The sequence below is a fragment of the Streptomyces sp. NPDC059224 genome (genome assembly GCF_042754285.1).
GTDB lineage: Bacteria > Actinomycetota > Actinomycetes > Streptomycetales > Streptomycetaceae > Streptomyces.
This window is the reverse complement of the sequence record NZ_JBHZAN010000030.1, coordinates 57672-114038: the sequence shown is the minus strand read 5'-3', so window position 1 is coordinate 114038 and position 56367 is coordinate 57672. Positions and strand designations below refer to the sequence as shown.

Sequence of the window (56367 nt, the reverse complement as noted above, 5' to 3'; positions counted from 1 at the left end):
ATCTCGCGCTGGATCGTGCGACGCAGCGGCCGCGCGCCCAGCACCGGGTCGTAGCCCTTCTTGGACAGCAGCTCCTTCGCGGACTGGGAGAGCTCGATGCCCATGTCCCGGTCCTTGAGGCGCTCGTCCACCTTGCCGATCATCAGGTCGACGATCCGCAGGATGTCCTCCTGCGTCAGCTGCGGGAAGACGACCACGTCGTCGACGCGGTTGAGGAACTCGGGCCGGAAGTGCTGCTTGAGCTCGTCCTGGACCTTGTTCTTCATGCGCTCGTAGTTGGTCTTCGAGTCGCCCGAGGCCGCGAAGCCCAGGTTGAAGCCCTTGGAGATGTCCCGGGTGCCGAGGTTGGTCGTCATGATGATGACCGTGTTCTTGAAGTCCACGACCCGGCCCTGGGAGTCGGTCAGTCGACCGTCCTCCAGGATCTGCAGCAGGCTGTTGAAGATGTCCGGGTGGGCCTTCTCGACCTCGTCGAAGAGGACGACGGAGAACGGCTTGCGGCGGACCTTCTCGGTCAGCTGGCCGCCCTCCTCGTAGCCCACGTAACCGGGGGGCGAACCGAAGAGACGCGAGACCGTGTGCTTCTCGCTGAACTCCGACATGTCGAGGGAGATCAGCGCGTCCTCGTCACCGAAGAGGAACTCGGCGAGGGCCTTGGACAGCTCGGTCTTACCGACGCCGGACGGGCCGGCGAAGATGAACGAGCCACCGGGGCGCTTCGGGTCCTTCAGACCGGCACGCGTACGGCGGATCGCCTTCGACAGCGCCTTGACGGCGTCGACCTGGCCGATGACCCGCTTGTGGAGCTCGTCCTCCATGCGCAGCAGACGCGAGGACTCCTCCTCGGTGAGCTTGAAGACCGGGATGCCCGTGGCCGTGGCCAGCACCTCGGCGATCAGCTCGCCGTCGACCTCGGCGACGACGTCCATGTCGCCGGCCTTCCACTCCTTCTCCCGCTTGGCCTTGGCGGCCAGGAGCTGCTTCTCCTTGTCGCGGAGGGAGGCGGCCTTCTCGAAGTCCTGCGAGTCGATCGCGGACTCCTTGTCCCGGCGGACGCCGGCGATCTTCTCGTCGAACTCGCGCAGGTCCGGCGGAGCGGTCATCCGGCGGATGCGCATCCGGGAGCCGGCCTCGTCGATCAGGTCGATCGCCTTGTCGGGCAGGAAGCGGTCCGAGATGTAGCGGTCGGCCAGGGTGGCCGCCTGCACCAGCGCCTCGTCCGTGATGGAGACCCGGTGGTGGGCCTCGTACCGGTCACGCAGACCCTTGAGGATCTCGATCGTGTGCGGCAGGGACGGCTCGGCGACCTGGATCGGCTGGAAGCGGCGCTCCAGGGCCGCGTCCTTCTCCAGGTGCTTGCGGTACTCGTCCAGGGTGGTGGCACCGATGGTCTGCAGCTCACCGCGGGCCAGCATCGGCTTCAGGATCGAAGCCGCGTCGATGGCGCCCTCGGCGGCACCCGCACCGACCAGCGTGTGCAGCTCGTCGATGAACAGGATGATGTCACCGCGGGTGCGGATCTCCTTGAGCACCTTCTTCAGGCGCTCCTCGAAGTCACCGCGGTAGCGGGAGCCGGCGACCAGGGCGCCGAGGTCCAGGGTGTAGAGGTGCTTGTCCTTGAGGGTCTCGGGCACCTCACCCTTGACGATGGCCTGGGCGAGGCCCTCGACGACGGCGGTCTTGCCGACGCCGGGCTCACCGATCAGGACCGGGTTGTTCTTGGTGCGGCGGGACAGCACCTGCATGACCCGCTCGATCTCCTTCTCGCGCCCGATGACCGGGTCGAGCTTGGACTCACGAGCGGCCTGGGTGAGGTTCCGGCCGAACTGGTCGAGGACCAGGGACGTCGAGGGGGTGCCCTCGGCAGGGCCGCCGGCGGTGGCGGTCTCCTTGCCCTGGTAGCCGGAGAGCAGCTGGATGACCTGCTGCCGCACCCGGTTGAGATCTGCGCCCAGCTTGACCAGGACCTGGGCGGCGACGCCCTCGCCCTCACGGATCAGGCCGAGCAGGATGTGCTCCGTGCCGATGTAGTTGTGCCCCAGTTGCAGCGCCTCGCGGAGCGACAGCTCCAGGACCTTCTTGGCACGGGGGGTGAAGGGAATGTGCCCGGACGGGGCCTGCTGGCCCTGGCCGATGATCTCCTCCACCTGCTGGCGGACCGCCTCGAGCGAAATCCCGAGGCTCTCAAGGGCCTTGGCGGCGACACCCTCACCCTCGTGGATCAGGCCCAGGAGGATGTGCTCGGTGCCGATGTAGTTGTGGTTGAGCATCCGGGCTTCTTCCTGAGCCAGGACGACAACCCGCCGCGCGCGGTCGGTGAACCTCTCGAACATCGTTAATCGCTCCTCAGAGCGGTCAGGCAGTGGGGGGAACTTCCCCTCTCTGTCCTTCCGCAGCTTAGTCCCGCAAGCGGGGACCGCTCATTCCAACTGCCGACACCGTCGATGGCCTCCTGACCCCGAACGCCGACATATGCTCCAACCCGATGGTGCGAGACGATGTTCCCGCAGGCCAGGCAGTTACCCCTTCCGCCAGTACGCCGATGGCGAACGTGAGACGCCCTCGCCTGCGTGTCGCCCCCTCCCACTAGGGATGTCTTACCCGCACGGACTGACAGTCCATGCCGTATGCCCCCGGTCCCTCCGCTACGGGCGAACAACCTTGCGTCCCTCCGTGCCCCCGCGAAGGCCTCCGTTCGGAACGCTGCGCACTCGCGCGCGCACCCAGCGTAACTCGGGCGGGTTCGCGGCGGTTGCAGTTGGCATGGCTGGCTCGGTCCCTCTGGCCGCTTCAACGGTCCCTCACCCCCGTCGTCCGCTCGGATCCGGCGTCGATCACGCCGTCGCGCCCGGTTCCGGTTGCACCTTGGCACCGGGTTCCGGCCGCTTCGCCGGACCGGACGCGCAGGTGGCCCGGCTCCGGCACTGGTACGAGAACGAACTGGGCTGGGCGACAGTGCCCGAGGCACCCGGAGAACCGCTGCGGCTGGTCACGGGCGTGCGTTTCGACGTGCTGGACGTGCCTGCCCCTGCGGGCGCGAAGGCGCTCAGGCATCTGGGGCCGGGCTCTCCGGTGGCGCTCCAGGGCGACCGGATGCTGCTGCTGGTGGCCGCGGGCAGCGCGGAGGAGGTGCCGGGACTGCTGGACTGGCTGGAGTGGAGCGCGCTGGCCCTGGACCTGCGGGCACTGGGCGCGCACGGCCTGATGGACGCTCCGGCACGGCCCGAGCCGGTCTCCACCGGGGCCCGACCGCTTCCCGAAGCCGACGAGGGCCCCGCCGCCCCGCCGGAGCCCGCGGACCGTCCGGAACCCGTGCAGGGGGCCGCCGTCTGGTTGCGGCCCCCCGGGCCGGGGCGCGAGGTGGAAGCCTCGCTGCCGAGAATGCCGAGCGTGCCGACGCTGCCGGCCGTGGGGGGCGTGGGATGCGCCCCCGATCTCGTACGGCTGGTGGACACGATGGCCACCGAGTGCCACCGGGTCCGGTTGTGGCGCGCGAGCCACGGACCTGAGGGCGATCAGGCGTTGGCGTCCTCGTAAGCCTGGCGAATCGTCGCCGGAACACGGCCGCGGTCGTTGACCTCGTAGCCGTTCTCCTTCGCCCACGCGCGGATCTGCGCGGTGTCCTGGCTGCCGCCTGCAGCCGCACGGGCCTTTCCACGTCCGCCCGACGCACGGCCACCGGTACGACGACCGCCCTTGACATAGGGGTCGAGAAGGCCGCGCAGCTTGTCCGCATTGGACGTCGTGAGATCGATCTCGTACGTCTTGCCGTCCAGCGCGAACGTCACGGTCTCGTCCGCCTCGCCGCCGTCGAGGTCGTCGACAAGAAGGACCTGAACCTTCTGTGCCACCGGATTTCCTTTCATCGATAACTTCAGGGCCGGGGTGTGCGGCGCCCGCCGTTTCGCCGCCCCCTGTTATATGCAGTACTGCAGTACGTTGGAAAGCAAACCGCTTTTGCGGGAAAAACACAAACCCCTGGGAGAGACCGAGGGGTCTGCTCCCGCCCGGAAACATGCGCGTTTCGGACATAGGCCACCTGGGCAAGGCGAGGCGCCCGGAATTGGGCCCGATCTCCCGCCCAACTCCGTCCGATGTCTCTTGTCCGCCACGATCCCTCGGGGCGATCACAGATGCAGAAGCATCCGGCTGTTGCCCAAGGTGTTCGGTTTCACTCGTTCGAGGCCGAGGAACTCGGCCACGCCCTCGTCATAGGAGCGCAACAGCTCCGCGTAGACATCGGTGTCCACGGGCGTCTCGCCGATCTCCACGAAGCCGTGCTTCCCGAAGAAGTCGACTTCGAAGGTCAAGCAGAAAACTCGGCGAACACCGAGCCATCGTGCCGTCTCCACCAACTTCTCCAGCAACTGATGGCCCACGCCGGCGCCCTTGAGGCCGGGCTTGACCGCGAGAGTGCGCACTTCGGCGAGGTCTTCCCACATCACGTGGAGTGCGCCGCAGCCGACCACCTCGGCGTTGTCGTCGCGTTCCGCGACCCAGAACTCCTGGATGTCCTCGTAAAGCGTCACCGTGGCTTTGTCGAGGAGGATGCGGTCGCGGACGTACGCGTCAAGGAGTCGGCGCACCGCCGGGACATCGCCGGTCCGGGCCCGCCGGACGGTGACGGCTTTTGCGGTGACTTCGGGGCGCATCGCTGACATGAGCGGACGCTATCGCCCGCGGTGGTCCGCCATGGAGCCGGGGTTCTCCTCTTGCGGGGCTTCCGGGTCTTCGCGTCCTTCCCTCTGTTCCGTCCTATCGGGGCCCTGCACGATCCGTACGGCGTCCCACAGGGCCTGGCGCTGTTCGTCGCTCATCATCCCGAAGAAGGCGACGAGAGCGGCGGCCGGGTTGTCGCTCTGGGACCACGCTTCGTTCATCAGGGCGGCGGCGTAGGCGGCCCGTGTCGAGACGGCCTCATATCGATAGGCACGCCCTTCGGCCTCCCGGCGCACCCAGCCCTTCTGATGGAGATTGTCCAAAACGGTCATCACCGTGGTGTACGCGATGGACCGTTCCTGCTGGAGGTCTTCCAGGACTTCTCGAACGGTCACCGGGCGGTTCCACTTCCACACCCGCGTCATGACCGCGTCTTCGAGTTCTCCCAATGGGCGAGGCACAGCTCAGAACAATAGTGGGAGATCCCGCCAATGGCGTGCCGGACGTGCACTTTCGCTGACAAAGGCGAACAAAAAGGGCGTACGACCCGGAAGGCGCGGCTGTGGCCGCGCGGGGGTCGTACGCCCGGTGGGGGGCGGTCCGCGATCAGGCCTCGCGGCCCGGGACGGAGACCTTCAGGTCGCTCTCCCCGCGCGCGGCGCGCGCGAGGGCGGCGTCCACGGCGGCGTCCTCCTTGGCCTTGGCGGCGCCGCCCTGGGTCTTCACGATCACCCGGACCAGACCGACGAAGAAGACGGCCATGACGACCGGGGGCACGAGCGCGGAGACGTAGTCCATGCGTCCAGAGTAGCCACGGGGGACCGGGCGAAAGGTGCGGGGTGGGCAAAGCGTCGTACAAGGCGTGCGAGCTGCCGTTTTCCCCCGTCCGCGGCTACCGGCGGCCGCCGGGGATCCGGTTCAGCCGGCGGCGAGCTGCTGCGGCGGCGGGGTGGGCCGGCGTCGCGGGAAGACCTCGCCCGGGGTCGGAATGGGCCGCTTCGGCGCCACCGGCTCGGGGACCGCGGGCTGCGGGGCGGGCCGTCCGGCGGGCCGCTCCTTCGGCTTCTTCTCCGGCTCCTTGGCCACTCCGCCCGGCAGGGCCGTCAGGCGGATCCTGGACGCCGGCACGGCCGGTGCGGGCACCTTGCGGGCCCCCTGGGCGAGCCGGGCCCGCACATCACGCTCCGCGAGGTCCTGGCAGCGGTCGAGCAGCGCGGCGGCACCGGGGTTCCCGCGCAGCGCCCGCAGTGCGGCGAGGTCGTCCGGGGTGGGCCGGTGGCCGGCGGCCAGCGCCTCCTCCAGGAGGGTGAGATAGCCGGCGACGGTCCCGGGCAGGGCCGCGCGGTAGCGGACCAGATCGGCCACCAGGAAGGCCCGCAACCGGGCCCCCTCACGCATCGCCTCGTCGAGAGACTCGGCGAGCCGATGACAGTCCTTGACGTCCTCGGCGGAGGCGGGACCGGGGTGAAGGGCGAGGGCGAGAGCACGGCGGAGCACACGCAGCTCCTCCGCACCGAACGCCATGCCGCCGCGGGATCCGTATGGCGTGGGCATGGACCGAAGATACGCGTAAATCAGACAAACTCGACATAGGGGGCATGGTGTGGCGCAGCAGGGCCACCCACCTGGCCGCCGCGTGCCGCGCGCACCCCCCGCCGCCTCACGTCCGCGACACGTTCCGCTCGTACACCAGCCGGAGTCCCACCAGCGTCAGCCACGGCTCGTGCTCGTCGATCACCGAGGACTCCCCCAGCACCATCGGCGCCAGCCCGCCCGTCGCGATCACCGTCACGTCGTCGGGATCCTCCGCCAGTTCCCGCGCCATCCGCCCGACCACCCCGTCGACCTGCCCGGCGAAGCCGTACACGATGCCCGCCTGCATGGCCTCCACCGTGTTCTTGCCGATCACGCTGCGCGGCCGGGCCACCTCGATCTTCCGCAGCTGGGCGCCCTTGACGCCCAGCGCCTCCACGGAGATCTCGATACCGGGGGCGATCACGCCGCCGACGTACTCCCCGCGCGCGGACACCGCGTCGAAGGTCGTCGCGGTACCGAAGTCGACGACGATCGCCGGACCGCCGAACAGCTCGACGGCGGCCACGGCGTTGATGATCCGGTCGGCGCCGACCTCCTTGGGGTTGTCGGTGAGGATCGGCACCCCGGTCTTCACCCCCGGCTCCACCAGCACCGCCGGCACATCGCCGTAGTACCGCCGGGTGACCTCGCGCAGTTCGTGCAGCACGGACGGCACGGTCGCGCAGATCGCGATGCCGTCGATGCCGTCGCCGAGTTCGTCGCCGAGCAGCGGGTGCATGCCCATCAGGCCCTGGAGGAGCACCGCCAGCTCGTCGGCGGTACGCCGCGCGTCCGTGGAGATGCGCCAGTGCTCGACGATGTCCTCGCCGTCGAAGAGCCCGAGGACGGTGTGCGTGTTGCCGACGTCGATCGTGAGGAGCATGAGGTCACTCCGCCTCGCGCAGATCCAGGCCGATGTCCAGGACCGGCGAGGAGTGGGTGAGGGCACCGACGGCCAGGAAGTCCACGCCGGTGTCGGCGTACGCCCGCGCGTTCTCCAGGGTGAGGCGCCCGGAGGCCTCCAGCAGAGCGCGACCGCCGACGATCGCCACGGCCTCCTCGCACTCCCCCGGCGTGAAGTTGTCCAGCAGGATCAGGTCGGCGCCCGCGTCGACCGCCTCGCGCAGCTGGTGCAGGGTGTCGACCTCGACCTCGATCGCCAGGTCGGGGAAGGCCTCTCGGACGGCCTTGAAGGCCTGCTCGACGCCGCCGGCGGCCACCACGTGGTTGTCCTTGACCAGAGCCGCGTCGGAGAGCGACATCCGGTGGTTGACGCCGCCGCCGCAGCGCACCGCGAACTTCTCCAGGGAGCGCAGGCCCGGGGTGGTCTTGCGGGTGTCCCGCACGCGCGTGGTGGTGCCCTCCAGCACGTCCGCCCACGCGCGCGTGGCGGTGGCGATGCCGGAGAGACGGTTCAGGATGTTGAGCGCGCTGCGCTCGGCCGTGAGCAGGTCGCGGGTGCGGGTGGTGATCGACAGCAGCGGCTGTCCGGCCTCGACCCGGTCGCCGTCCTCGACGTGCCGCTCGACCTCGAACTCGTCCGTGCAGACCACGGAGACCACGGCCTCGGCGATCCGCAGCCCCGCGACGACGCCCGCCTCACGCGCGACGAAGTCGGCGGTCGCCACGGCCTCCTCGGGGATCGTCGCGACGGTCGTCACGTCCACGCCGTTGTCCAGGTCCTCCTGGATGGCCACGTTGGCGATGTCCTCGACCTCGACGGGGTCGAGGCCGGCGGCGGCGAGAAGTCCGGCGAGCGCGGGGTCCAGCCCGCACTCCAGGTACTCCTCGTCGCCCCCGGCGCCACAGGCACAGCCGTCGCCGCAGCCGCCGCCGTCGGCGAGGGGAAGGTCGTTGGTGCTCACGTCTGTCACTGCTCCTGGGATGACTGGTACGACCGGGTCGGGGGGAAGTCTGCGGTGTCGGTGGTGCCGACGGCCAGCGAGCGGTCCGGATTCAGCCGTACGACGATGTGGCGGCGCCACCCGGTGTCGTCGCGGTCGGCGTGGTCCAGGCGCCAGTGGCAGCCGCGGGTCTCCTGGCGGCGCAGGGCCGCCTCGACGAGCACCCGCGCGACGCACAGGAGGTTGGTGGCCTCCCAGGTGTCGACGCCGGGCTCGGCTGTCTTGCCATTCTCGTCCAGGGCGTCGCGGGCCGCGGTGTGCAGGCGCTGGAGCTGCTCCGCCGCCCTGGTCAGGGACCGGTCGGAGCGCAGCACGCCGGCGCCCTCGGTCATGATCCGCTGGATCGCGAAGCGGGCCTCGGGGGCCTGCAGCGGGTGCGCGGGCCTGTCGGGATGCGGGACCGGGACGGGCACACGCGCGTGCAGTCGGTCCTCCGCGTGCCGCGCGGTGATGTCGGCGGCGATGCGCTCGGCGTAGACCAGGCCCTCCAGAAGGGAGTTGGACGCGAGCCGGTTCGCGCCGTGCACGCCGGTGCACGCGACCTCGCCGCACGCGTAGAGCCCGTGCACCGTGGTGCGCCCGCGCGCGTCGGTGCGCACGCCCCCGGAGGCGTAGTGCGCGGCCGGCGCGATCGGGATGGGCTCGGTGACCGGGTCGATGCCGTGCGCCCGGCAGGCGGCCAGGATGGTCGGGAAGCGGTGTTCCCACATGTCGGCGCCGAAGTGCCGGGCGTCCAGGAACATGTGCTCGGCGTCCTGTTCCTGCATGCGCCGCATGATGGCCTTGGCGACGATGTCCCGCGGCGCCAGCTCGGCCAGCTCGTGCTGGCCCACCATGAAGCGCACGCCCTCCGCGTCCACCAGGTGCGCGCCCTCGCCGCGCACCGCCTCGGAGACCAGTGGCTGCTGGCCCTCCGCGTCGGCGCCGAGGAACAGCACGGTCGGGTGGAACTGGACGAATTCGAGGTCGGAGACCTCCGCGCCGGCGCGCAGCGCGAGCGCCACGCCGTCCCCGGTGGACACCGACGGGTTGGTGGTCGCCGAGAAGACCTGGCCCATGCCGCCGGTGGCGAGGACGACCGCGGGGGCGTGGACGGCGCCCACGCCGTCGTGCTGGCCCTCGCCCATCACGTGCAGGGTCACGCCCGCCGTGCGTCCTTCGGCGTCGGTCAGCAGGTCCAGCACCAGCGCGTTCTCGATCATCCGCACGCCCCGCGCGCAAGCCGCTTCGACCAGCGCGCGAGAGATCTCCGCGCCGGTCGCGTCCCCGCCCGCGTGCGCGATACGGCGCCGGTGGTGGCCGCCCTCGCGCGTGAGCTCGATGTCGCCGTCCGCGTCGGTGTCGAAGTGCGCCCCGGTCGAGATCAGCCGCCGTACCGCGTCGGGGCCTTCGGTGACGAGGATCCGTACAGCCCCCTCGTCGCACATGCCGGCGCCCGCGACCAGGGTGTCGTCCAGGTGCTGTTCGGGGGTGTCGCCGTCGCCCAGGGCGGCCGCGATGCCGCCCTGCGCCCAGCGGGTGGAGCCGTCGTCGAGGTGCGCCTTGGTGACGACGACCGTGGTCAGTCCGGCGGCCTCGCAGCGCAGGGCGGCGGTCAGGCCGGCTACGCCGGACCCGACGACCACCACGTCCGCGTCGATGGACCATCCGGGGGCGGGCGCGTGCAGTCGTATGCCTGTGCTGGTCACGAGGCGGCTCCGGGGGCGGCGAAGGTGAGCGGGATGTTGTCGATCAGCCGGGTCGTCCCGACCCGGGCGGCGACGGCGAGGACGGCCTCTCCGGTGAAGTCGTCGTCGATCTCGGTGAAGTCGGAGGGATCGACCAGGGCGAGGTAGTCCAGGGCGAGCGGCGGGTCGTAGTGGACCGCCTCGTCCAGGACGGTCCGGGCGGCCGCGCGGACGGCGGCGGCCGCGTTCGGCACGGCCTTGGCGACGGCGTGCGCGTCGGCCGCCGCGCGGGACTCCCCTATGGCGCTGAGCGCCTCGGCGCGCGCCCGGGTGGACGGCACCTCGCGCGCCCGTGCCCGCAACGCCTCCTGCGCCGCGTGCCGGTCACGCCCGGCGAACAGCGCGCGCGACAGGGTGAGCGCGGTGCGCCGCTCGTCGGCCGACAGGTAGCGGTTGCGGCTGGAGAGCGCGAGCCCGTCGGCCTCGCGCACCGTCGGTACGCCGACGATCTCGATGCCGAAGTTCAGGTCCCGCACCATGCGCCGGATGACGGCCAGCTGCTGGGCGTCCTTCTGCCCGAACAGGGCCGCGTCGGGACGGGTGAGGTGCAGCAGCTTGGCGACGACGGTGAGGACGCCGTCGAAGTGGCCGGGCCGCGAGGCACCCTCCAGGCGCGTGCCCATCGGCCCCGCGGTGACCCGCACCTGCGGCTGCCCGCCCGGGTAGACCTCTTCGGCCGACGGGGCGAACACGGCGTCGGCGCCCGCCTGTTCGGCGATCTTCAGGTCGGCGTCCAGGGTGCGCGGGTAGCGGTCGAGGTCCTCGCCGGCCCCGAACTGCAGCGGGTTGACGAAGACCGTGACGACGACCTCGCCGTCCGGTCCGGCGATCTCGCGGGCACCGCGGATCAGCGTGGCGTGGCCCTCGTGCAGGGCACCCATGGTCATGACGACGGCGCGGCGGCCGTGCCGCACGCGCGCGTGCAGTTCGGCGGCGGTGCGCAGCAGGGCGGTGCTCATCGGGTGTTCCCCTCGGTGCCGTGGGTGCCGTTGGTGCCGCCGGCGAGGACGCCGAGGAGGTCCTCGGCGAGCTCCGGCTTCAGCAGGCCCTGGGCGAGCGCCCGGTCGGCCGTGGCGCGGGCCATCGCCAGATAGCCGTCGACGGTCTGCGGGGCGTGCCGGCGCAGCTCCGTGACGTGCGCGGCGACGGTGCCCGCGTCCCCGCGCGCGACCGGCCCGGTCAGCGCCGCGTCACCGGAGCGCAGGGCGTTGTCCAGGGCGGCGCCGAGCAGCGGGCCGAGCATCCGGTCCGGGGCCTCGACACCGGCCGTGCGCAGCAGCTCCATGGACTGGGCGACCAGGGTGACCAGGTGGTTGGCGCCGAGGGCGAGGGCCGCGTGGTAGAGCGGGCGGTTCTCCTCCAGGATCCACTCCGGCTCGCCGCCCATCTCGATGACGAGAGCCTCCGCGGCCAGCCGCAGCTCCTCGGGCGCGGTCACCCCGAACGAGCAGCCCGCGAGCCGCTGCACGTCCACCGGCGTGCCGGTGAAGGTCATCGCGGGGTGCAGGGCCAGCGGCAGCGCGCCCGCGCGCAGGGCCGGGTCCAGGACCCGGGTGCCGTACCGCCCGGAGGTGTGGACGAGCAGCTGGCCCGGCCGTACCGCGCCGGTCTCGGCGAGGCCCGCGACCAGGCCGGGCAGGGCGTCGTCGGGGACGGTCAGGAGCACCAGGTCGGCACGCTGGAGGACCTCGGCCGGGGGCACCAGCGGGACGTCGGGCAGCATCGCCTCGGCGCGCCGCCTGGAGGCGTCGGAGACCCCGGAGACGGCCACCGGGCGGTGTCCGGCGAGCTGCAGGGACGCGGCCAGCGCGGGACCCACCCGGCCGGCGCCCACGACGCCGACGGTGAGCCGCGCGGGGCGGTCACCGGGGTCTGGCTGTTGGACTGTACTCACGCGAGAGTGGCCTTCCCGTTCCAGTCCGCTCTGGGTACCGGACGATTTCTCGTCATGTTAACGCTATCGGGTTCGGGCCCAGTTGGCTGTCCACAGGCTGTGGGTGACCGGTCACATCGCACGGGATGCCTCCCGTACGGAAAATGCGAGGCCCTCCGTCCCCGCGCCACGGCATCATCCACGGCATGAGCGATACGGCGACGACACCCCAGAACGAGCAGCCGGACGATCCCCGGTCGGCGGAGGAGCAAATGCGAGAGCGGCGCGCGGCCGCCTACCGGAAGGCCGATCGCGTGCTCGCGCGCGTGGGCCCACGCGCCTCCCTGCGAGAGCGGCTCGCGCGGCTCCACGAAGGCGCCGCCGACGTGTACGACCTGGACGAACCGGCGGACGTCTACGGCAACGGGATCGTCGCGGCCCTGGAGGAGCGGGTCGCCGCCCTGCTGGGCACCGAGGCGGCCGCGTTCTTCCCGACCGGCACGATGGCCCAGCAGGTGGCGCTGCGCTGCTGGGCGGCCCGGACCGGCAACCCCACGGTCGCCCTGCACGCCCTCGCCCACCCAGAGGTCCACGAACGAGGCGCCTTCCGCGAGGTCGCCGGCCTGCGCACGGTCCGCGTCACGGGTGAGCCCCGGCTCCCCACCGCGCGGGAGGTACGCGACTTCGAGGAGCCCTTCGGAGCGCTGATGCTGGAGCTGCCGCTCAGGGACGCCGGTTATGTGCTGCCCACCTGGGAGGAGCTCACGGAGATCGTGGCGGCGGCGCGGGAGCGCGATGCGGTCGTGCACTTCGACGGCGCACGCCTGTGGGAGTGCACCGTCCGCTTCGGGCGCCCCCTGCACGAGATAGCGGACCTCGCGGACAGCGTCTACGTGTCGTTCTACAAGTCCCTCGGCGGCATCGGCGGCGCCGCCCTGGCCGGTCCGAAACCCCTGGTCGAGGAGGCGAAGACCTGGCGCCACCGCTACGGGGGCATGATCTTCCAGCAGTTCCCCACGGCGCTCGCGGCCCTGATCGGCCTGGAGCGCGAGCTGCCCCGTCTCCCGGAGTACGTGCGCCACGCGCGCGTGGTCGCCGCGGCCCTGCGCGAGGGCTTCGCCGAGGCGGGGCTCGCGTGGACGCGCGTCCACCCCGAGGAGCCGCACACCCACGAGTTCCAGGTCTGGCTGCCGTACGAGGCCGATGTGCTGAGGGAGACGGCGGTACGGCAGGCCGAGGAGACCGGCACGTATCTCTTCGCCGGCTTCTGGGAGCCGAAGGGTCCGGGCCTGTCCATGACCGAGGTGACGGTGTCGGAGGCCGGTCTGGAGTGGTCGGCGCAGGACGTGCGGGCGGCGGTCGCGGACTTCGTGAGGCGGCTTCCTGCGACGCCCCGCTAGGGAGCCCGGTCCGGGGCGCCGCCTCCTCCTAGGACGCGCGCATCCAGCGCAGCACGGCGCCCCGCAGCCGCCCGCGCGCCGGCCGCCCCGCGAGAACCGCGCGGAACCGCCGGTGGTCGCGCACCGCCCGCGCCACGCGCACGTCATGGGCGCCGGGCGGGGGCGGCGCGGGCTCTCCGTGCCGCCGAGCACGGCAGGTGTCGAGGAAGTGCTGCCGGACGCTGCTCTTGGCTCCCGAGCCTGCGCCTTCGCGCGGCCTGCGTCGCGTCGATTGACGGCGCCCGTCAATCGGGGGAGGCGTTGTCGGTGGCGGGGTGCACGATGGGGACATGAGCGTACGTATCGACATCGCTGGGCTCCGGCCGGAGAGGGTCGCCGTCGTGCCCTCGCCGCTGGCCGAGCTCGGCATGGCGCTGCACGCGCTGTCGGAGCCGGGGCACCATCCCGGCCTCCAGGGCTGGGTGACCGGTGTCACCGCCCGGATGGAGCCGCACCTGGCCGACCGCATGTGCGAGGCCGACTTCCTGTGGCGGTCGACGTTCTCGGACCTGTTCCTGCCGTACGCGGCCGTCCCCGGTGCCGTCCCGGGCGGCACGCTGGCCGAGGAGCTCGGCCAGCTGGACAAACTGACGGACGAGCAGTTCGTCGACGCGGCCCTGGAGTTCACCTGCGTGCTCTCCTACGACACGCGGGCGCCGGCCCTGCTGTCGGATCCGGCCGGCCGCCGCAGGGCGCTGGAGGTGGCCGCCTCGCGCGGTCCGCAGCAGGTCCGGTTCGCGCAGCGGCTGCTCGACGATCCGCCCAGTGTGCGCGCGTGGCTGCGCCGGTTCCTGGAGGACTGCGCCGAGGCGTTCTTCGACGAGGCCTGGTCGCGGCTGCGCCACCAGCTGGCAGCCGACGCCCGCCACAAGACGGAGCTGCTGCGCCGCAAGGGGCTCGCCGAGGCGCTGGCGGCGGTCTCGCCGGTCGTGACGCTCGACGAGACGGGCGCGCGGATCACCGTGGACAAGCTCACCGACGGCCACGCCGTGGTCGACGCCGACGGCCTCCTGCTGGTGCCCACGAGTCTGGGCTGGCCCCATCTGATGGTCCTGCACCGCTACGGCTGGCAGCCGGTGCTGCACTACCCGGTCGGTTCGCCGGAGCTCGCGGCGCCGGCGTCGGTGGAGGCGCTCACCCTGCGGATGGCGGCGCTGTCCCATCCCGTCCGGATGCGGCTGTGCCGGTACCTGGCGCGCAGCGCGTACACCACCAGCGAGCTGGCGCAGGTGCACGGCCTGTCGGCGCCGGAGGTCTCCCGGCACCTGGGCGTGCTGAAGAAGGCGGGCCTGGTCACCACGCGCCGCCGCGGCAGGTACGTACTGCACCAGCTGGACGTCACGGTCGTCGCCCGCCTCGGCAGCGACTTCCTGGAGGGGATACTCCGCTAGGGCGGATGGCGAAAGCCCCGCCTGAGCCGCGTGTGCGGGTCAGCCGTGGGCGCCGCCCGCGCGGACGAGTCCGGTCTCGTAGGCGAGCACGACCACCTGGACGCGGTCGCGCAGGCCGAGTTTGGTCAGGATGCGGCCGACGTGGGTCTTGACCGTCGCCTCGGAGAGCACCAGCCGGGCGGCGATCTCCCCGTTCGACAGGCCCTGCGCGACCAGCACCATGACCTCGCGCTCGCGGTCGGTGAGCCGGTTCAGCTCCTGGTGCTGGGGCTCCTTGCCGGCGGAGGGCAGCATCGGTGCGAAGCGGTCGAGCAGCCGCCGGGTCGTGGAGGGTGCGACGACGGCGTCGCCGCTGTGGACGGAGCGGATGGCGGCCAGCAGCTCGCCGGGCGGCACGTCCTTGAGCATGAAACCGGAGGCGCCCGCCTTCAGCCCCGAGAAGGCGTACTCGTCGAGGTCGAAGGTGGTCAGGATGAGCACCTTGGGCGGCTCGGGCTCCGAGCAGATGCGGCGGGTGGTCTCCACCCCGTCCAGCTTGGGCATGCGCACGTCCATCAGGACGACATCCACCTCGGCGGACTTCAGCACCTGGAGGGCCTCGACACCGTCGCCCGCCTCCGCGACAACCTCCATGTCCGGCTGGGCCGCGAGCACCATCCGGAACCCGGTGCGCAGCAGCACCTGGTCGTCGACGAGCATCACGCGGATCGTCATCGGGTCCTCTTCCGTTTTCCGTACATCGGGGTGTTGCGGGGATTCCCCCGGGGCGTGACAGGTGTCAACCGGGGGCGTGCGTCTGTGTCAATGCGCCGGTTTGAGCGGCAGCAGAGCACTGATGCGGAATCCTCCGCCGGGACGGGGCCCCGCGTCGAGGGTGCCGCCGACCATACCGACCCGCTCGCGCATGCCGATCAGGCCGTGCCCCTGGCCGTCGACGCCGCCCTCCTCGTACATCTCGTGCGGGGCGCCCTTGCCGTCGTCCTCGACCAGCAGGCCGAGCCCGTCGTCGAAGTAGACCAGCCGCACGCTGGCGCCCGTGTTGGGCCCGCCGTGCTTGCGGGTGTTGGTGAGCGCCTCCTGCACGATCCGGTACGCCGTGAGCTCGACGCCGCTGGGCAGCGGGCGCGGGGTGCCCTCGACCTTGAAGTCGACGGGCAGACCGGAGGTGCGGCACTGCTCGATGAGGTCGTCGATCTGCTCGACGTCGGGCTGCGGAACGTACTCGCCGACCTCCTTGTGCTCGCCCGTGCGCAGCACGCCCAGCAGGCGGCGCATCTCGGCGAGGGCCTGGCGGCCGGTGGAGGAGATCGTCTCCAGGGCCTTCTTGGCCTGGTCCGGGGCGGCGTCGAGGACGTAGGCGGCGCCGTCGGCCTGCACCACCATCACCGACACGTTGTGAGCGACCACGTCGTGCAGTTCACGCGCGATCCGGGCGCGCTCGGCCGCGACCGCGACCTTGGCCTGCGCCTCGCGCTCCTTCTCCAGGCGGGCGGCGCGCTCCTCCAGCTGTGCGAAGTAGGCACGGCGGGTGCGCATGGAGTCGCCGAGCACCCAGGCGAGCACGAACGGCACCGTCTGGAACGCCACGATGGCCAGGTGCCCCAGGAGACTCGTCCTGTCCTGCGGCCACCGGATCTGCGCCAGCGGCGCGGCGCACAGCCCCGCGTAGAGGGCGAACCGGGACGCCCAGCGCTCGCCGACCGCGGCGACCGTGGCGACGATCACCAGCATGGCGAAGTTGGCGACCGTCGTCTCGACGTCCAGGACCAGCTGGACCAGGCCGGTCGCCGCGGCCAGCAGCAGCATCGGTTCCGGGAACCTGCGGCGCAGGGCGACCACCACGGCCATGCCGGCGGACACGGCCAGCATGGCGGCGGTCGAACCGTGGTGCTCGGGCGCCCCGCTGAGGTTCACGGCACTCACGCAGGAAACCCCGAGCAGGACGACGGCCCAGAAGGTGTCGACCCAGGTCGGGTTCCTGCGGAGGAAGTCATAGAGGCGCTGCACGTAACCCAGAGTAGGGAAGCGTGATAGGTGCAGGGGTCAACCGGAGGGCCGATCCCTGTTCCGCACACGTACTCCGCAAGGTGGAGAAGGTGATCACCTGTGCGCCTAGTCTGGCCCGGTGACGGATGAGGCGACGCGAGAGACGGCGGACGACGCCCGTGGCTGGCGTGCGGCCACCGAAGCGGCTCTGTACGGCCCCGGCGGGTTCTACCGCCGCCCGGAGGGACCGGCCGGCCACTTCCGTACCTCGGTCCACGCCTCGCGGCTGTTCGCCGAGGCCGTGGCCGAACTGCTGTGCCGGGTCGACGAGGCCCTGGGCCGCCCCGAGTCGCTGGACTTCGTCGACATGGGCGCCGGCCGGGGCGAGCTGGTCAGCGGTGTGCTCACCGCGCTGCCCGCCGACGTGGCGGCACGCACACGTGCCTGTGCCGTCGAGGTCGCCGACCGCCCGCCGGGCCTGCCCGACCGCGTCACCTGGCTGACCGAGCTGCCGCGCTCGGTCACCGGCCTGCTCTTCGCCAACGAGTGGCTCGACAACGTCCCGGTCGACGTCGCCGAGGTGGACTCCGCCGGTGTCTGCCGCCTCGTGCACGTCCGGCGTGACGGCGTCGAACTGCTCGGCGAGCGCGTCTCGGGCGCGGACGCGCAGTGGCTCGCGCGGTGGTGGCCGCTGGGCGGCGAACCGGGGCTGCGCGCGGAGATCGGGCTGCCCCGGGACCGGGCGTGGTCCGACGCCGTCGCCTGCGTACGGGCGGGGCTCGCGGTGGCGGTGGACTACGCGCACACCGTGGACACGCGCCCCCCGTTCGGCACGCTCACCGGCTTTCGCGCGGGGCGCGCGACGGCGCCCGTCCCGGACGGGTCGTGCGACATCACGGCGCACGTCGCGCTGGACGCGTGTACGGCGCTCGACCCGGCGTACGCCCTCCCGGAAGCGCTCGTCTGTACCCAGCGCGACGCGCTGCGCGCCCTCGGCCTCGTCGGCGCCCGCCCCCCGCTCACGCTCGCCTCCACCCACCCCGCCGCCTATGTACGCGCCCTCGCGAGCGCCGGCGAGGCGGCCGAGCTCACCGCCCCCGGCGGCCTCGGTGACTTCGGCTGGCTGCTGCAGCCGGTGGGCATCGCGAACCCGCTGCTGTGACGCCGGCCCGGCGACGCCCGGCCGCAGGTCCTACTTGTCGATGTCCCCCACGACGAAGAACATCGACCCGAGGATCGCGACCATGTCCGCCACCAGCGTCCCCGGCAGCAGTTCCATCAGCGCCTGGATGTTGTTGAACGACGCCGAGCGCAGCTTCAGCCGGTAGGGGGTCTTCTCGCCCTTGCTGACGAGGTAGTAGCCGTTGATGCCGAGCGGGTTCTCGGTCCAGGCGTAGGTGTGGCCCTCGGGCGCCTTGAGGACCTTGGGGAGCCGCTGGTTGATCGGGCCCGGCGGCAGCTCGGCGACCCGGTCCAGGCAGGCGTCGGCCAGGTCCAGGGCCACGTGGGTCTGCTCCAGGAGGCACTCGAAGCGGGCCAGGCAGTCGCCCTCGGTCCGGGTGACCACCCTGAGGGTGTCCCGGAGCTCGCCGTAGGCCAGGTAGGGCTCGTCGCGGCGCAGGTCGAAGTCGACGCCCGAGGCGCGCGCGATGGGCCCGCTCACGCCGTACGCGTGCACGGCCTCCGGCGCCAGGACGCCCACGCCCCGGGTGCGCCCGCGGAAGATCTCGTTGCCGAGGACCAGGCCGTCGAAGATGTCCATGCGGGAGCGCACGGCGCGGACGGCGGCACGCGCGCGTGCGGTCCAGCCGGCCGGGAGGTCCTCCTTGAGGCCGCCGACGCGGTTGAACATGTAGTGCATCCGCCCGCCGGAGACCTCCTCCATGACGTTCTGGAGCTCCTCGCGCTCACGGAACGCGTGGAAGACCGGGGTGATCCCGCCCAGCTCCAGCGGGTAGGAGCCGAGGAACATCAGATGGTTGAGCACCCGGTTCAGCTCGGCGAGCAGGGTGCGCGTCCACACCGCGCGCACGGGCACCTCCATGCCCAGCATCCGCTCGACGGCCAGGACCACGCCCAGCTCGTTGGAGAAGGCCGACAGCCAGTCGTGGCGGTTGGCGAGCATGATGATCTGCCGGTAGTCGCGCGCCTCGAAGAGCTTCTCGGCACCGCGGTGCATGTAACCGATCACCGGCTCGGCGGAGACGATCCGCTCGCCGTCCAGCACCAGCTTCAGCCGTAGCACGCCGTGCGTGGAGGGATGCTGGGGGCCGATGTTGAGCACCATGTCAGTGCTCTCCGCGGCGCCGCCGATGCCGACCGTGGTCTCCGTCGTGGGAGTCATGGACCCAGTCTCTCGTACGTACGCTGACCTCATGGAGACGGGGAGCCCGGCCGCTGCCGGGGCGACGGAGACCGAGCCGGTGTGGACGGGGCTGCCGCCCGGCCTGCTGCGGATGCGACGGCTGCTGCTGGTGGTGTGGCTGGGGCTGATCACCCTCGCCGTGGGCCTGCTGCCGGGGCTGCTCGCGGGCCCGGTGTGGGCGGCCTTCGCGCTGCTGCCGCTGGCCCTGATGGCCTGGGGCTGGGTGCTGATCGGCCGCAACTGGCGCTCCTGGCGGTACGCCGAGCGCGCCGACGACCTGCTGATCAGCCGGGGCGTGCTGTGGCGCGAGGAGACCGTGGTGCCGTACGGGCGGATGCAGCTGGTGGAGGTGACCTCGGGGCCCGTCGAGCGGTACTTCGGGCTGGCGAGCGTGCAGCTGCACACCGCGGCCGCCGCCACCGACGCCGCCATCCCGGGGCTCGACCCGGCCGAGGCGGAACGGCTGCGCGACCGGCTCACCGTGCTCGGCGAAGCCCGATCGGCGGGCCTGTGACCGCGCCCGGCGTCGACGGCACCATACGCCCCGGCAAGGCCGTGGGCGAGCGGCGGCTGCATCCCGTGACGCCGTTCCGGCGGGCGTGGGCGCCGGTCGCGGTGCTCACCGGCTGGGCGGTGCACGACCCGAACCAGGCGCAGGAGCAGCTGACGAAGCTGACCACCACCATGCTCCTGGCCGGACTCGCCGTCCTGGTCACGGCGGGCGCGCTGTACGGCCTCCTGACCTGGTGGTTCACCTACTTCGCGGTGACCGACAGCGAACTGCGCATACGCACCGGCCTGGTGTTCCGGCGCACCGCGCACATCCGGCTGGAGCGGATCCAGGCGGTCGACGTGACCCAGCCGCTGCTCGCGCGCGTGGCGGGCGTCGCCAAGCTGCGCATCGACGTCGTCGGCACCGACAAGAAGGACGAGCTGGCCTTCCTGGCGCAGGGCGAGGCGCGTGCGCTCCGCGCGGAGCTGCTGGCGCGCGCCGCGGGCTTCGCACCCGAGACGGCACGAGAGGTCGGCGAGGCGCCGGCGCAGGAGCTGATGCACGTGCCCCCGGGCAAGCTCGCGCTCTCCCTCGCGCTGACGGGCGCCACCTGGGGCTCCCTGGCCGCCGCCCTCGTCGTCCCGCCGGTGCTGTGGCTGGCCACGCACAGTGTGTGGACGGTCCTCGCCACCGCCGTACCGCTGCTCGGCGCGGCGGCCACGACCAGTGTGGGGCGGTTCGTCGGGGAGTACGACTGGACGGTCGGGGAGTCCCCGGACGGGCTGCGCATCGACCACGGGCTGCTCGACCGGACGCACGAGACGGTGCCGCCCGGGCGGGTGCAGACCGTGCGGATCGTGGAGCCGCTGCTGTGGCGGCCGCTGCGCTGGGTGCGGGTGGAGCTGGACGTGGCCGGGTCGGCGAACTCGGTGCTGGTGCCGGTCGCGCCCCGCACGGTCGCCGAGTCGGTGGTCGCGCGCGTGCTGCCCGGTGTGACCGTGCCCGGCGAGCTGCCCCGGCCGCCCCGGCGGGCCCGCTGGTGCGTTCCGTTGTGGTGGCGCGGGTACGGGCTCGCGGTCACGGAGACCGTGTTCGCCGCACGGCACGGGCTGCTGCGCCGGCGCCTCGCTCTGGTCCCGCACGCCAAGGTCCAGAGCGTACGGCTGACGCAGGGCCCCTGGGAGCGGCTGTGGCGGGTCGCGGACGTCCATGTGGACACGGGGGCCGGCAAGACCGTGACGGCCCGGCTGCGGGACGCGGAGGCGGCCGCGTCGCTGCTCCGGGAGCAGGCCGAGAGGTCCAGGACGGGCCGCCGGTCGGCACGCCCGGACCGCTGGATGGCGAACGGCCCCGGGAACGCCTGAGCCGGGGCACCCGCTGGGTGCCCCGGCTCAGGACCGGCTCAGGAGGCGGCGCTGCGCAGGCCCCCGATGTTGATCTGCTCGGTCTCGTCGTGCGCGGTCAGGTCGATGACCTGGCCGACGCCCCGGGTCTCCGCGTCGGCGGGCTTGAACTCGGCCTCGGAATCGGCCTTGTGGAGCGCGAGCGCCTCCTGGCCCACGACGTCCGCGAGGTCCTCGTTGTGCATGGACTCCAGTCCCTCGGCGGGCGCGCCCTTCTGGGTGCCGAAGAAGTCGAAGCCACCGGTGACCAGCGGACGCGGGATGGGCGCGGCCGGCAGCACGGCGACCGCGGTCGGCACGGTGAAGTGGCCCCTGGGCTGCACGGACTTGGCGGACGGTGCCGGCGTGGCGGGCATGTCCTGCTCCGCGGGCGCGGGGGTGGTGTCCGCCGGCTCGGCGGTGGTGAAGGCGGCCGCGCGCGTGTGCCCGTCGGCCGCCTCGGGCTGCCCCTGTTCCTCGTCCTCCGGTGCGGACTCGCCCTTCGGCGCCTCGGGTACGGCGGCCGTCTCCGTCGCGCCCTCGGTCCCGGTGCCGGCGTCCGTCCCGGTCTCCGGGGCCTCGCCCTCGTCGAAGCGGGCCAGTGCCACCTTGGCCCGCAGGAACAGCTGGGAACCCTCCGGGGAGAAGACCTTGGGGACCGTCTCCTCGGCCTCCCGCTCCTCGACGGCCTCCCGCTCCTCGGCCGCCGCCGGCTCCGCGACGGCCTCCGCGAGCTCCTCGGCGTCTTCGGAGGTCCGGGCGGCCGGCAGCGCGTTGGACGGCGTGACGGCCTCGATCTCCAGCAGGCGGCGGCCCTCCAGGGCGCTCGCGCGCTCGGTCTCCGCCGTGGCGTAGCGGCGCAGCAGGGAGGCGTGCTCGTTGCGCAGCCCGGCCAGCTCCGTCCGTTTCGCGCGCAGCCGCTGCTCCAGCTTGGCGCGCAGCTCCCGCGACTCCTCGAGGTCGGTCTCCAGCTCGGCGATCCGCTCCTCGTGGCGCCACTCGTCACTGGCACGCGCGCGTGACAGGTCGGCCACCTGCTTGCCCGCCTCGCTGTCCCAGCGGCGCATGACGGCGGCACCGACGGCCGCGGTCGCCGCGGCTATCGCGGCCAGCGTGCGCAGGGCCGTCGGTTGGGAGAACAACCAGGGGCCCAGCGCGCAGACGAGGGAGACACCGGCGATCGCCGAGGGAGGCAACAGCCTGTGCAAAGGCGGGGAATGACGGTGACGTCCACGTGGCATGGCCAGAAACTTACCGCGCGTAGGCGAATCGTGGTGCCCCGGGCCGTAAAAACACAGCGACAACGAAGTCTTCGCACGGCGTCACCGGGCGCCGTGCTCAGCGGTCGCTCAGCCGGCCGCTGATCCACTCCAGCGTCGCTGGGATCTCACGGCGCCAGGTGTTGAAGTTGTGGCCGCCGCTGTCGAGGATGATCGACGAGATCCGGGTCAGGTTCGTGGCCTGCACACTCGCGATGAATCTCAGCGTGGCCCGGTAGTTGGTCTCTCCGGCTTTGCTGCTGGTGACCAGCAGGGAGGTGTCCGGTGCGGGCTCGTGCTTCAGGAACCACCAGAGGTTCGCGCGGTTCTGGAGCTTGCGGTCGCCCTGGAAGAGGTCACCGGTCGTGGCGTCCAGGGGCGCCTTGTACGACGCGGAGAGCCCGGCACCGGCCGCGTACACGCCGGGGTGGTGCATCGCGAGTTTCAGCGCGCAGTACCCGCCCGTCGAGTCGCCGACGATCCCCCAGCCGCCCGGCTTTGCGGCGGCCCGGTAGTGGGCGCGCACGGCGTCGGGCAGGTCCCTGGCGAAGAAGGTCTCGGTCTGCGGTCCGCGCGGGACGTCCACGCACTCGGTGTCCCGGGGCGGCGCGACGGTGGGCCGCAGCATCACCAGGATGGTCGGCCGCATCCGCCCGTCCTTGACCAGGTGCTGTGCCGTGCGCGGGTAGTGCAGCTTGTCGACCAGCGCCCGCGCGGTGCCGGGGTAGCCGCTGAGGACGACCACCACCGGGAACGTCCGCGTGCGGTACCGCGGCTGGAAGTACTCCGGCGGCAGGTACACGTACGCGGGCGTGGTGATGTGGGTGGTCGGGCCGACTATGCCGACCTGCTGGATCTGACCGGACGTCCGGGGCAGCGAGCCGCCCATGCCGTGCACCTGGGAGGTGGCCATCAGCTGGACCGGGCCGGCGCCCGCGTGGTCGACGACGACGCCCTGGTCGGTCTCCGTGCCGAACAGGTCCGCCCAGCTCGCGTAGAAGCCGAAAGCCTGGTTGACGGCTATCCCGAGGCACGCGAAGAGTGCCAACTGGGTGGCCAGCAGGAGGCCGACGCGACCGCTGACGGATCGCCAGTTCCGGCGCGCCAGCCGGGGCCACAGCCACACCGTGCCTGCGAACAGCAGTACGGCCAGCAGGATCGCCGATGCCAGCGTCTTGTCGCTCGTGAGTCCCATGAGGTGTTTCCCGCCTGCGCTTTCCCCCGTGACGACCGCCGCTTTAAGCGAGCCTTGCCCCGGACTTTCCTCGGCCTTTGACCCGGCTTTCCGGTGGGGAGTGAACCTCTCCACCCAAGACACCGTCCTAGAGGGCGCAATGTCGCCGGATGCCCGAATCGGCACCGGGTCCAAGGTCTCTCGCGGAACTACGGGATGCGATGTCTGTCAGGATAGATGCGGAAATGTCGGGCGGGGTTCCGGGCCGATCAAGCCGGGCGCGGCGCATAGTTCATGGTCCGCGCCCTGAGGCGGTCCCCGCACTGGTCGGCAGGGCATGCGCGGTCGTGGGTGTCCTGGACATCGCCGCGGGGGTGTTCCCGCGCTTCCGGCACAGCCGTATGCACGCCCTGGCCGAGGTACTGCCCGGGTCGCTGGGGCCGTTCGCGGCGGCGCTCTCGCTCAGCGTCGGCGTGCTGTTGCTGCTGCTCGCGCACGGGCTGAAGCGGCGCAAGCGCCGGGCGTGGCGGGCCGCCGTCGCTCTCCTGCCGGCCGGCGCGGTGTCGCAGTTCGTGTACCGGCACTCGGTCATCGGGGCCCTGATCTCGCTGGCGCTGTTCGTGCCCCTGGTGCTCCACCGCGACGAGTTCAAGGCGCTGCCGGACCCGCGCAGCCGGTGGCGCGCGCTCGCCAACTTCGTGCTCATGAGCGCCGGTTCGCTCGCGCTCGGGCTGGTCGTCGTCAGCGCCCACCCCAAGCGCACGATCGGCGACCCGAGCCTGGCCGACCGCATCACGCACGTCCTGTACGGCCTGTTCGGCTTCGAGGGCCCCGTCGACTACGAGGGATCCACCTCCTGGACGGTCGCCTTCTCGCTCGGCGCCCTCGGTCTGATCACCGCGGTCACCACCGTCTATCTCGCCTTCCGCCCGGAACACCCCGCCGCGCACCTCACCACGGAGGACGAGGTCAGACTGCGCGCCCTCCTCGAGAAGCACGGCGCGCGCGACTCCCTCGGCCACTTCGCGCTCCGCCGCGACAAGGCGGTCGTCTTCTCGCCCAGCGGCAAGGCGGCGGTGACCTACCGCGTGGTCTCCGGCGTGATGCTCGCCAGCGGCGACCCGATCGGCGACGTCGAGGCCTGGCCCGGCGCCATCGAACGCTTCATGGACGAGGCCAAGGCCCACTCCTGGACCCCCGCCGTGATGGGCTGCTCGGAGACGGGCGGCGAGGTGTGGACCCGCGAGACCGGCCTGGACGCCCTCGAACTGGGCGACGAGGCGGTGGTGGACGTAGCGGATTTCTCGCTCGCCGGACGCGCGATGCGCAACGTGCGCCAGATGGTCAAGCGCATCGAGCGGGCCGGCTACGAAACCCGGGTGCGGCGCATCCGTGACCTCGGCGAGGCCGAGCTGGACCGTATCCGCCGGGCGGCGGAGGACTGGCGCGGCACCGACACCGAACGCGGCTTCTCGATGGCGCTCGGCCGCATCGGCGACCCCACCGACGGCGACTGCCTGATCGCCACCGCGCACAGGATCGAAGGGGCGGCGGTGGGAGACGGGTGGGCGGACGAGACACCCGGTCCGTACGGCGACCTCAAGGCGATCCTGCACTTCGTGCCCTGGGGCACCGACGGCGTCTCCCTCGACCTGATGCGCCGCGACCGGTCGGCGGACCCCGGGATGAACGAACTGCTCATCGTGGCCGCCCTCCAGGCCGCCCCGAAGCTCGGCATCGCCCGGATCTCGCTCAACTTCGCGATGTTCCGCTCGGCGCTCGCGCGGGGCGAGAAGATCGGCGCGGGCCCGGTGCTGCGCGCCTGGCGCGGACTGCTGGTCTTCCTGTCGCGCTGGTTCCAGATCGAGTCGCTGTACAAGTTCAACGCGAAGTTCCAGCCTCGCTGGGAGCCGCGCTTCGTGGTCTACCGGGCCTCCGGCGACCTCCCCCGGATCGGCCTCGCCGCAATGCAGGCCGAGGGCTTCGTCAACCTCGCCCTCCCGCTGCCGCGCTTCCTGCGCCGCGGTGCCCCGGCCGCCCGCCCCTGCCCGCACGCCGTCGCCGAACGGGGCGTCCGGGCGGCGTGACCCCATGACCGGCCCGAGCGGCCCCCTCCCCTCCAGCCCGGGGGCTCCGCTCGGGCCCGCCCACAGGCCGTCCGGCGGGCGGGCCGTTTCCTGGGCCTACGCTGAACGTATGAGCAACCACAGCGGACGTGGCCAGGTGACAGGGCTTCCGGCATGGGACCGGTGCGCCGTCATGGGGGTCGTGAACGTCACCCCCGACTCCTTCTCCGACGGCGGCCGCTGGTTCGACACGACGATCGCGGTCAAGCACGGCCTCGACCTCGTCAGCGAGGGCGCCGACCTCGTCGACGTCGGCGGTGAGTCCACCCGCCCCGGCGCCACGCGCGTCGACGAGGACGAGGAGCTGCGCCGCGTCATACCGGTGGTCCGCGGTCTCGCCGCCGAGGGCGTGGTCGTCTCCGTCGACACCATGCGCGCCTCCGTCGCCCGGCAGGCCCTGGCCGCCGGCGCGGCTCTCGTCAACGACGTCAGCGGCGGCCTCGCCGATCCCGACATGATCCCCGTCGTCGCCGCGTCGGACGCGCCCTTCGTCGTCATGCACTGGCGGGGCTTCCTGGGCGGCGGCAACGTCAGGGGCGTGTACGACGACGTCGTCGCCGAGGTCCTCGACGAACTGCACGCGCGCGTGGAGGCGGTCCTGGCCGGCGGCATCTCCCCCGACCGCGTCGTCGTCGACCCGGGTCTCGGCTTCTCCAAGGACTCCGAGCACGACCTGACCCTGCTCGCCCACCTCGACCGGCTGCACGCCCTGGGGCACCCGGTCCTCGTCGCCGCCTCCCGCAAGCGGTTCCTCGGCCGGGTCCTGGCGGGGCCCGAGGGAGCGCCCCCGCCGGCCCGTGAGCGCGACGCGGCGACGGCCGCCGTATCCGCGCTCGCGGCGCACGCCGGCGCGTGGGCGGTGCGCGTGCACGAGGTGCGCGCCACGGCGGACGCGGTACGCGTCGCGCGCGCGATAGAAGGCGCGCGCACCGAAGCGAACACGCCGGGCGCGCACGCCTTGCAGGCCTCACACGCTCCGCAGCACCTCCCCCACCGCGCAGAAGGAACCCGGTGAGCGCCCCCCACACCGACGTCGAGCAGGTCGAGGCCGCCAACACCGCCTTCTACGAGGCAGTCGAGCGGGCGGACTTCGAGGCGGTGTCCGGCCTCTGGCTCACCCCCGCCGACCTGGGCGTCGACGAGGAGTACCACGATCCGGCGGACACCGGCGTGGTGTCCTGCGTGCATCCGGGCTGGCCGGTGCTGACCGGCCGCGGGGAGGTCCTGCGGTCGTACGCGCTGATCATGGCGAACACCGACTACATCCAGTTCTTCCTGACCGACGTGCATGTCTCCGTCACCGGTGACACCGCCCTGGTGACCTGCACGGAGAACATCCTGAGCGGTGGCCCGGCCCCCACCGGCGGGCAGGAGCTCGGCCCGCTGGTCGGACAGCTGGTCGTCGCCACGAACGTGTTCCGGCGTACCCCGGACGGCTGGAAGCTCTGGTCCCACCACGCCTCGCCGGTGCTGTCCGAGACCGGTGAGGACGAGGACGAGGACACGCCCTCCTGAGCGGCCCGCCCGGTCCATGCGGTCCGAGTGGCCCAAGAGTGGCTGGAATCACGAACTCGCCGGTAGGTGCGGCCACCGGCCCGTGAGCCGCCGGGTTCTCCCGGGGAAACACACGATGAACCCTGGCGACCCCGGCGCGGGCCGCCGCCCCGTGCCCCGGCACTGTCAGTGCCCGCAGGTAGATTCGTCTGAGGCCGGTCGATCGCCCGCACGCGAAGCGACCTCGCCGATACCGACGATTGCAGGAGTGATTCGCGTGGATCGTGTCGCGCTGCGCGGCCTGAAGGCCCGCGGGCACCACGGTGTCTTCCCCAAGGAGCGCGAGGAGGGCCAGACCTTTCTCGTGGACCTCGTCCTTGGCCTGGACACCCGGCCGGCGGCGGCCGACGACGACCTGACGAAGACCGTGCACTACGGCGTGGTGGCCGAGGAGGTCGTCGCCGTGGTCGAGGGCGAGCCGGTGAACCTGATCGAGACGCTCGCCGAGCGGATCGCCCAGGTCTGCCTCAAGCACGAGGGGGTAAGAGAGGTCGAGGTCCAGGTACACAAGCCGGACGCGCCCATCACCGTCCCCTTCGACGACGTCACCGTCACCATCACCCGGAGCCGAGTATGACCGCATCCTCTTTGCGGGGTCCCAGCGACCCGACCGTCCAGCCGGTGCCCGCCTCCGTCGTCGAGCAGGTCGACGCCGCCGACACCACCCTCTCCAACCCCAGACGGGCCGTGGTCGCCCTCGGCTCCAATCTCGGCAACCGCCTGGAGACGCTGCAGGGCGCCGTCGACGCCCTGGAGGACACCCCGGGCGTCCGTATCAAGGCCGTGTCGCCGGTGTACGAGACGGAGCCGTGGGGCGTCGACCCCGGCAGCCAGCCGACGTACTACAACGCGATCGTGGTGCTCAAGACCACCCTGCCGCCGTCCTCGCTGCTGGAGCGGGCGCACGCGGTGGAGGAGGCGTTCAACCGGGTGCGGGACGAGCACTGGGGCCCGCGCACCCTGGACGTCGACATCGTCGCGTACGCGGACGTCGTCTCCGACGATCCGCAGCTCACCCTTCCGCACCCGCGCGCCCACGAGCGTGCCTTCGTGCTGGCCCCGTGGTACGACATCGACCCCGAGGCCCGGGTGCCCGGCCGCGGCGCGGTCGCCGACCTGCTGGCGGCCGTGACCCGGCACGGCGTGGAAGCACGTGCGGACCTGGAACTCCGACTGCCCGAGTAGTCGTTAAGGTCGACACGACCACATCGCTGCGGGGGAGCTGAAGGAAGACAGTGAAAGAGCTGCGGATCAGGGTGCTGGCCGGCGTGTTCGTCGTGGCCGGGGTGCTGTCCTGGGCGGGGGCCCGCCTGTGGAACTCGGTGGGGACACTGCCCAGCGTGCCGGTGGCCGCTCCGATCGTCCTCGCCCTGATCGCCGTGGTGCTGCTCGCCACGGCGCTCTCGCTGCGCGGCCGCCTCCGCGCCCAGCGCGAGCGGCGCCCGGGAGCCAAGGGCGTCGACCCCCTGATGGCCGCGCGCGCGGTCGTCTTCGGCCAGGCCAGCGCCCTGGTCGCGGCCCTGGTCGCCGGCATGTACGGCGGTACGGGCCTCTTCCTGCTGGAACTCCTCGACCTCCCCGCGCGCCGCGACCAGGCTCTCTACGCGGCCTTCTCGGTGGTCGCCGGCATCGGTGTCATAGCGGCGGCGGTGTTCCTGGAGCGGGTGTGCAAGCTCCCCGAGGACGACGACAACCAGCACGGCGGAGCCGAGCCGGTCGCCTGAAGCCCCGCCCGCGGAGGTCAGCGCGCCAGTATCAGGCTCATCGCCTCGGCGCGCGTCGTGGCGTCGCGGAGCTGGCCGCGGACCGCCGACGTGGTCGTCTTGGCGCCCGGCTTGCGGATCCCGCGGACCGACATGCACATGTGCTCCGCCTCGACCACGACGATCACCCCCCGGGCCTCCAGGATCCTCATCAGGGAGTCGGCGACCTGCGTGGTGAGCCGCTCCTGCACCTGGAGACGGCGGGCGAACACCTCGACCAGGCGCGCCAGCTTCGACAGGCCCGTGATCTTGCCGGTCTCCGCCGGGATGTAGCCGACGTGGGCGACCCCGTGGAACGGCAGCATGTGGTGCTCGCACAGACTGACGATCTCGATGTCCTTCACCAGGACCATCTCGTCGTGCCCCAGATCGAAGGTGGTCGTCAGGACCTCTTCGGGCTGCTGGTGGTTGCCGGCCAGCAACTCGCGGTACGCCCGCGCCACCCGCGCCGGAGTCTCCCGGAGCCCTTCGCGGTCGGGATCCTCGCCGACCGCGATCAGGAGTTCGCGTACGGCGTTCTCGGCACGCTTCTCGTCGAATTCGCCGATGGTGCCCTCGCCGTCCAGCGTCACGGGGTCGGTCATCTGGGGTGCCTCGTTCCTTAGGGGGGCGCCTGTGGGTCACGCGCCTCATATGCGGGCCATGCGGGCATACCGAAAGCCGCGCCCCCCAGGCTAGATCCTGGGGGGCGCGGCATCCATTCCGAGCCGGGTGAGACCGGTGTGACTCAGCTCTCGGGACGGTCCTCCGGGGCCTTCTCGACCGCCGGGGCGGGCTCGGCCGCCGTGGACTTGGCCGTGCTGATCGCCGGCGTCGCGCCGTTCGCCCCGTTGGTCAGTGCGAGCTCCTTCGGGGAGAGCACCGGCGGGCGGGTGGACGGCGTACGGCGGGAGGAGCCGGTCCACGCGGGCCGCGCGGGCCGCTTGTGGATCGCGGCGAAGATCTCGGCGATCTCCTCCTTGCCCAGCGTCTCCTTCTCCAGGAGCTGGAGCACCAGGTTGTCGAGGACGTCACGGTTCTCGACCAGGATCTCCCAGGCCTCGTTGTGCGCGTTCTCGATGAGCTTCTTGACTTCCTCGTCCACCAGGGCGGCGACCTCTTCCGAGTAGTCGCGCTGGTGGGACATCTCACGGCCGAGGAAGGGCTCGGTGTTGTCGCCGCCGAACTTGATCGCGCCGAGACGCTCGGTCATGCCGTACTGCGTGACCATCGCGCGGGCGGTGGTCGTCGCCTTCTCGATGTCGTTGGCGGCGCCGGTGGTCGGGTCGTGGAAGACCAGCTCCTCGGCCGCGCGGCCGCCCAGCATGTAGGCGAGCTGGTCGAGCATCTCGTTGCGCGTGGTCGAGTACTTGTCCTCGTCGGGCAGGACCATCGTGTAACCGAGGGCCCGGCCACGGGACAAGATCGTGATCTTGTGGACCGGGTCGGAGTTCGGGGAAGCCGCCGCGACCAGGGCGTGACCGCCCTCGTGGTACGCGGTGATCTTCTTCTCCTTGTCCGACATGATCCGGGTCCGCTTCTGCGGACCCGCGACCACACGGTCGATCGCCTCGTCGAGCATCTGGTTGTCGATGAGCTTGCGGTCGCTGCGGGCCGTGAGCAGCGCCGCCTCGTTCAGCACGTTCGACAGGTCCGCACCGGTGAAGCCCGGGGTACGGCGGGCGACCGCCGCGAGGTCGACGTCGGGCGCGACCGGCTTGCCCTTCTGGTGGACCTTGAGGATCTCCAGACGGCCCTGCAGGTCCGGCGGGTCGACCGCGATCTGACGGTCGAAACGGCCGGGGCGCAGCAGCGCAGGGTCGAGGATGTCGGGCCGGTTCGTCGCGGCGATGAGGATCACACCGCCCTTGACGTCGAAGCCGTCCATCTCGACGAGCAGCTGGTTCAGGGTCTGCTCGCGCTCGTCGTGACCGCCGCCGAGGCCGGCGCCACGGTGCCGGCCGACCGCGTCGATCTCGTCGACGAAGACGATCGCCGGGGCGTTCGCCTTGGCCTGTTCGAAGAGGTCGCGGACCCGGGAGGCACCGACACCGACGAACATCTCGACGAAGTCGGAACCGGAGATCGAGTAGAAGGGCACCCCGGCCTCGCCGGCGACGGCACGCGCGAGCAGCGTCTTGCCGGTGCCGGGACGGCCGTAGAGGAGCACGCCCTTGGGGATCTTGGCGCCGACCGCCTGGAACTTGGCCGGCTCCTGGAGGAACTCCTTGATCTCGTGGAGCTCCTCGACGGCCTCGTCACAGCCCGCGACGTCCGAGAACGTCGTCTTCGGGGTGTCCTTGGTGATGAGCTTCGCCTTGGACTTGCCGAAGTTCATGACCCGGGAGCCGCCGCCCTGCATCTGATTCATCAGGAACAGGAAGACGACCACGATGAGGACGAAGGGGAGCAGGGAGAGCAGCACACCGACGAAGGCGTTCTGCTTGGTCGGCGAGACGGTGTAACCGTCGGGGATCTGCTTGTCCTGGTACTTGGTCTGCAGCGTGTTGGCGATGGTCACGCCCTGGTCGCCGATGTAGCTCGCCTGGATCTTCGAGCTGCCGTCGACCTTCTGACCGTCCTTGAGCGTGACCTTGATGGTCTGCTCGTCACCGGTGGTCAGCTTCGCCGATTCCACCTTGTTGTCGTTGATCGCCGCCACGACCTGGCCGGTGTCCACCGTCTTGTAGCCGCCGGACGAGCCGACGACCTGCATCAACACGACCACGGCAAGGACGGCCAGCACGATCCACATGACCGGCCCACGGAAGTATCGCTTCACGTCCATCCATACGGAGCGGTGTCGCCCCGTCCCTCCTGCCATAGTGAGTTTGATAAGACAGTTCTTCTGACGGTACCCCAGCATTGTCGCCCGAAGCCGCACGAAGCTGCGCGGACGACTGGTGAAACCCGTCTCTGCATGCTCCAACGGCGCGAAACCCGCTGGGGTTCCCGTTCGTCCTACGCAAGTGGACCCTCCGGCGTATCAGCCGGGGTTCAGCCGCCGTAGACGTGGGGCGCGAGCGTACCGACGAACGGGAGATTGCGGTACTTCTCGGCGTAGTCGAGGCCGTAGCCGACGACGAACTCGTTGGGGATGTCGAACCCGACCCACTCGACGTCGATGGCGACCTTGGCCGCGTCCGGCTTGCGCAGCAGGGTGCAGATCTTCAGGGTCTCGGGCTCGCGGGAGCCGAGGTTGTTGATCAGCCAGGACAGGGTCAGTCCGGAGTCGATGATGTCCTCGACGATCAGGACGTGCTTGCCCTTGATGTCGGTGTCGAGGTCCTTGAGGATCCGCACCACACCGGAGGACTGGGTGCCCGCGCCGTAGGAGGACACGGCCATCCAGTCCATGGTGACGGGGGTGGACAGCGCCCGGGCGAGATCAGCCATGACCATCACGGCGCCCTTGAGGACGCCGACGATGAGCAGGTCCTTGCCCGCGTACTCCGCGTCGATCTTCGCGGCCAGCTCGACCAGCTTCGCGTCGATCTCTTCCTTGGTGATGAGTACCCGCTGGAGATCGGCACCCATGTCTTTCGCGTCCACCCGCATCACTTTCGGTCGTCCCACCGGCGGAGCCCGGACCCCGGAGGGTGCGGATTCAGCCTTGCCGGATAACCAGTCTGCCACCCTGCCGCTGGGCGACGACCTTGCCAGGGAGATTGATCACTCCCTGACCGCGCCAGCCGGTGATCAGCCGGTCGACTTCCTCGATGTGCCGGGCGAAGAGCGAACCGGCCGGTGCGCCCGCCTCGATGGCCGCCCGGCGCAGGATCCGGCGGCGGACGGCGGGTGGCAGGGCGTACAGCTTCGCGCACTCCAGCAGACCCGCGGCGTCCCGTACGGAGGCCTCGGCCTGTCTGGCCCAGGTGTCGAGGGCGTCGGCGTCGTCGCGGGAGAGCTGGGCGGTGCGGGCGAGAGCCTCGACGACACCTTTGCCCAGGGCCTTCTCCAGGGCGGGCAGGCCCTCGTGGCGGAGCCGGGAGCGGGTGTAGGCCGGGTCCGCGTTGTGCGGGTCGTCCCAGACCTGCAGGGACTGCGCCATGCAGGCCTTGCGGGCGGTCTGCCGGTCGAGCTGGAGGAACGGGCGTCGGTAACGGCCGCCGGCCCCCGAGACCGCGGCCATTCCGGACAGGGAGCGGATGCCCGAGCCGCGGGCGAGGCCCAGCAGGACGGTTTCGGCTTGGTCGTCCCTGGTGTGGCCGAGCAGGACCGCGGTGGCGCCGTGCCGCTCGGCGGCGGCGTCCAGGGCGGCGTACCGGGCGTCCCGGGCGGCGGCCTCGGGGCCGCCCTCGCGGCCGACGGTCACGGGGATCGACTCGACCGGGTCCAGGCCGAGTTCGCGCAGCCGGACGACGACTTCCTCGGCCCGCAGGTCGGAGCCGGGCTGGAGGCCGTGGTCGACGGTGACGCCGCCCGCGCGCACGCCGAGTTTGGGTGCCTCGAAGGCGAGGGCGGAGGCGAGCGCCATCGAGTCGGCACCGCCGGAGCACGCCACGAGGACGAGCGGGGAGGGGGGCCGCTCGTTCGGTGACTGTTCCGGGATGTCTCCGACGGGGCGCGTGAGGCGCGCGACAATGCGCCCACCGGCGTGTTCACCGGTGGTACGGCTGTGGCAACTGCTGTCGGTGAGGATGTCGTGGAGGACGCGGCGGACCGCCAGGCGTATCGCCGCGACCGCAGGATGGGGACCCATGTCCGGTTCCCTTCATGAAGTTTTCGGGGGGTTGAACCCGAGATCGGTCACTCAGAGTGTGTCGATGGTGACAGAAACGGGCCGTTCCCCGAGCATCGCACGCCTACCCATCGCTCACGGTCCCTCGGACGGGTGATTGGAGGGGCGTTCGCCTGCCGCGGGCAGGACCCGATTCACCACGCCCTCGCGCGTTCACGACTCGGCCTTGCGATGCACCCGTGCGACCCAGTCCGCCGGTTTGGCGATCTCGGCCTTCGTCGGCAGGGTGTTCGGGGAGGTCCACACCCGGTTGAAGCCGTCCATGCCGACCTGTTCGACGACAGCCCGCACGAACCGCTCGCCGTCCCGGTACTGCCGCAGCTTGGCGTCCAGGCCGAGCAGTTTGCGCAGGGTCATGTCCAGCCGGGAGGCGCCCTTGGCCCGTCGCTGCTGGAACTTCTCGCGGATCTCGGCGACGGTCGGCACGACCGCGGGCCCGACCCCGTCCATGACGAAGTCGGCGTGGCCCTCCAGCAGGGACATGACGGCGGTGAGCCGGCCGAGGATCTCGCGCTGGGCCGGGGTCTGCACCAGTTCGACGAACGACCGTCCGCCGTCGTCCTCCTCGGTCTCGGGGCGACCGCCGGCGAGCGACTGGGCGGCGTCCCGGACGCGTTCGAGGACGGTCATCGGGTCGACGTCGGTCTCCGAGAGGAACGCCTGGATCTCGCCCTCCAGATGGGCGCGCAGCCAGGGCACCGCCGAGAACTGGGTGCGGTGCGTCTCCTCGTGCAGGCACACCCACAGGCGGAAGTCATGGGGCTGTACGTCGAGTTCACGCTCGACGTGCACGATGTTCGGGGCGACGAGCAGCAGCCGTCCGCCGCCGTGCTCGTCCGCGGGAAGGTCGCGGGAGGCGGGGGCGAAGGTCTCGTACTGGCCGAGCACCCGCGACGACAGGAACGACAGCAGCATGCCGAGTTCCACGCCGGTGACCTTGCCGCCGACCGCACCGAGGACCGCGCCGCCGGGACTTGCGGCCCGTCGCTCCTGCATCTTGTCCAGCAGCGGCTTGAGGAGCTCGCGGAACCCGGCGACGTTGGCCTTCACCCAGCCAGGGCGGTCCACCACCAGGACGGGGGTGTCGTGGATGTCGTCGCTCCCCATACGAGTGAAGCCCCGGACATGTTCCTCCGAGGCCTTCGCGTGCCGCCGCAGCTCCGCGACGATGACCCGGGCCTCGTCGCGGCTCACCTCGGGTCCCGGCCGCACGAGCCGGGTCGCGGTCGCCACCGCGAGATTCCAGTCGACCATCCCAGAAGAAGCAGCGCCACCGATGCTCGTCATGCGTCAACCGTACGTTAGCGCTCCCCCTTGGGGCAGGCCGTGGAGGTTGGTGAGGTTGGCGTGACTTGTGCGGTGGGGCGGGATTCGGGGCTTGCGCGGACGTGGTTCACAGCCCCGCCAGCGCCGTCGCCGTCCGGTCCAGCGCCTCCTGGGCCTCCTGCGGACTCGTGGTGTCCGCCGCGAGGAAGGCGAACGCCAGCAGACGGCCGTCCTTGTCCACGACGGTGCCCGCGAGGGTGTTGACCCCGGTCAGGGTGCCGGTCTTCGCGCGTACGACGCCTGCCGCGCCGTCCGTGTACCGGGTGCTCAGGGTGCCCGTGAAACCCGCCACGGGCAGTCCGGTGAGGACCGGACGCAGACCCGGCCGGTCCGCGTCGGCGGCCTTGACGAGCAGGGCGGTGAGCAGGTTCGCCGTCAGCCGGTCGTCTCGGTTCAGGCCGCTGCCGTCGTGGAAGCCGGCGCCGGTCATCGGCAGGCCCAGTGCGGCCAGTTGGGCGCGGATCGCGTCCGCTCCCCCGGCGAAGCTGGCCGGCCCGCCGCTCGCCAGCGCCGTCTGGCGGGCCAGTGCTTCGGCGATGTCGTTGTCGCTGTTGGTCAGCATGCGCTCGACGATCGCGGACAGCGGGGGCGAGGAGACGGTGGCGAGGGTCTCGGCCCGGCTGCCCGCCTTGGAGGTGCCGTGCGAGGAGGTCTTGATGCCGGCCTCCGTCAGGAAGCCGGCGAACTTCTGCGCGGCGTCGGCCGCGGGGTCGCCCACCCGGGTCACCGGGCCCTCGGCGGAGCCGTCGGTCCGGGCCTCGTCGGCCATCAGGGGGCTCACGCGCGCGAGGTTGTCGTTGACACCGATGGGGTGCAGGTCGGGGCCGCTGTACAGGGTCGTGTCGTACGAGAGCGTGATCTGCTTGATGCCCCGCTCGGTCAGCGATTTCGCCGTCTCGGTGGCGAGCACGCGCAGGCTGGCCCAGCCGTCCGCCTTCCTGCGGGCGGTCAGGGTCGGGTCGCCGCCCCCGACCAGGACGACCTCCCGGGTGCCGGGTTCGAGGGCCACGCGCGTGGTGATGCGATGGTCGGGGCCGAGGGCGGACAGAGCCGCGACGGCGGTGGCGATCTTGGTGGTGGAGGCGGGGGTGAGGGCCGTGTCGGCGCCGGTGCCGTAAAGACGTCTGCCGGTGGCCACGTCGACGACCACGGCGGTGTGGGTGCCGCCGAGCGCGGAGTCGTCCAGGAGGGGGCCCAGGAGGTCCGTGACGGCCGTTCCGGTGATCCCGGCGGGCTCTCCGCTCGGCGCCGACTTCACGGTGTTGGTGGCGGCGCCCAGGCCCGTCAGGACGGATCCGGCGCTGGGTGCGGGGCTGGGCTCCCCCTTGGCGGTGTCGGAGCCGTGATCTGCGCCACCCGCCCGTTCCGGGGCGGCGGCCCGGTCCCGCTCGGCCGTACGCTGACCGTTGGCGTCCCAGGGGCCCGCCGCGGTCACCGCGCCGGCGGCCAGCGCGAGCCCGGCCGTGGCGGCGCCCGCGGTGTACTGCCAGGTCCTGAGACTCGAGGGACGAGGGGGGCGGGCCGGACCGGCCGGCCGGGTTCCGCTCGCACGCGTGATGCGCGCAAGCCGCGGCCCGACTGCTCGCGCCAACCGCTTGACCTGCGGTTTCGTGGCAGCCACCACGCGTGCCAGACCCGGTTGCACGGCGCCCGCGATCTTCCGCACACGCGGTTTCGCGGACTGCCAAGGCCTCAGCTCTGGCACGACCACCAGCCCCTTTCGCGATCACACACCAGCGTGAGGGACACTTAACCACCAGAACTATGTGTTGATCATGGAGGAGCCACCGGTGGAGTTCGACGTCACGATCGAGATCCCGAAGGGTTCGCGGAACAAGTACGAGGTGGACCACGAGACCGGTCGGATCCGCCTGGACCGTCGCCTCTTCACCTCGACCGCCTACCCGACCGACTACGGATTCGTCGAGAACACCCTCGGCGAGGACGGCGACCCGCTGGACGCGCTGGTCATTCTTGACGAGCCGACGTTCCCGGGCTGCCTCATCAAGTGCCGCGCCATCGGCATGTTCCGGATGACCGACGAGGCCGGCGGCGACGACAAGCTGCTGTGCGTCCCGGCCACCGACCCGCGCGTGGAGCACCTGCGGGACATCCACCACGTGTCGGAGTTCGACCGCCTGGAGATCCAGCACTTCTTCGAGGTCTACAAGGACCTGGAGCCCGGCAAGTCCGTCGAGGGCGCCAACTGGGTGGGCCGGGTCGACGCCGAGGTGGAGATCGAGCGGTCGTACAAGCGCTTCAAGGAGCAGGGCGGTCACTGAGCCAGTCCGCACACGGAAAACGGGCCGCACGCACGCGTGGGGCCCGTTTTTCGTATCCGCTCGCCTGCCCGCCGCGTGCCCCGCGGCATGTCCGCCGGCCCGGTGGGCAGGTTTTTGTGGCCGCTGCGTGGTCACGCGCATACTGAGGCGTACGTGAAGTTGTCGTTCAGGGAGCGTTACGACGGTGACGGAGGAGGAGGACCGCAAGCCCCGGCCGGACGAGGCGCGGTACGACCCGGAGATCACGTCCGAGTTCGCCCTTCCGGCGGGCATCGCGGTCCCCGAGGCCGGTGTCGAGCCCGAGACCACGTCCGAGTTCGCGGTGCCGAAGGGGCTGGCGACGCCGCAGCCGGCGGCCGGCGAGCCGGAGGGCTCGGCGTTCAGCATGCCGAGCGCCTACAGCGCCCACGACGTCACCGCCTTCACGCCCGCCTCCGGGTTCCCGACGGTCAGTCTCGTCAAGGACGCGCCCTGGCAGGACCGGATGCGCACGATGCTGCGCATGCCGGTGGCCGAGCGGCCGGCCCCGGAGCCTGTGCAGAAGACCGAGGAGGACGGGCCCGCCGTTCCGCGCGTGCTCGACCTGACGCTGCGTATCGGGGAGTTGCTGCTGGCGGGCGGTGAGGGCGCGGAGGACGTGGAGGCCGCGATGTTCGCGGTCTGCCGGTCGTACGGACTCGACCGCTGCGAGCCCGGCGTCACCTTCACGCTGCTGGCGATCTCCTATCAGCCCTCGCTTGTCGACGACCCCGTGACGGCGTCCCGGACGGTGCGGCGGCGCGGGACCGACTACACGCGTCTGTCCGCCGTCTTCCGGCTCGTGGACGACCTCACCGACCCCGAGACCCATGTCTCCCTGGAGGAGGCCTACCGGCGGCTCGCGGAGATCCGCCGCAACCGGCACCCCTACCCCGGCTGGGCCCTCACCGGCGCGAGCGGGCTGCTCGCCGGGGCCGCCTCGGTACTCGTCGGCGGTGACGTCCTGGTCTTCGTGGCGGCGGCGATCGGCGCGATGCTCGGCGACCGGCTGGCGTGGCTGTGCGCGGGGCGGGGGCTGCCGGAGTTCTACCAGTTCATGATCGCGGCGATGCCGCCGGCCGCGATCGGGGTCGCCTTCGCGCTCGCCCACGTCGACGTCGCGGCGTCCGCCGTCGTCACCGGTGGACTCTTCGCACTGCTGCCCGGGCGGGCCCTGGTCGCGGGCGTCCAGGACGGGCTCACCGGCTTCTACATCACCGCCTCCGCGCGGCTGCTCGAGGTCATGTACTTCTTCGTCGGCATCGTCATCGGGGTGCTGACGATCCTGTACTTCGGCGTGAAGCTGGGCGGCCGGCTCAATCCCGACGCGACGCTGCCCGGCTCCGAGCGGCCGCTGCTGCAGATCGCCGCGTCGATGGTGCTGTCGCTGACCTTCGCCGTGCTGCTCCAGCAGGAACGATCCACCGTGCTGGCCGTGACCCTCAACGGCGGTGTGGCCTGGTGCGTCTACGGCGCGATGCACTACGCCGGGGGGATCTCACCGGTCGCCTCCACGGCCGCGGCCGCCGGGCTGGTGGGACTGTTCGGACAGTTGCTGTCGCGGTACCGGTTCGCTTCCGCGCTGCCCTACACGACCGCGGCGATCGGGCCCCTGCTGCCGGGGTCGGCGACCTACTTCGGGCTGCTGTCGATGGCCCAGAACGAGGTCGACAAGGGGCTGGTGTCGCTGGCCAAGGCGGCGTCGCTCGCCATGGCCATCGCCATCGGGGTCAACCTGGGGTCGGAGATCTCACGGTTGGGGCTGCGGGTGGGCTCCGCCCGGAAGCGGCGGGCGGCGAAGCGGACGCGGGGGTTCTGAGCGGCCGTTCACGAGGGGGCTCGGGCAGAGACGGCCACTGCGGCTCCGTCGTGACTCGTCGCGCAGTTCCCCGCGCCCCCAAAAGCAGCCGGTGCTGCGCTCACGGTGCTCGGTAGTGGTCCTCGGCGTACGGGTTGTACTGCTGGTCGTAACCGTTCTGGTCGTAACCGTTCTGGTCGTAACCGTTCTGGTCGTAGTACGGGTGCTGCTGGCCGTACTGCTGCTGAGGCTGCGGCTGCTGGCCGTACTGCTGCTGGGGCTGCTGCGGGGTGTACGCCGGCTCGATCCTGCGGAGCTGGGTCGTCGCGTCGTCCATCATCGGCGGGGCGGGGTGCTGCTGGAGCGGCTGCGGCGCCGGCGTCGCCTTCTTGCCTTTCGAGCGGGCCCGCAGGAACTCGATGGCGATCGGGATCACCGAGACGAGGACGATCAGGATCAGCATCGCCTCGATGTTGTTCTTGACGACGTCGATCCCGCCCAGCCAGGAGCCGAGCAGGGTGACACCGGCTCCCCACAGGACACCGCCGATGACGTTGAACACCAGGAACGAGCGGTAGGCCATCCCGCTGACGCCGGCGATGATCGGCGTGAACGTGCGGATCACCGGGACGAAGCGGGCCAGGATCAGCGACTTCGGGCCGTGCTTCTCGAAGAACTCGTGCGCCTTCTCGACGTTCTCCCGCTTGAAGAGGCGGGAGTTCGGGCGGTTGAAGAGCGACGGGCCGACCTTCTTGCCGAACATGTAGCCCGCCTGGTCGCCGAGGATCGCGGCGACGCAGATCAGGGCGATCGCGCCCCACAGCGGGAAGTCCATCTGGTGGGAGGTGATCAGCAGACCGCAGGTGAACAGGAGCGAGTCACCGGGCAGGAAGAAGCCGATGAGCAGGCCGGACTCGGCGAAGACCACCAGGAGCAGGCCCCAGATGCCGAACGAGTCGAGAAGTTTGTTCGGGTCCAGCCAGCTCGGGCCGAGGGCCAGCGTCATCGCGGTTCCGGTCGTCACGGTTCCGGGCTCCTGTGGGGTGAAGGCACAGCGGGTTCCTTGTGCGGCCGCACAAAGCTATCAACGCAATGTGTCCGCCCCAGGTTCCACCGGTGGAACCTGGATGCACTGTGCCTCGCCTGGGGAACAGCTGTGGACATGGGTATCGAAGAATACGGCGGCGGTCAGGGGCCGGAGCCCGACGTGCTGGTGGTCACCACGAACGATCTGCCCGGATACCGGGTGCGGGAGGTCCTCGGCGAGGTCTTCGGGCTGACCGTGCGCTCCCGGCACCTGGGCAGCCAGATCGGCGCGGGTCTGAAGTCGATGATCGGCGGAGAGCTGAAGGGCCTGACGAAGACACTCGTCCAGACCCGCACCCAGGCGATGGAGCGGCTGGTGGAACAGGCACGCGCGCGTGGCGCCAACGCCGTGCTGGCCTTCCGGTTCGACGTGACCGAGGCTGCGGACGCGGGCACCGAGGTGTGCGCGTACGGCACGGCGGTCGTCGTCGACAGGCAGGACTAGGACCCGCCCCCCCGGCCACGGCCTGGACGGACACCGGGTCACGTCGTGCGGCGTGCCGCGTTCGCCTCGATCGCCGCCTTCAGGTGTTCGGCCAGGCCCGGGGCCATCGAGTCGTAGAACGCCTTGAAGCGCTCGTCGGACACGTACATGCCGGCGAGAGCGCGGTGCATCTCGTACGGGCAGTCGTAGAACCAGGACGAGATGTGCCGCCGGTGTTCCTCGGCCATGTCCATGGCCGGTGCGCCGGCCGGCGGCTCGGCCCCGTTCACCAGGGCGGCGTAACGCTCGCCCCATTCGTCGGCCTCTGCCTTCATGCGCTGCCAGTCGGCCTTCGTGTAGCGGGCGGCCCGGCGCTGCGACTCGGCGTAGGCCTCGGTGCCGCCCCAGCGCTGCTCGGCCTCCTCGGCGTACCGCTCCGGGTCCTTGTCGCCGAAGACCTCGAAGCGTTCCTCGGGGGTGAGGTTGATGCCCATCCTGCGTGCCTCCATGGCGTGTTCCACGGCCGCGGCCATCCTGCGCAGTTTCTCGATCCGGGCGGTCAGCAGGTCGTGCCGGCGGCGCAGGTGCGCGCGCTGGTCCGCGTCCGGATCGTCGAGCAGCGCCGCGACCTCGTCGAGCGGGAAGCCGAGCTCCCGGTAGAACAGGACCCGCTGCAGCCGGTCGAGGTCGGCCTCGCCGTAGCGCCGGTGCCCGGCGGGGCTCCGCTCGCCCGGGACCAGCAGGCCGATCTCGTCGTAGTGGTGCAGGGTGCGCACGGTGACGCCGGCGAACCGGGCGACCTGTCCGACGGAGTAGCTCACTTCCGCTCCTTTCCGTGCTCCACCTTGGGTCCTCACGTCACGTGAGGTGCAAGTCCGTTGCGTTCGGGGGCTCCGGGCCCCCGGGCCCGACTTCTTTCGGGATGTTGGGCCCGATGTGCCCGCTTATGGTGGGCCCGTGGCCCAGGACACCGCGCGGCAGGCGCTCCCCACCCCGCCCTCGGCCCCCGCGCGCGCCCTGCTGCCGCTGATCCTGCCCGCCCTGGTCGTCGGCGTCGGCAGCAGCCTGCTGTACCTGCTGGTGAGCTCGCTGGCGGAGCGGTTGCAGCACGTGCTCTGGAACAACCTGCCGGACGCGCTCGGCATCGGCCGGTACTCGGTGCTGTGGATGCTGGTGATGCTGACCGCGACCGGTGTCGCGGTCGGGCTGGTGGTGTGGAAGGCGCCCGGGCACGCGGGGCCCGATCCGGCCACCCTGGGCCTGGAGGCCGTGGCGCTGCCGCCCGCCGTCCTGCCGGGTCTGCTGCTGGCGACCGTGCTGATGCTGGCCGGCGGGCCGAGCCTCGGTCCCGAGAACCCGATCATCGCCGTGAACGTGGGGCTGGCGCTGTGGCTGGGGCGCCTGGCGATGCCCCGGATGCCGGGTTCGCTGTGGCCCGCGCTGGCCGACGCGGCGACACTCGGCGCGCTGTTCGGGACGCCGGTGGCGGCGGCCCTGGTGATCTCCGAGGCGCTGGCCGGGAAGCCGCTGAAGGGGGCGCTGTGGGACAACCTCTTCGGGCCACTGATGGCCGCGGGGGCCGGCGCGATGACGACCGCCCTGGTGGACCACCCGACCCTCGACCTCGGGCTGCCCGCCATCGGCCGGCTGCGCTGGCCCGACCTGCTCTCGGCCCTGGCGATCGCCCCCGTGGCGGCGCTGCTCGGCATGCTCGCCGTCCTCGCCTTCCCGTACGTCCACGGGGCCTTCCGGCGCCTGGGGCACCCCATGGTGGCCCTGCCGGCCGGCGGTGTGGTCCTGGGCCTGCTGGGCGCCCTGGGCGGCCATCTGACGCTCTTCAAGGGGCTGGACGAGGTCGCGGAACTGGCGAAGGACCCCGCGGGCTGGTCGGCCGGCCAGTACGCCGTGATGGCGGTCGTCAAGCTCGCCGCGTTCGTGGTCGCCGCCACCTGCGGCTTCCGCGGTGGCCGGATCTTTCCGTCGGTTTTCATCGGCGCCGCCCTCGGGCTGTGCGCCCACGCCCTGGTGCCCGCCGTCCACCCCTCGGTGGGCGTGGCGGCAGGCGTGCTGGGCATGCTGTTGGCGATCACCAGACAGGGCTGGGTGAGTCTGTTCACGGCCTCCGTGCTGGTGGCTTCGCCCTCGATCATCACCTTGTTGTGCATCGCCTCGCTGCCCGCCTGGCTGCTGGTGACCGGACGCCCGAGGATGCAGCTGGGGGCGGACGGCACGGCCCTGCGCTGAACCCTGTGAAATCGCTCTAGGAGGCACCTGTCATGCCGCTCCACAAAGGATCCGGGAAGCACCACGAGCGCCCCATGTCCGTCAACCCGTTCTTCGGGGAGGCGAACCCGGTAGCCGGTATGGACGAGGCCCCGCCCACGCACCGGCTCCCGCACGGCCCGCTGCCGCCCTCGACCGCCTACCAGCTGGTGCACGACGAGTTGATGCTGGACGGCAACGCCCGGCTGAATCTGGCCACTTTCGTCACCACCTGGATGGAGCCGCAGGCCGGTGTCCTGATGGCGGAGTGCGACGACAAGAACATGATCGACAAGGACGAGTACCCGCGCACCGCCGAGCTGGAGCGGCGCTGTGTGGCGATGCTCGCCGACCTGTGGAACGCGCCCGACCCGGCCGGCACCATCGGGTGTTCGACGACCGGCTCCAGCGAGGCCTGCATGCTGGCCGGAATGGCGATGAAACGCCGCTGGGCGAAGCGGAACACCGACCGCTATCCCGGAACCGCCCGGCCGAACCTGATCATGGGCATCAACGTCCAGGTCTGCTGGGAGAAGTTCTGCAACTTCTGGGAGGTGGAGCCGCGGTACGTCCCCATGGAGGGCGAGCGCTACCACCTGGACCCGCAGGCCGCCGCCGAGCTGTGCGACGAGAACACCATCGGGGTGGTCGGCATCCTCGGCTCCACCTTCGACGGGTCCTACGAGCCGATCGCCGACCTCTGCGCCGCCCTGGACGCCCTCCAGGAGCGCACCGGCGTCGACGTCCCGGTGCACGTCGACGCCGCGTCCGGCGGGATGATCGCGCCCTTCCTCGACGAGGACCTGGTGTGGGACTTCCGGCTGCCGCGGGTGGCGTCGATCAACACCTCGGGGCACAAGTACGGCCTGGTCTACCCGGGCGTCGGCTGGGCGCTGTGGCGCGACAAGGAGGCGCTGCCCGAGGAACTGGTCTTCCGGGTCAACTACCTGGGCGGCGACATGCCCACCTTCGCCCTCAACTTCTCCCGCCCCGGCGCCCAGGTGGTGGCCCAGTACTACACGTTCCTGCGGCTCGGCCGGGACGGCTACCGCGCGGTGCAGCAGGCCTCGCGGGAGGTGGCCACCGGGCTCGCCGCACGCATCGAGACACTCGGCGACTTCCGGCTGCTCACCCGGGGCGACGAACTCCCCGTCTTCGCCTTCACCACCGCCGGCCACGTGACGTCGTACGACGTCTTCGACGTCTCCCGGCGGCTGCGCGAGAGCGGCTGGCTGGTGCCGGCGTACACCTTCCCGGCGAACCGGGAGGACCTGTCCGTACTGCGGGTGGTGTGCCGCAACGGCTTCTCCAAGGACCTGGCCGAGCTGTTCCTGGAGGACCTGACCCGGCTGCTGCCCGAACTGCGCCGGCAGCCGCACCCGTTGATCCGGGACAAGGACGCGGCCACCAGCTTCCACCACTAGAAGCGGCCGGCAGGCCCCTTCCGGGGCCGCCGGACGTGTCCAGGGCCTGCGCTAGGAGGCCTGCTCCAGGGCCACCAGTTCGAACGCCGTCTTCCCGTCCAGGGACTCGCGGACGATGTCGGCGTGGCCCGCGTGCCGGGCGGTCTCGCGGATCAGGTGGAGACAGACCCAGCGCATGGAGACCCGGCCCTCCGGCGGGAACCAGGGCTGCGGCGGGAGCGGGAAGGTGTCGTCGAGGCTGGGAACGGAGCGGATGAACTTCTCCGTCTCGGCGGCGACCTGCTCCCAGTAGGCGAGTTGCGAGGCCACCGTCTCGTCGCCGACCAGCTGGAAGGTCTCGTGCCAGTTCGACTGGTCGCGCTCGACCGCCGGCGGCTCCTGCCTGGCACGGGCGATCCAGCTCTGCTCGACCTCCGCGCAGTGCTTGAGCAGGCCCGCCAGGGTCAGCTCGCTCGCGCTGGGCCTGCTCGCCGCCTGCTCGTCGGTGAGGCCGAGCAGGGCCCGGCGGACGCCGCCGCGCTGCTCCTCGATGAAGGAGAGCAGTGCTCCGCGCTCGTCGCCCTGTGCTTCCGCGGGAACGTGAGTGACCATGACCGGCCGCCTTTCCTGGGTGCTGTTGCCCTGACACCGACGAAGCTACGGGCCCTTTAGGACAGGTTGCGTCCTATAGGGCCCGGGGTGGCCGAGCCATTCGGGGGGCTAGAACGGGAAGCTGCTGCGGCCGTGCTGGACCGAGATCCACTTCAGGGTGGTGAAGGAGTCCACGGTGGTCTCGCCGTTCAGGCGGCCGAGGCCGGAGTGCTTCTCACCTCCGAAGGGGACGACCGGCTCGTCGTGCACCGTGCCGTCGTTGACGTGGAACATGCCGGTGTCGATCTGCTTGGCGAAGGACACGCCGCGCTCGACGTCACCGGTGTGGACGGCGCCGCTGAGGCCGTACGGGGTGTCGTTGACGATGCGTACGGCCTCCTCCTCGCCGTCGAACGGGATGAGGAAGGCGACCGGGCCGAAGACCTCCTGGCGGAGCAGGTCGGAGTCGGCCGGCACACCGGTGAGGACCGAGGGCTCGACCAGGTTGCCGGTGGCCGTGCCGTGCACCAGGGCCGTGGCACCCTCGGCGAGGGCCTGCTCGACCGTGGCCGAAACCGACTCCGCCTGCTGGGAGTTGATCAGCGGGCCGATGACGGTCCGGGGGTCCTGCGGGTCACCGGCCCTGAGCGTCCTGACCTTGGCGACGAACTTCTCGGTGAACTCCTCGGCGATCGAGCGGTCGACGAGGACGCGGTTGGCGGCCATGCAGACCTGGCCCTGATGGACGTACCGGCTGAAGACCGCCGCGTCGACCGCGTAGTCGATGTCGGCGTCGTCGAGGACCACGATCGCGCTGTTGCCGCCGAGTTCGAGCACCGAGCGCTTGAAGAGCGAGGCGCAGACGGTGGCCACGTGCCGGCCGACCTTGTCGGAGCCGGTGAAGGAGATGACCTTCGGGACCGGGTGCTCGATGAAGGCGTCGCCGATCTCCGCGATGTCGGTGACGACGACGTTGAGCAGGCCGCCGGGCAGACCGGCGTCCTCGAAGAGCTTGGCCACCAGGGTGCCGCCGACGATCGGGGTGTTCTGGTGCGGCTTGAGGACCACGGCGTTGCCGAGGGCGAGGGCCGGCGCGACCGACTTGACCGACAGCAGGAAGGGGAAGTTGAAGGGGCTGATCACACCGACGACACCGACCGGCACGCGGTAGACACGGTTCTCCTTGCCGTCCACCGGGGAGGGCAGGATCCGGCCTTCGGGGCGCAGCGACCACTGGATCGACTCGCGCAGGAACTCCTTGGCGAGGTGCAGCTCGAAGCCGGCCTTCAGATGGGTGCCGCCGAGCTCGGCGATGATCGCCTCGGTGATCTCCGCCTCGCGCTCCTCGATGAGGCGCAGGGCCTTCTCGAAGACGGCACGGCGGGCGTAGGGATTGGTGGCGGCCCACTGCTTCTGGGCGCGCGCGGCGGCCTGGTAGGCCTGATCTATCTCATCGACCGAGGCTATGGTGATCGACGCCAGCTTCTCGCCGTCGTACGGGTTGAAGTCGATGATGTCCCAGGAGCCGGTCCCCGGGCGCCATTCACCGTCGATGTACTGCTGGGCCAGGTCGGTGAAGTAGGACGACATGTGATCCCTCGATCCCCTGCTGCGTCGGCAGTCGATGCAGACACCCGATCCACATCCACATCACGGTCTGATCACGCGTCATCGTACTTGCGTGTCAGGGGAGTTGGGACACCAGTTCGGCGATCTCCGGCAGGTCGGAGGGTAATCCCCACGTTCGTCGACACGTCTACGACAGCTGGAGCAGTCCGCGCAGCAGGTCCCGGCTCTCGTCCGGTCCGGGGCTGTCCTGCTGGAGCTCCTTCAGCGCCAGCTCGTACTGGGCGACGTCCTCGCGCTTGTCGAGGTAGAGGGCGCTGGTGAGCTGCTCCAGGTAGACCACGTCGGAGAGGTCGGACTCCGGGAAGCTCAGGACCGTGAAGGAGCCGCCCTCCCCCGAGTGGCCGCCGAAGCTGAACGGCATGATCTGGAGCCGCACGTTCGACCGCTCGGAGATCTCGACGAGATGCTGGAGCTGGCCGCGCATGACCTCACGGCTGCCGTAGGGCCGACGCAGGGCGGCCTCGTCGAGAACGATGTGGAAGTCGGGGGCGTTTTCGGCCACCAGGTACTTCTGCCGCTCCATGCGCAGGGTGACCCGGCGCTCGACGTCGGCCTCGCTGGCACCTTTCATGCCGCGCCGCACCACGGCTCGCGCGTACTCCTCGGTCTGCAGCAGGCCGTGCACGAACTGCACCTCGTACGCGCGGATCAGATGGGCCGCGCCCTCCAGGCCGACATAGGTGGGGAACCAGCTCGGCAGGACGTCGGAGTAGCTGTGCCACCACCCCGCCACGTTGGCCTCCCGGGCGAGGGAGACGAGCTGTTCGCGCTCGGCCTCGTCGGTGATGCCGTACAGCGTCAGCAGGTCTTCCACGTCCCTCGTCTTGAAGCTCACCCGACCGAGCTCCATACGGCTGATCTTCGATTCGGAGGCCCGGATCGAGTACCCGGCGGCCTCGCGGGTGATGCCCCGGGCCTCACGCAGCCGCCTGAGTTGCGAGCCGAGCAGCATTCGCCGCACCACCGATCCGGGCTCTCCCGCGCTCACGTTCGCCAGCCTCCCCAACCGTCTTCAGGGCCCGCAGTCTGCCACTAAAACACTCCGAGCAGTACTCGCCCGGTTACGGAAACGGAAAGCGGCCAAAGTTTAAGCACAGGAAGTTGCAAGCAGGTAGTGAGCCAACAGCTGCAAGTTGGCGGAAAAAATGGCCAACAAGCGGTACGGGAGGGTCCAATTCGGTCGCGTGCACGTGCATCTGCCCTTGCATCTGCTGTGCGCATCCGAAACCATGGTCCCGCGCCACCGCTGCATCGCAACGACCGCGAATTCCCGGGAGTGCCTCGCATGGGGACGAATGGATCGACCATGCTCAAGCCATTACGGCAGGGCCTTCCGCCGCTTGATCCCGCGGCCGTGTCCGACGCCGCCTCCTGTGCCCTCCCGGCCCGCTACGAAGCGGTGCGCGAGGCCCGGCACTTCACCCGGAGAACCCTCGGCCAGTGGGACGTGGGCGAGCGCTTCGACGACATCTGTCTCGTCGTGTCGGAGCTGGTCACCAACGCCCTGCGGCACGCGGTGCCCGGTGAGCCCGAGCGCCCCGCCGCTCCGCCGGCTCCGGCCGTCCGGCTGCACCTGATGAGGTGGACCGAGCGGCTGGTGTGCGCGGTGCGCGACCCGAGCCACGACACCCCCGCACCCAGGGACTCCGAGGACTTCTCGGCGGAGTCGGGCCGCGGGCTGTTCCTGGTCGAATCCTTCAGCGACAGCTGGGGCTGGCATCCGCTGGCGGGCACCCTCAGCGGCAAGGTGGTCTGGGCGCTGTTCCGGCTCCAGTCCGCCGAATAGGGAAACCCGGCGCCTTCGGACGCCGGGTTTCTACGCGCGTTACCGTGCCCTCACCCGCGCTCCGCGGTCCATGTGCGAGGGCTCTCCGGGCGTGCCGGTCTCAGCTCACTATCAGGTGGTCGAACTCGCCGTCCTTGACACCGAGGAGCATCGCCTCGATCTCCGCGCGCGTGTAGACGAGCGCCGGACCGTCGGGGAAACGCGAGTTGCGTACCGCCACGTCACCGCCCGGCAACCGCGCGAACTCGACGCAGGAACCCTGCGAGTTGCTGTGCCTGCTCTTCTGCCAGGCCACTCCGTCCAGCTGCGTCGCAGCCATGCCGTTGTACACGTCAAACCCCCCGTACACGCTGTCAACGTCGAGGTCCACAGGTCGCTCCCCGGTGGTGCACTAACTGGCTGATGTGACCATTGATGCAGCGGTCAACTGAACCGGATCATAGCCCTGTTCACGTGCATATGCATGAGCAGATGCACGTGCACGGGGGGTGTTCCTGCGGTTACAGCTTTGACGACCGCTTTACCGAAGCTCTTCCAGCGTCTGCCCCGGAGCTCCCCAGGCATGCGAGCCCCGGCCCGTGCATGATCTTGCGCGCCATCCTCTGCGCCGGGCCGTCCGGATCGCACCCCGCGTGTACTAGGAAGAGACGCGTACCGAGGCCTTCCTGTTCCAGCGTCCACGTGATGGTCCGGTGAGCGATATTGACCGGAACAGCATCGGACCACCGGACGGACGGCATCCGCGCCGGGTCGCAGGGAGAACCCGCACGTCGACGACGACGACCGGGAAACGGGTCGTCCGCCCCGACGGGGGTTCGCCCGGGCCCGGCGAGCGTGCGCGCGTCCCGGAGCGAAAGGAGGGCGGGGTCATGGCGGGGGCGGCTCACAAGAGATGCCTACCTGGTGTCCACAGGTCCTCCGGGTGAGTCCTGGTAGCTTGCGGCTGTCGTCCGGACGGCCGGGCGGCCGACCCCCTAGAGGTTGGGAGCGTTGCGGTGACCACGGCTACGGCGAGTACGGCTACGACCCACACGGACACGACCGGGGCCGCGGCCGCGAGTTCGGCCTCCTCGGGGACGGCTTCGGGCGCGGGCGGCGTGCGGCCGGCCGCGCGACCGGCGGTGCGGATCGTGGCCGCCGCCGCGGCGGGGCTGGCGGGTGCGCTCACGCTGGCCGCGTGCAGCAGCGGCGGTTCCGGCGGTGACCCCTCGGCCACCTCGCCGGGCACGTCGTCGGCGGCCGCGACCGCCACCTCCGGGGCGGACAACACCACAGCCAGGTCCGACACGCTGCAGGGCAGCTGGATCACCACGAGCAGTGGCAGGATCGTCGCTCTTGTGATCACCGGCAAGCAGGCCGGGCTCTTCGAGACCGGCGGATCCGTGTGCAGCGGAACGGCCGGTGCGGAGGCCGGGATGCAGATGATCCACCTCACCTGCACGGGCGGCAGCAAGGACCGGGTCACCGGAATGGTCGACTCGGTCAGCAAGAACGGCATGAAGGTCACCTGGTCCGGAAAAACCGGCGAGGAGACGTACACCAAGGCGGAAGGCGGCAAGCTGCCGTCGGGACTGCCCACGGCAGGGCTGGGACAGTAGCCCTTATCGGGGTAATAGGGGCGCGTCCGGCGGCTGAGTCGTACTTTCACCGGTCCTCACCGGCCGACGGGAGCGCGCCGCGACACGTTCAAGAGCGGGGGCGGCCGCGCGGGACTCGGGCCGGGGCGTGATGATGCTGGGACACCGCCACGACCTCGATGGGGATCTGCTCATGCGCGTCATTCCGCTCACCGTCACGGCCCTCGCCGCCGCCCTCGCCCTGACCGCCTGCGACGACGGCGACGGCGGCACCAGCGGCAAGAACAGCTCGGCCTGCGAGGTGGGCAAGGTCTCGGTCCAGGTCGGCTCCGCGAGCGTCGCGCCGGCCGCGGGCGACACCGGCGAGGTGCCGGTGAGCATCACGAACCAGAGCGCGCCGTGCACGCTCGACGGCTTCGCCGGCGTCACGCTGAAGGCGGGCGGCACGTCGGCGACGGTGCCCGCCCTGTCGGGCGCCAAGTCCGAGAAGCTCAAGCTCGCCAAGGGCGACTCCGCGACGTTCTCGATCAGCTATGTGCGCGGCAAGGACGGCGACAGCACGGGCGTCGCGGCCACGTCGATGACGGTGTCCCTGCCGGGGGGCGACGCGACGGAGAGCTTCCCCTGGAAGTACGGGCCGGTGGCGGGCAACGGCTCCGCGGACAAGCCGAACGCGACGGTGGGCGCGTTCCAGCAGGCGGGGGACTGATTCCGGGCGGCCGGAGCGGCCCGCGCCCGGCCCTAGGGCAGTGGGGAGCGGGAGTGGACCTGGGCCCGGTCCGCCGCTCTCGTGCCCTCCGCCCAGCCCGCCTCGTCGCTCACCCCGCGCAGCCGGGTCGTGGTGGTCTCCGGGAACATCCGCTCCATGTGGTCGGTCACGGCCGTCTCCCTGCCGGCCAGGACCGGGAGCGGGTCCTGGGGCGCCTCGGTGCTGGTGACGGCCGTCCGCGCTGCGGCCGTCAGCCGGTCGCCGACGCGGTGGGCGTACGCCGCCAGGAAGGACTGGCGGAACGTCTTGGTCCGCTTACGGCCGCCCGCCCGCTGCGCCGCCTCCGCCTTCGTCATCGCGTGCGTGGCCTGCACCAGCAGGGAGGTGTAGAGCAGTTCGACCGCCTCCAGGTCCCCCTCGAAGCCGACGACCGTGGAGAACGCCAGCGGCTCGTTCCACACCGCACGGCAGTGGTTGGCCGAGGCGACCGCGTCGAGCAGCACCGCCTTGGCCTGCTCGTAGGGCGGCTCGACCCCGACCCGGCAGGCTCCGGGCGCGTCGGGCGCGGGCGCCCCCGCCGCGAGCAGTGCCTCGTCGACGCTGTGCCGGGCCATCAGCTCCTGCGCCTTGGCGCTGAGCGCCTCCGCCTCCTCGGGAAAACCGGTCGCCTCGGCCTTGGCGAGCAGCGCGCGGATCCGGGTGAGCATGCGCGACTCCGGCCGGTGCGCGTCCGCGCGGGGCCCGGACTCGTCGAGAGGCTCCAGGGAGGGCAGCCTCAGCAGGAGCCGGTACAGCTCCAGAACGGCGGTGGAGTGCGAGAAACGGTCCCCCACGCGTGCGTGGCCGTCCGGCAGCGCGTCCAGCTGCGCCTGCCACCGCGGGCCGCGCGGCCGGTCGTCCGGCCGCTGCTCCCGGATCAGGCCGACGGCGAGCCGGACGTGCGGGTCGTCCAGTTCGCGTCGCACCAGTCGTACGACGTCGGCGGGCTGCCAGCCGCGCCGCCAGGCTGCCGCGACGAACTCCCGGCCCCGGCGCGCGAGTTCCGTGTCCGCGCCGGAATCGGCCGCGAGGAGGGACGCGCCCGTGTCGAGGCCGGATTCGGTGCCGTCGTACAGGGCGGCCTGGAAGGCTCGGTCGACGGTGCTGGATTCACTGCTGGTCACACCTCGATCGTGCCACGCGCCACGGACGGTGCCCGGCGGTCGTCCACACCCTGTGGACAACCGCCCCGGCCCCGCCGCCTCGACGGCCCCGGAGAAGTGTCAACCGGCGGTTGACATCCCGTCACTGTCAACCTACGGTTGACACATGGCGACCAACCCGAACATCACGGCATCCGTACGCCTCGACGACCTCATCGCGGCGATCAAGACGGTTCACCCCGAACCCCTCGACCAGCTCCAGGACGCGGTGATCGCCGCCGATCACCTGGGCGACGTGGCCGACCACCTGATCGGCCACTTCGTCGACCAGGCCCGGCGCTCGGGCGCGTCCTGGACGGAGATCGGCAAGAGCATGGGCGTGACCCGGCAGGCGGCCCAGAAGCGCTTCGTGCCCAAGGAGTCGGCCGACCTCGACCCCAGCCAGGGCTTCGGCCGCTACACCCCGCGGGCGAAGAACGTGGTCATGGCGGCCCACAACGAGGCGCTCGCGGCACGCAACCCCGAGGGCAGGCCCGAGCACCTGGTCCTCGGCCTCCTGGCCGAGCCGGACGGCATCGGGGCGAAGGCGATCCTGGCGCAGGGCGTCCTGCTGGACACCGTGCGCCAGACGGCGACGGCCGCCCTCCCGCCCGCCGCCGAGAACGTCCCGGACCTCATCCCCTACGGCCCGGAGGCCAAGAAGGCCCTCGAACTCACCTTCCGCGAGGCCCTGCGCCTCGGCCACAACTACATCGGCACCGAGCACCTGCTGCTGGCCCTCCTGGAGCACGAGAACGGCGAGGGCGTCCTCAGCGAACTGGGCATCACCAAGCCCGCGACCGAGGAGTACATGCACAAGGTGCTGGGACTGCTGCTGGAACAGAAGAACGCGGCGGCGCAGGCCGCGGGCGCGGCAGCGGAGGCGGAGGCGGCGGGCGAGCCGCGGAAGGGAGCGGCGGGCTGAGACGTCCACCGCCCAGAGATCGAACCCCCAGGTCAGCGCCATTGTCAGTGCCGGGTGCCAGACTCGCGGCATGACCGACCGGTGGGCTCTCGCTCCGGCCGAGGACGGTGGCGTGGATGTCGCCCCCCTCGGCCCGGACGGGCTGCCCGCCGGGCCGGTGCGGCGGGAGTCCGATCTCGCCGCGGCGGTCGGGGGCCGTCCGGAGGTCACACGCTGGGTGTGGCGGTCGACCGCCGAGGTCTACCCGCGTCTGCTCGCCACGGGGGTGCGAGTAGAGCGGTGCTACGACATCGAGGACGCCGAGACGCTCCTGCTGGGCCACGAGGGACGGTCCGGTGAGCCGCACTCGGCCGCCGCCGCCCTGGCCCGCCTCCGCGGCGGCCCCGTACCGCCCGATCCGCCCCAGCGCTCGGCCGAACCGGGCGCGCAGTCCCCGCTGTTCGAGCCACAGGGCACCGCCCGCCTGACGCTCGACGAACTCCTCGCGGTCTACGCCGAGCAGCAGCGGCGGCACGACCTGACCGAACACCCGGAACGGATGCGGCTGCTGACGGCCGCGGAGTCGGCGGGCATGCTGATCGCCGCCGAGATGAACCGCGCGGGCCTGCCCTGGAGCGCCGGGGTCCACCGCGAGGTGCTGCGTGAACTGCTCGGCGAGCGGTACGCGGGCGGCGGCGAGCCCCGTCGGCTCGCCGAACTGGCGGACGAGGTGTCGGCCGCGTTCGGCAGACGCGTCCGCCCGGATCTGCCCGCCGACGTGATCAAGGCCTTCGCCCAGTCCGGGATCAAGGTGAAGTCCACCCGCCGCTGGGAGATCTCCGCCATCGACCACCCGGCGGTGGAACCTCTCCTCGCCTACAAGAAGCTGTACCGGATCTGGGTGGCGCACGGCTGGACCTGGCTCCAGGACTGGGTGCGCGAGGGCCGGTTCCGGCCCGAGTTCCAGGCGGGCGGCACGGTCACCGGGCGCTGGGTGACCAATGGCGGGGGCGCCCTGCAGATCCCCAAGGTGATCCGGCGGGCGGCGGTCGCCGACCCCGGCTGGCGGCTGGTCGTCGCCGACGCCGACCAGATGGAGCCCCGGGTGCTCGCGGCGATCTCCCGCGACCCGGGGCTCATGGAGGTCGCGGGACGGGAGACCGACCTCTACCAGGCCGTCTCCGACCGCGCCTTCTCCGGTGACCGCGGGCAGGCCAAGCTCGCCGTCCTGGGCGCGGTCTACGGCCAGACCTCCGGCGACGGCCTGAAGAACCTGGCCGCGCTCAGACGTCGTTTCCCCAGGGCGGTGGCGTACGTCGACGAGGCGGCACGGGCCGGCGAGGAGGGCCGGCTGGTGCGGACCTGGCTGGGCCGGACCTGTCCGCCGGCGGCCGGGGCGGGGGACGGCGCGGAGGAGGCGGGCATGCCCCAGCAGGAGGCGGAGGGGCAGACGGCCGAGGGCTGGGTGCCGGGATACGCATCCACCAACTCCCGCGCCAGGGGCCGCTTCGCGCGTAACTTCGTCGTCCAGGGCAGCGCCGCCGACTGGGCTCTGCTGATGCTCGCGGCGCTGCGCCGGACCTGTGCGGACATGGCGGCCGAGCTGGTCTTCTTCCAGCACGACGAGGTGATCGTGCACTGTCCCGAGGAGGAGACCGAGGTGGTCGTGGCGGCGATCCGGGAGGCGGCCGACCTGGCGGGACGGCTGACGTTCGGCAGGACACCGGTCCGCTTCCCGTTCACGACCGCGGTGGTGGAGTGCTATGCCGACGCGAAGTGATCAGTCGCCGGCCGACAGCAGCTCGCGCAGTTCCACGAGGACGTCGGGCGCGTCGGTGCCGTCCAGGGCGGCCAGGGCCGCGCGCCAGGCGTCGTGCGCCTCGCTCGTACGGCCCTGCTCGCGCAGGAGCAGACCGAGTTGGTGGCGGGCGAGACCACCGCTGTAGCGGTCGGCGCGGGCGTCGGCACGGTGCAGGAGTTCGGCGCACTCGCGCTGGGCACGGTCCGTGTCGCCGGTGCCGCGCAGGGCACGGACCAGGCCGAGCCGGGTCTGCGACTCGCCGTGCCAGTCACCGTGCTGACCGAGGACGCGCAGGCTGTCCTCGAAGTGCGTGGCGGCGGCCGCGGGTTCGCCGAGGGTGAGATGGGCGTAGCCGATGTTGCAGCGCGCCGAGTGCTGCACGATGACGGCGCCGATGGCGTCCCCGATCGCCAGTGAGCGCCGGTGCTGCTCGATGGCGGCGCGGGGGTCGGTGTGCTCGTAGAGGTTGCCGAGGTGGCTGTGGGTGACGGCCTCGCCGTAGGGGTCGTTGAGCTGCCGGGAGTACTCCAGGCTCTGCCGCAGCGCCTCGCCCGACTCCTCGTACCGTCCGAGCCCCTCCAGGAGCAGACCCCGGTTGTTCAGGCTGCGCCGGATCCAGGACACCACGCCCAGCCGCCGCCAGATGGCGAGGGCCTGGTCGGTCAGCGCGAGGGCCTCCCGCTGGCGGCCGGTCAGGAAGTGCAGCCCGGCCAGGTCGCCCAGGGCATAGGCCTCGGCGGGCTCGTCGCCCAGGCGGCGGGCGGCGGCCAGGGCGGCCGTGCCGAGCACCTCCATCTCGGCGACCCGGCCGCTGCGCAGGACATAGGGAAAGAGCAGCCGGACCAGCGTGGAGAGGTAGGCGCTGATGCGCGGATCGGCGGTCTCGGCGTACCGCTCCACCAGGGCGACGATGTTCTCCAGCTCCAGATCACCCCAGGCGAAGGCGGTCTCGGCACACTCGAAGGGGGCCAGGGCGGCGGTGTAGGGCCGGTGTTCGGCGGGCTGGGCGACGGTGGGCCGGCGGCGGTCGCTCTGTTCGAGGCCGGGTTCCAGGATGGCGACGAGGGACAGCTCCGCGACGGCGGCGAACCAGCGCAGGACGGTGAGTGCGGCCTCGGTGCGGTCGGTCCCCTCGGCCAGTTCCCGGGCGAAGTCCCGTACCAGGTCGTGCGGGGTGTAGCGGCCGTAGGCGGTCTCCTCCAGGAGGGCCACCTCGACCAGCCGGTCCAGGGCGGCCTCGGCGCGTGGCGCGTCGAGGCCGGTGAGGCGGGCGACCAGCAGGGCGCCGTAGGTGGGCAGGTCGAGGGCGCCGACGTGGCGCAGGGCGAGGGCGGCGTCGCGGTCGGGTGCGCGCGCGGAGGCGGCGAGGGCGTCATGGGCGACGGCGAGGGAGCGCCGGACGCTCAGGTCGTCGTACTCGAGGTGGTGCAGCCTGCCCTCGGTGGCGGCGAGCTGACCGGCCAGTACCTCGGGGGTGAGGGCGCGGCGCGCGGCCAGCCGGGCGGCGACCACCCGCAGGGCGAGCGGCAGCCGGCCGGTGAGGCCGACCAGCGGATGACCGGCGTCGATCTCCGCCCGCCCGCTGACCGTGCGCAACAGGGCCGCGCTGTCCTCGCCGGTCAGCGGCCCGAGCGGAAAGCCGCGAGCGCCGTCGAGCGCGGTCAGCGGCGAACGGCTGGTGACGATCACCGCGCAACCGGGGCCGCCGGGGAGCAGTGGCCGCACCTGGGCGGCGTTCGCGGCGTCGTCGAACAACAGCAGGGTGCGGGTCGGCGCGAGCAGGGAACGCAGCAACGCGGCGGCCGCGTCCGGGTGATCGGGGATGTGCCGGGGGTCGGCGCCGAGGTCGCGCAGCAGCGCGGCGAGCGCCTGGGCGGGAGCCAGCGGCGGTACGCCCGGGGTGGCGCCGTGCAGGTTGACGTAGAGCTGACCGTCAGGGAAACGTTCCCGCAGATCATGGGCGACATGGAGCGCGAGGGCGCTCTTGCCGACACCGGCCATTCCGCTGACGACCGCGACGGCCGGGGCGGCCGCCGGGACGAGCGCACGGCGCAGTTCCTCACGGACGACGTCACGTCCGGTGAAGTACGCAGGGGCCGCGGGGAGTTGGGCCGGGCAGGGGGGCGCGGGCCCGACGCGCGCAGAACCGGGGCCGGCGGGCCGCTCCTCCTCGTCGTCCGGCGGGCACCCCGCCCCGGCA

Annotated in this window: 52 protein-coding genes (2 of these 52 running past the window's edge); 22 read left to right on the top strand and 30 right to left on the bottom strand. The window is 71.5% G+C overall.

Annotation, left to right across the window (positions count from 1 at the left end):
* Positions 1-2333 carry the 5' portion of an ATP-dependent Clp protease ATP-binding subunit gene (locus ACFXI4_RS31240; protein WP_362718389.1) on the bottom strand. The gene continues 193 nt to the left of window position 1, outside the view, so the window shows 2333 of its 2526 coding nt (coding positions 1-2333); it begins with the start codon at positions 2331-2333; its stop codon lies off the left edge, out of view.
* A gap of 430 nt (positions 2334-2763) precedes the next feature.
* Here ACFXI4_RS31240 and ACFXI4_RS31235 point away from each other — a divergent pair, with 430 nt between their 5' ends.
* The gene (locus ACFXI4_RS31235; RefSeq protein ID WP_384997197.1) at positions 2764-3537 is read left to right on the top strand and encodes an SCO3374 family protein; all 774 of its coding nucleotides are present in this window, start codon (positions 2764-2766) and stop codon (positions 3535-3537) included.
* Here the strand turns inward: ACFXI4_RS31235 and ACFXI4_RS31230 are convergent.
* The 10 genes from ACFXI4_RS31230 to ACFXI4_RS31185 form a co-directional block, all read right to left on the bottom strand.
* On the bottom strand, positions 3516-3851 hold the full coding sequence (locus tag ACFXI4_RS31230; RefSeq protein ID WP_362718383.1) for an Lsr2 family protein: 336 nt from the start codon (positions 3849-3851) through the stop codon (positions 3516-3518). The two genes, ACFXI4_RS31235 and ACFXI4_RS31230, sit on opposite strands and share 22 nt — an antisense overlap.
* Positions 3852-4127: 276 nt before the next feature.
* The gene (locus ACFXI4_RS31225) at positions 4128-4661 is read right to left on the bottom strand and encodes an amino-acid N-acetyltransferase (protein WP_362718380.1); all 534 of its coding nucleotides are present in this window, start codon (positions 4659-4661) and stop codon (positions 4128-4130) included.
* A 9-nt stretch (positions 4662-4670) separates the two neighbouring features.
* A complete protein-coding gene (locus tag ACFXI4_RS31220) occupies positions 4671-5084 on the bottom strand; it encodes a BlaI/MecI/CopY family transcriptional regulator (protein WP_384997194.1) in 414 nt (137 codons plus the stop codon).
* A gap of 181 nt (positions 5085-5265) precedes the next feature.
* Positions 5266-5457, bottom strand: a complete 192-nt coding sequence (locus ACFXI4_RS31215) for a hypothetical protein (protein WP_384997192.1) — start codon at positions 5455-5457, stop codon at positions 5266-5268.
* Positions 5458-5577: 120 nt separating this feature from the next.
* Positions 5578-6183 carry a hypothetical protein gene (locus ACFXI4_RS31210; RefSeq protein ID WP_384997253.1) on the bottom strand — a complete coding sequence of 202 codons (606 nt, stop codon included), beginning with the start codon at positions 6181-6183 and terminating at the stop codon, positions 5578-5580.
* Between the two features lie 136 nt (positions 6184-6319).
* Positions 6320-7117: a type III pantothenate kinase gene (locus tag ACFXI4_RS31205; protein WP_362718372.1), complete on the bottom strand. Its 798-nt coding sequence runs from the start codon at positions 7115-7117 to the stop codon at positions 6320-6322.
* A gap of 4 nt (positions 7118-7121) precedes the next feature.
* On the bottom strand, positions 7122-8099 hold the full coding sequence (gene nadC / locus ACFXI4_RS31200) for a carboxylating nicotinate-nucleotide diphosphorylase (protein WP_384997190.1): 978 nt from the start codon (positions 8097-8099) through the stop codon (positions 7122-7124).
* A 5-nt stretch (positions 8100-8104) separates the two neighbouring features.
* Positions 8105-9826 carry an L-aspartate oxidase gene (locus ACFXI4_RS31195; RefSeq protein WP_384997188.1) on the bottom strand — a complete coding sequence of 574 codons (1722 nt, stop codon included), beginning with the start codon at positions 9824-9826 and terminating at the stop codon, positions 8105-8107.
* Positions 9823-10824, bottom strand: coding sequence for a pantoate--beta-alanine ligase (gene panC, locus ACFXI4_RS31190; RefSeq protein WP_384997186.1), 1002 nt, complete (start codon positions 10822-10824; stop codon positions 9823-9825). Before panC ends, ACFXI4_RS31195 begins: the two co-directional genes overlap by 4 nt.
* A complete protein-coding gene (locus ACFXI4_RS31185) occupies positions 10821-11759 on the bottom strand; it encodes a Rossmann-like and DUF2520 domain-containing protein (RefSeq protein WP_384997184.1) in 939 nt (312 codons plus the stop codon). Before ACFXI4_RS31185 ends, panC begins: the two co-directional genes overlap by 4 nt.
* A 185-nt stretch (positions 11760-11944) precedes the next feature.
* Here ACFXI4_RS31185 and ACFXI4_RS31180 point away from each other — a divergent pair, with 185 nt between their 5' ends.
* Together ACFXI4_RS31180 and ACFXI4_RS31175 are read left to right on the top strand one after the other, a co-directional pair.
* Positions 11945-13138: a threonine aldolase family protein gene (locus ACFXI4_RS31180; protein ID WP_384997182.1), complete on the top strand. Its 1194-nt coding sequence runs from the start codon at positions 11945-11947 to the stop codon at positions 13136-13138.
* A gap of 329 nt (positions 13139-13467) precedes the next feature.
* Complete coding sequence (locus ACFXI4_RS31175) at positions 13468-14568, top strand: DUF5937 family protein (RefSeq protein ID WP_384997180.1); 1101 nt, start codon at positions 13468-13470, stop codon at positions 14566-14568.
* 39 nt (positions 14569-14607) lie between these two features.
* Here ACFXI4_RS31175 and ACFXI4_RS31170 read toward each other — a convergent pair whose 3' ends face one another.
* Together ACFXI4_RS31170 and ACFXI4_RS31165 are read right to left on the bottom strand one after the other, a co-directional pair.
* Positions 14608-15282 (bottom strand): response regulator transcription factor, encoded by a 675-nt coding sequence (locus ACFXI4_RS31170; RefSeq protein ID WP_362728250.1) that lies wholly within the window; start codon positions 15280-15282, stop codon positions 14608-14610.
* An 87-nt stretch (positions 15283-15369) separates the two neighbouring features.
* Positions 15370-16575, bottom strand: coding sequence for a histidine kinase (locus tag ACFXI4_RS31165; protein WP_384997177.1), 1206 nt, complete (start codon positions 16573-16575; stop codon positions 15370-15372).
* A 118-nt stretch (positions 16576-16693) separates the two neighbouring features.
* On the opposite strand from ACFXI4_RS31165, the gene ACFXI4_RS31160 reads away from it, so the two are divergent.
* Positions 16694-17716, top strand: a complete 1023-nt coding sequence (locus ACFXI4_RS31160; RefSeq protein WP_384997175.1) for an SAM-dependent methyltransferase — start codon at positions 16694-16696, stop codon at positions 17714-17716.
* Positions 17717-17746: 30 nt separating this feature from the next.
* On the opposite strand, the gene ACFXI4_RS31155 is transcribed toward ACFXI4_RS31160, so the two are convergent.
* Positions 17747-18898 carry an NADH-quinone oxidoreductase subunit D gene (locus ACFXI4_RS31155; protein ID WP_384997173.1) on the bottom strand — a complete coding sequence of 384 codons (1152 nt, stop codon included), beginning with the start codon at positions 18896-18898 and terminating at the stop codon, positions 17747-17749.
* Positions 18899-18929: 31 nt separating this feature from the next.
* On the opposite strand from ACFXI4_RS31155, the gene ACFXI4_RS31150 reads away from it, so the two are divergent.
* Positions 18930-19433, top strand: a complete 504-nt coding sequence (locus ACFXI4_RS31150) for a PH domain-containing protein (RefSeq protein WP_384997172.1) — start codon at positions 18930-18932, stop codon at positions 19431-19433.
* Positions 19430-20776, top strand: a complete 1347-nt coding sequence (locus tag ACFXI4_RS31145; protein ID WP_384997170.1) for a PH domain-containing protein — start codon at positions 19430-19432, stop codon at positions 20774-20776. The genes ACFXI4_RS31150 and ACFXI4_RS31145 overlap by 4 nt, the downstream gene beginning before the upstream one ends.
* Before the next feature lie 38 nt (positions 20777-20814).
* On the opposite strand, the gene ACFXI4_RS31140 is transcribed toward ACFXI4_RS31145, so the two are convergent.
* Together ACFXI4_RS31140 and ACFXI4_RS31135 are read right to left on the bottom strand one after the other, a co-directional pair.
* Positions 20815-22035: a hypothetical protein gene (locus ACFXI4_RS31140; protein ID WP_384997168.1), complete on the bottom strand. Its 1221-nt coding sequence runs from the start codon at positions 22033-22035 to the stop codon at positions 20815-20817.
* A gap of 97 nt (positions 22036-22132) precedes the next feature.
* On the bottom strand, positions 22133-23248 hold the full coding sequence (locus tag ACFXI4_RS31135; RefSeq protein ID WP_384997166.1) for an alpha/beta hydrolase: 1116 nt from the start codon (positions 23246-23248) through the stop codon (positions 22133-22135).
* A gap of 224 nt (positions 23249-23472) precedes the next feature.
* Between ACFXI4_RS31135 and ACFXI4_RS31130 the strand changes: the two genes are divergently transcribed.
* The 6 genes from ACFXI4_RS31130 to ACFXI4_RS31105 all read left to right on the top strand — a co-directional run bounded on the left by ACFXI4_RS31130 (position 23473) and on the right by ACFXI4_RS31105 (position 28631).
* The gene (locus ACFXI4_RS31130; RefSeq protein ID WP_384997164.1) at positions 23473-25314 is read left to right on the top strand and encodes a phosphatidylglycerol lysyltransferase domain-containing protein; all 1842 of its coding nucleotides are present in this window, start codon (positions 23473-23475) and stop codon (positions 25312-25314) included.
* Between the two features lie 109 nt (positions 25315-25423).
* Positions 25424-26368: a dihydropteroate synthase gene (folP, locus tag ACFXI4_RS31125; RefSeq protein WP_384997162.1), complete on the top strand. Its 945-nt coding sequence runs from the start codon at positions 25424-25426 to the stop codon at positions 26366-26368.
* Positions 26365-26868 (top strand): nuclear transport factor 2 family protein, encoded by a 504-nt coding sequence (locus ACFXI4_RS31120; protein WP_362719426.1) that lies wholly within the window; start codon positions 26365-26367, stop codon positions 26866-26868. Before folP ends, ACFXI4_RS31120 begins: the two co-directional genes overlap by 4 nt.
* Before the next feature lie 256 nt (positions 26869-27124).
* Complete coding sequence (gene folB, locus ACFXI4_RS31115; protein WP_351317714.1) at positions 27125-27484, top strand: dihydroneopterin aldolase; 360 nt, start codon at positions 27125-27127, stop codon at positions 27482-27484.
* The gene (folK, locus tag ACFXI4_RS31110; protein WP_384997159.1) at positions 27481-28092 is read left to right on the top strand and encodes a 2-amino-4-hydroxy-6-hydroxymethyldihydropteridine diphosphokinase; all 612 of its coding nucleotides are present in this window, start codon (positions 27481-27483) and stop codon (positions 28090-28092) included. The genes folB and folK overlap by 4 nt, the downstream gene beginning before the upstream one ends.
* Before the next feature lie 50 nt (positions 28093-28142).
* Complete coding sequence (locus tag ACFXI4_RS31105; protein WP_362719418.1) at positions 28143-28631, top strand: DUF3180 domain-containing protein; 489 nt, start codon at positions 28143-28145, stop codon at positions 28629-28631.
* A gap of 17 nt (positions 28632-28648) precedes the next feature.
* Here ACFXI4_RS31105 and folE read toward each other — a convergent pair whose 3' ends face one another.
* The 6 genes from folE to dacB form a co-directional block, all read right to left on the bottom strand.
* Positions 28649-29254, bottom strand: a complete 606-nt coding sequence (gene folE / locus ACFXI4_RS31100; RefSeq protein ID WP_351317708.1) for a GTP cyclohydrolase I FolE — start codon at positions 29252-29254, stop codon at positions 28649-28651.
* A gap of 143 nt (positions 29255-29397) precedes the next feature.
* The gene (gene ftsH, locus ACFXI4_RS31095) at positions 29398-31437 is read right to left on the bottom strand and encodes an ATP-dependent zinc metalloprotease FtsH (RefSeq protein WP_362719415.1); all 2040 of its coding nucleotides are present in this window, start codon (positions 31435-31437) and stop codon (positions 29398-29400) included.
* A gap of 209 nt (positions 31438-31646) precedes the next feature.
* Positions 31647-32207 carry a hypoxanthine phosphoribosyltransferase gene (hpt, locus tag ACFXI4_RS31090; RefSeq protein WP_360492421.1) on the bottom strand — a complete coding sequence of 187 codons (561 nt, stop codon included), beginning with the start codon at positions 32205-32207 and terminating at the stop codon, positions 31647-31649.
* A gap of 49 nt (positions 32208-32256) precedes the next feature.
* Positions 32257-33351 carry a tRNA lysidine(34) synthetase TilS gene (tilS, locus tag ACFXI4_RS31085; protein ID WP_362719413.1) on the bottom strand — a complete coding sequence of 365 codons (1095 nt, stop codon included), beginning with the start codon at positions 33349-33351 and terminating at the stop codon, positions 32257-32259.
* Positions 33352-33543: 192 nt separating this feature from the next.
* On the bottom strand, positions 33544-34677 hold the full coding sequence (locus tag ACFXI4_RS31080) for a zinc-dependent metalloprotease (protein WP_362719410.1): 1134 nt from the start codon (positions 34675-34677) through the stop codon (positions 33544-33546).
* Between the two features lie 106 nt (positions 34678-34783).
* Positions 34784-36382 carry a D-alanyl-D-alanine carboxypeptidase/D-alanyl-D-alanine-endopeptidase gene (dacB, locus tag ACFXI4_RS31075; RefSeq protein ID WP_384997156.1) on the bottom strand — a complete coding sequence of 533 codons (1599 nt, stop codon included), beginning with the start codon at positions 36380-36382 and terminating at the stop codon, positions 34784-34786.
* Between the two features lie 124 nt (positions 36383-36506).
* On the opposite strand from dacB, the gene ACFXI4_RS31070 reads away from it, so the two are divergent.
* Both ACFXI4_RS31070 and ACFXI4_RS31065 read left to right on the top strand, forming a co-directional pair.
* A complete protein-coding gene (locus ACFXI4_RS31070; RefSeq protein ID WP_115906709.1) occupies positions 36507-36998 on the top strand; it encodes an inorganic diphosphatase in 492 nt (163 codons plus the stop codon).
* 184 nt (positions 36999-37182) lie between these two features.
* Positions 37183-38835 (top strand): threonine/serine exporter ThrE family protein, encoded by a 1653-nt coding sequence (locus ACFXI4_RS31065; protein WP_384997153.1) that lies wholly within the window; start codon positions 37183-37185, stop codon positions 38833-38835.
* A gap of 100 nt (positions 38836-38935) precedes the next feature.
* On the opposite strand, the gene ACFXI4_RS31060 is transcribed toward ACFXI4_RS31065, so the two are convergent.
* Positions 38936-39820: a DedA family protein gene (locus ACFXI4_RS31060; RefSeq protein WP_384997251.1), complete on the bottom strand. Its 885-nt coding sequence runs from the start codon at positions 39818-39820 to the stop codon at positions 38936-38938.
* 156 nt (positions 39821-39976) lie between these two features.
* On the opposite strand from ACFXI4_RS31060, the gene ACFXI4_RS31055 reads away from it, so the two are divergent.
* Positions 39977-40345, top strand: a complete 369-nt coding sequence (locus ACFXI4_RS31055) for a YbjQ family protein (RefSeq protein WP_362717362.1) — start codon at positions 39977-39979, stop codon at positions 40343-40345.
* Between the two features lie 38 nt (positions 40346-40383).
* Here ACFXI4_RS31055 and ACFXI4_RS31050 read toward each other — a convergent pair whose 3' ends face one another.
* Entirely contained in the window at positions 40384-41145 is a 762-nt protein-coding gene (locus tag ACFXI4_RS31050; RefSeq protein WP_384997151.1) for a MerR family transcriptional regulator, read from the bottom strand.
* A gap of 136 nt (positions 41146-41281) precedes the next feature.
* Between ACFXI4_RS31050 and ACFXI4_RS31045 the strand changes: the two genes are divergently transcribed.
* Positions 41282-42568: an ion channel protein gene (locus tag ACFXI4_RS31045; protein ID WP_384997149.1), complete on the top strand. Its 1287-nt coding sequence runs from the start codon at positions 41282-41284 to the stop codon at positions 42566-42568.
* Positions 42569-42600: 32 nt separating this feature from the next.
* A complete protein-coding gene (locus ACFXI4_RS31040) occupies positions 42601-44010 on the top strand; it encodes a glutamate decarboxylase (protein ID WP_384997147.1) in 1410 nt (469 codons plus the stop codon).
* Positions 44011-44061: 51 nt separating this feature from the next.
* Here the strand turns inward: ACFXI4_RS31040 and ACFXI4_RS31035 are convergent, their stop codons facing one another.
* The 3 genes from ACFXI4_RS31035 to ACFXI4_RS31025 form a co-directional block, all read right to left on the bottom strand.
* Complete coding sequence (locus tag ACFXI4_RS31035; RefSeq protein ID WP_384997145.1) at positions 44062-44601, bottom strand: DinB family protein; 540 nt, start codon at positions 44599-44601, stop codon at positions 44062-44064.
* A gap of 108 nt (positions 44602-44709) precedes the next feature.
* Entirely contained in the window at positions 44710-46170 is a 1461-nt protein-coding gene (locus tag ACFXI4_RS31030; protein WP_384997143.1) for an aldehyde dehydrogenase family protein, read from the bottom strand.
* A 166-nt stretch (positions 46171-46336) separates the two neighbouring features.
* Entirely contained in the window at positions 46337-47161 is an 825-nt protein-coding gene (locus tag ACFXI4_RS31025; RefSeq protein WP_384997249.1) for a helix-turn-helix domain-containing protein, read from the bottom strand.
* Positions 47162-47515: 354 nt separating this feature from the next.
* Here ACFXI4_RS31025 and ACFXI4_RS31020 point away from each other — a divergent pair, with 354 nt between their 5' ends.
* Positions 47516-47995, top strand: coding sequence for an ATP-binding protein (locus ACFXI4_RS31020; protein ID WP_384997141.1), 480 nt, complete (start codon positions 47516-47518; stop codon positions 47993-47995).
* 100 nt (positions 47996-48095) lie between these two features.
* Here ACFXI4_RS31020 and ACFXI4_RS31015 read toward each other — a convergent pair whose 3' ends face one another.
* Positions 48096-48365: a DUF397 domain-containing protein gene (locus ACFXI4_RS31015; protein ID WP_362717341.1), complete on the bottom strand. Its 270-nt coding sequence runs from the start codon at positions 48363-48365 to the stop codon at positions 48096-48098.
* A 727-nt stretch (positions 48366-49092) separates the two neighbouring features.
* Here ACFXI4_RS31015 and ACFXI4_RS31010 point away from each other — a divergent pair.
* The gene (locus ACFXI4_RS31010; protein ID WP_384997247.1) at positions 49093-49593 is read left to right on the top strand and encodes a hypothetical protein; all 501 of its coding nucleotides are present in this window, start codon (positions 49093-49095) and stop codon (positions 49591-49593) included.
* 172 nt (positions 49594-49765) lie between these two features.
* Entirely contained in the window at positions 49766-50281 is a 516-nt protein-coding gene (locus tag ACFXI4_RS31005; RefSeq protein WP_362732187.1) for a DUF4232 domain-containing protein, read from the top strand.
* Positions 50282-50313: 32 nt separating this feature from the next.
* On the opposite strand, the gene ACFXI4_RS31000 is transcribed toward ACFXI4_RS31005, so the two are convergent.
* Complete coding sequence (locus ACFXI4_RS31000) at positions 50314-51444, bottom strand: DUF2786 domain-containing protein (protein ID WP_384997138.1); 1131 nt, start codon at positions 51442-51444, stop codon at positions 50314-50316.
* Between the two features lie 145 nt (positions 51445-51589).
* Here ACFXI4_RS31000 and ACFXI4_RS30995 point away from each other — a divergent pair, with 145 nt between their 5' ends.
* Together ACFXI4_RS30995 and ACFXI4_RS30990 are read left to right on the top strand one after the other, a co-directional pair.
* Positions 51590-52387 (top strand): Clp protease N-terminal domain-containing protein, encoded by a 798-nt coding sequence (locus ACFXI4_RS30995; protein WP_384997136.1) that lies wholly within the window; start codon positions 51590-51592, stop codon positions 52385-52387.
* Positions 52388-52457: 70 nt separating this feature from the next.
* Positions 52458-54146 (top strand): bifunctional 3'-5' exonuclease/DNA polymerase, encoded by a 1689-nt coding sequence (locus ACFXI4_RS30990; RefSeq protein ID WP_384997134.1) that lies wholly within the window; start codon positions 52458-52460, stop codon positions 54144-54146.
* Here the strand turns inward: ACFXI4_RS30990 and ACFXI4_RS30985 are convergent, their stop codons facing one another.
* Positions 54147-56367: the 3' portion of a BTAD domain-containing putative transcriptional regulator gene (locus tag ACFXI4_RS30985; RefSeq protein ID WP_384997132.1), read on the bottom strand. 905 nt of this gene lie beyond the right edge of the window; the window shows 2221 of its 3126 coding nt (coding positions 906-3126); the start codon falls outside the window, past its right edge; the stop codon is at positions 54147-54149.

Excerpts from the sequence above, each read along its gene's own strand:
- ACFXI4_RS31135 (WP_384997166.1), bottom strand. The coding sequence starts at position 23,248 with ATGGGACTCACGAGCGACAAGACGCTGGCATCGGCGATCCTGCTGGCC.
- folE (WP_351317708.1), bottom strand. The coding sequence starts at position 29,254 with ATGACCGACCCCGTGACGCTGGACGGCGAGGGCACCATCGGCGAATTC.
- ACFXI4_RS31205 (WP_362718372.1), bottom strand. The coding sequence starts at position 7,117 with ATGCTCCTCACGATCGACGTCGGCAACACGCACACCGTCCTCGGGCTC.
- ACFXI4_RS31155 (WP_384997173.1), bottom strand. The coding sequence starts at position 18,898 with ATGACTCCCACGACGGAGACCACGGTCGGCATCGGCGGCGCCGCGGAG.
- folP (WP_384997162.1), top strand. The coding sequence starts at position 25,424 with ATGAGCAACCACAGCGGACGTGGCCAGGTGACAGGGCTTCCGGCATGG.
- ACFXI4_RS31035 (WP_384997145.1), bottom strand. The coding sequence starts at position 44,601 with ATGGTCACTCACGTTCCCGCGGAAGCACAGGGCGACGAGCGCGGAGCA.
- ACFXI4_RS31220 (WP_384997194.1), bottom strand. The coding sequence starts at position 5,084 with ATGACGCGGGTGTGGAAGTGGAACCGCCCGGTGACCGTTCGAGAAGTC.
- ACFXI4_RS30990 (WP_384997134.1), top strand. The coding sequence starts at position 52,458 with ATGACCGACCGGTGGGCTCTCGCTCCGGCCGAGGACGGTGGCGTGGAT.
- ACFXI4_RS31215 (WP_384997192.1), bottom strand. The coding sequence starts at position 5,457 with ATGGACTACGTCTCCGCGCTCGTGCCCCCGGTCGTCATGGCCGTCTTC.
- ACFXI4_RS31030 (WP_384997143.1), bottom strand. The coding sequence starts at position 46,170 with ATGTCGTCCTACTTCACCGACCTGGCCCAGCAGTACATCGACGGTGAA.
- hpt (WP_360492421.1), bottom strand. The coding sequence starts at position 32,207 with ATGCGGGTGGACGCGAAAGACATGGGTGCCGATCTCCAGCGGGTACTC.
- ACFXI4_RS31020 (WP_384997141.1), top strand. The coding sequence starts at position 47,516 with ATGCTCAAGCCATTACGGCAGGGCCTTCCGCCGCTTGATCCCGCGGCC.
- ACFXI4_RS31170 (WP_362728250.1), bottom strand. The coding sequence starts at position 15,282 with ATGACGATCCGCGTGATGCTCGTCGACGACCAGGTGCTGCTGCGCACC.
- ACFXI4_RS31130 (WP_384997164.1), top strand. The coding sequence starts at position 23,473 with ATGTCGGGCGGGGTTCCGGGCCGATCAAGCCGGGCGCGGCGCATAGTT.
- ACFXI4_RS31025 (WP_384997249.1), bottom strand. The coding sequence starts at position 47,161 with ATGCTGCTCGGCTCGCAACTCAGGCGGCTGCGTGAGGCCCGGGGCATC.
- ACFXI4_RS31060 (WP_384997251.1), bottom strand. The coding sequence starts at position 39,820 with ATGACGCTGGCCCTCGGCCCGAGCTGGCTGGACCCGAACAAACTTCTC.
- folK (WP_384997159.1), top strand. The coding sequence starts at position 27,481 with ATGACCGCATCCTCTTTGCGGGGTCCCAGCGACCCGACCGTCCAGCCG.
- ACFXI4_RS31180 (WP_384997182.1), top strand. The coding sequence starts at position 11,945 with ATGAGCGATACGGCGACGACACCCCAGAACGAGCAGCCGGACGATCCC.
- ACFXI4_RS31005 (WP_362732187.1), top strand. The coding sequence starts at position 49,766 with ATGCGCGTCATTCCGCTCACCGTCACGGCCCTCGCCGCCGCCCTCGCC.
- tilS (WP_362719413.1), bottom strand. The coding sequence starts at position 33,351 with ATGGGTCCCCATCCTGCGGTCGCGGCGATACGCCTGGCGGTCCGCCGC.
- ftsH (WP_362719415.1), bottom strand. The coding sequence starts at position 31,437 with ATGGACGTGAAGCGATACTTCCGTGGGCCGGTCATGTGGATCGTGCTG.
- ACFXI4_RS31210 (WP_384997253.1), bottom strand. The coding sequence starts at position 6,183 with ATGGCGTTCGGTGCGGAGGAGCTGCGTGTGCTCCGCCGTGCTCTCGCC.
- ACFXI4_RS30995 (WP_384997136.1), top strand. The coding sequence starts at position 51,590 with ATGGCGACCAACCCGAACATCACGGCATCCGTACGCCTCGACGACCTC.
- ACFXI4_RS31225 (WP_362718380.1), bottom strand. The coding sequence starts at position 4,661 with ATGTCAGCGATGCGCCCCGAAGTCACCGCAAAAGCCGTCACCGTCCGG.
- ACFXI4_RS31175 (WP_384997180.1), top strand. The coding sequence starts at position 13,468 with ATGAGCGTACGTATCGACATCGCTGGGCTCCGGCCGGAGAGGGTCGCC.
- panC (WP_384997186.1), bottom strand. The coding sequence starts at position 10,824 with ATGAGCACCGCCCTGCTGCGCACCGCCGCCGAACTGCACGCGCGCGTG.
- ACFXI4_RS31080 (WP_362719410.1), bottom strand. The coding sequence starts at position 34,677 with ATGACGAGCATCGGTGGCGCTGCTTCTTCTGGGATGGTCGACTGGAAT.
- ACFXI4_RS31055 (WP_362717362.1), top strand. The coding sequence starts at position 39,977 with ATGGGTATCGAAGAATACGGCGGCGGTCAGGGGCCGGAGCCCGACGTG.
- ACFXI4_RS31150 (WP_384997172.1), top strand. The coding sequence starts at position 18,930 with ATGGAGACGGGGAGCCCGGCCGCTGCCGGGGCGACGGAGACCGAGCCG.
- ACFXI4_RS31140 (WP_384997168.1), bottom strand. The coding sequence starts at position 22,035 with ATGCCACGTGGACGTCACCGTCATTCCCCGCCTTTGCACAGGCTGTTG.
- ACFXI4_RS31040 (WP_384997147.1), top strand. The coding sequence starts at position 42,601 with ATGCCGCTCCACAAAGGATCCGGGAAGCACCACGAGCGCCCCATGTCC.
- ACFXI4_RS31235 (WP_384997197.1), top strand. The coding sequence starts at position 2,764 with ATGGCTGGCTCGGTCCCTCTGGCCGCTTCAACGGTCCCTCACCCCCGT.